The organism is Neorhizobium descurainiae (genome assembly GCF_051400715.1).
In the GTDB taxonomy this organism is placed as follows: Bacteria; Pseudomonadota; Alphaproteobacteria; order Rhizobiales; family Rhizobiaceae; genus Neorhizobium.
Map to the genome: position 1 here is coordinate 56,347 of NZ_JBLFFK010000010.1, position 56,194 is coordinate 112,540.

Annotated in this window: 55 protein-coding genes (2 of these 55 running past the window's edge); 30 read left to right on the top strand and 25 right to left on the bottom strand. The window is 62.5% G+C overall.

The features are described 5' to 3' along the window. From sufD to ACMGE0_RS18080, 4 genes are all read right to left on the bottom strand, one after another. On the bottom strand, positions 1 to 100 hold the 5' portion of the coding sequence (sufD, locus tag ACMGE0_RS18065; protein ID WP_436817260.1) for a Fe-S cluster assembly protein SufD. Its footprint begins 1,175 nt before the window's first position; only the first 100 of its 1,275 coding nucleotides appear in the window; its start codon is at positions 98 to 100; its stop codon lies beyond the left edge, outside the window. A 21-nt stretch (positions 101 to 121) separates the two neighbouring features. After that, the gene (gene sufC / locus ACMGE0_RS18070; protein ID WP_436817261.1) at positions 122 to 877 is read right to left on the bottom strand and encodes a Fe-S cluster assembly ATPase SufC; all 756 of its coding nucleotides are present in this window, start codon (positions 875 to 877) and stop codon (positions 122 to 124) included. A 63-nt stretch (positions 878 to 940) separates the two neighbouring features. Further along, complete coding sequence (gene sufB, locus ACMGE0_RS18075) at positions 941 to 2,410, bottom strand: Fe-S cluster assembly protein SufB (RefSeq protein WP_436817262.1); 1,470 nt, start codon at positions 2,408 to 2,410, stop codon at positions 941 to 943. A 148-nt stretch (positions 2,411 to 2,558) separates the two neighbouring features. Beyond that, positions 2,559 to 3,725, bottom strand: a complete 1,167-nt coding sequence (locus ACMGE0_RS18080) for a cysteine desulfurase family protein (protein WP_436817263.1) — start codon at positions 3,723 to 3,725, stop codon at positions 2,559 to 2,561. 242 nt (positions 3,726 to 3,967) lie between these two features. Here ACMGE0_RS18080 and ACMGE0_RS18085 point away from each other — a divergent pair, with 242 nt between their 5' ends. Then, positions 3,968 to 4,645, top strand: a complete 678-nt coding sequence (locus ACMGE0_RS18085) for an alpha/beta hydrolase (RefSeq protein WP_085424380.1) — start codon at positions 3,968 to 3,970, stop codon at positions 4,643 to 4,645. Positions 4,646 to 4,694: 49 nt separating this feature from the next. On the opposite strand, the gene ACMGE0_RS18090 is transcribed toward ACMGE0_RS18085, so the two are convergent. Further along, on the bottom strand, positions 4,695 to 5,882 hold the full coding sequence (locus ACMGE0_RS18090) for a GGDEF domain-containing protein (RefSeq protein ID WP_436817264.1): 1,188 nt from the start codon (positions 5,880 to 5,882) through the stop codon (positions 4,695 to 4,697). Between the two features lie 276 nt (positions 5,883 to 6,158). Here ACMGE0_RS18090 and tyrS point away from each other — a divergent pair, with 276 nt between their 5' ends. Next, a complete protein-coding gene (gene tyrS, locus ACMGE0_RS18095) occupies positions 6,159 to 7,409 on the top strand; it encodes a tyrosine--tRNA ligase (protein WP_436817265.1) in 1,251 nt (416 codons plus the stop codon). A gap of 51 nt (positions 7,410 to 7,460) precedes the next feature. Here the strand turns inward: tyrS and ACMGE0_RS18100 are convergent, their stop codons facing one another. Beyond that, entirely contained in the window at positions 7,461 to 10,859 is a 3,399-nt protein-coding gene (locus ACMGE0_RS18100; protein WP_436817266.1) for a hypothetical protein, read from the bottom strand. Between the two features lie 110 nt (positions 10,860 to 10,969). On the opposite strand from ACMGE0_RS18100, the gene ACMGE0_RS18105 reads away from it, so the two are divergent. The 5 genes from ACMGE0_RS18105 (at position 10,970) to ACMGE0_RS18125 (ending at position 15,834) form a co-directional block, all read left to right on the top strand. Then, the gene (locus ACMGE0_RS18105) at positions 10,970 to 11,437 is read left to right on the top strand and encodes a peroxiredoxin (RefSeq protein WP_436817267.1); all 468 of its coding nucleotides are present in this window, start codon (positions 10,970 to 10,972) and stop codon (positions 11,435 to 11,437) included. 18 nt (positions 11,438 to 11,455) lie between these two features. Further along, the gene (locus ACMGE0_RS18110; protein WP_436817268.1) at positions 11,456 to 12,283 is read left to right on the top strand and encodes a ferritin-like domain-containing protein; all 828 of its coding nucleotides are present in this window, start codon (positions 11,456 to 11,458) and stop codon (positions 12,281 to 12,283) included. Positions 12,284 to 12,372: 89 nt separating this feature from the next. Continuing rightward, positions 12,373 to 13,677 (top strand): M23 family metallopeptidase, encoded by a 1,305-nt coding sequence (locus ACMGE0_RS18115; RefSeq protein ID WP_436817269.1) that lies wholly within the window; start codon positions 12,373 to 12,375, stop codon positions 13,675 to 13,677. 207 nt (positions 13,678 to 13,884) lie between these two features. Then, positions 13,885 to 15,402 (top strand): DEAD/DEAH box helicase, encoded by a 1,518-nt coding sequence (locus ACMGE0_RS18120; RefSeq protein WP_436817270.1) that lies wholly within the window; start codon positions 13,885 to 13,887, stop codon positions 15,400 to 15,402. A gap of 15 nt (positions 15,403 to 15,417) precedes the next feature. After that, entirely contained in the window at positions 15,418 to 15,834 is a 417-nt protein-coding gene (locus ACMGE0_RS18125; protein WP_436817271.1) for an NUDIX domain-containing protein, read from the top strand. 188 nt (positions 15,835 to 16,022) lie between these two features. Here ACMGE0_RS18125 and ACMGE0_RS18130 read toward each other — a convergent pair whose 3' ends face one another. The 7 genes from ACMGE0_RS18130 to ACMGE0_RS18160 are packed head-to-tail and all read right to left on the bottom strand — an operon-like array spanning position 16,023 to position 21,730. Further along, positions 16,023 to 16,349: a TfoX/Sxy family protein gene (locus ACMGE0_RS18130; RefSeq protein ID WP_436817272.1), complete on the bottom strand. Its 327-nt coding sequence runs from the start codon at positions 16,347 to 16,349 to the stop codon at positions 16,023 to 16,025. Positions 16,350 to 16,351: 2 nt separating this feature from the next. Beyond that, entirely contained in the window at positions 16,352 to 17,986 is a 1,635-nt protein-coding gene (locus ACMGE0_RS18135; protein WP_436817273.1) for an NTP transferase domain-containing protein, read from the bottom strand. Positions 17,987 to 17,991: 5 nt separating this feature from the next. After that, a complete protein-coding gene (locus tag ACMGE0_RS18140) occupies positions 17,992 to 18,687 on the bottom strand; it encodes an XdhC family protein (protein ID WP_436817274.1) in 696 nt (231 codons plus the stop codon). Further along, positions 18,687 to 19,013, bottom strand: a complete 327-nt coding sequence (locus ACMGE0_RS18145; protein ID WP_436817275.1) for an XdhC family protein — start codon at positions 19,011 to 19,013, stop codon at positions 18,687 to 18,689. The genes ACMGE0_RS18140 and ACMGE0_RS18145 overlap by 1 nt, the downstream gene beginning before the upstream one ends. After that, positions 19,010 to 20,269: a vWA domain-containing protein gene (locus ACMGE0_RS18150; RefSeq protein WP_436817276.1), complete on the bottom strand. Its 1,260-nt coding sequence runs from the start codon at positions 20,267 to 20,269 to the stop codon at positions 19,010 to 19,012. The genes ACMGE0_RS18145 and ACMGE0_RS18150 overlap by 4 nt, the downstream gene beginning before the upstream one ends. A gap of 4 nt (positions 20,270 to 20,273) precedes the next feature. Further along, on the bottom strand, positions 20,274 to 21,206 hold the full coding sequence (locus ACMGE0_RS18155; RefSeq protein WP_436817277.1) for an AAA family ATPase: 933 nt from the start codon (positions 21,204 to 21,206) through the stop codon (positions 20,274 to 20,276). Between the two features lie 23 nt (positions 21,207 to 21,229). After that, entirely contained in the window at positions 21,230 to 21,730 is a 501-nt protein-coding gene (locus tag ACMGE0_RS18160) for a flavin reductase (protein WP_436817278.1), read from the bottom strand. Positions 21,731 to 21,913: 183 nt separating this feature from the next. On the opposite strand from ACMGE0_RS18160, the gene ACMGE0_RS18165 reads away from it, so the two are divergent. The 6 genes from ACMGE0_RS18165 (at position 21,914) to ACMGE0_RS18190 (ending at position 29,147) form a co-directional block, all read left to right on the top strand. Further along, complete coding sequence (locus tag ACMGE0_RS18165; protein ID WP_436817279.1) at positions 21,914 to 22,990, top strand: ABC transporter substrate-binding protein; 1,077 nt, start codon at positions 21,914 to 21,916, stop codon at positions 22,988 to 22,990. A gap of 61 nt (positions 22,991 to 23,051) precedes the next feature. Next, on the top strand, positions 23,052 to 23,756 hold the full coding sequence (gene rpe, locus ACMGE0_RS18170; protein WP_436817280.1) for a ribulose-phosphate 3-epimerase: 705 nt from the start codon (positions 23,052 to 23,054) through the stop codon (positions 23,754 to 23,756). Beyond that, the gene (locus ACMGE0_RS18175) at positions 23,753 to 24,490 is read left to right on the top strand and encodes a DUF2259 domain-containing protein (RefSeq protein WP_436817281.1); all 738 of its coding nucleotides are present in this window, start codon (positions 23,753 to 23,755) and stop codon (positions 24,488 to 24,490) included. Before rpe ends, ACMGE0_RS18175 begins: the two co-directional genes overlap by 4 nt. Positions 24,491 to 24,575: 85 nt before the next feature. Then, positions 24,576 to 25,883 (top strand): adenylosuccinate lyase, encoded by a 1,308-nt coding sequence (gene purB, locus ACMGE0_RS18180; RefSeq protein WP_436817282.1) that lies wholly within the window; start codon positions 24,576 to 24,578, stop codon positions 25,881 to 25,883. Positions 25,884 to 25,914: 31 nt separating this feature from the next. Beyond that, complete coding sequence (locus ACMGE0_RS18185; protein WP_436817283.1) at positions 25,915 to 26,469, top strand: RBBP9/YdeN family alpha/beta hydrolase; 555 nt, start codon at positions 25,915 to 25,917, stop codon at positions 26,467 to 26,469. A gap of 170 nt (positions 26,470 to 26,639) precedes the next feature. Continuing rightward, entirely contained in the window at positions 26,640 to 29,147 is a 2,508-nt protein-coding gene (locus ACMGE0_RS18190; protein WP_436817284.1) for a sensor domain-containing protein, read from the top strand. Between the two features lie 103 nt (positions 29,148 to 29,250). Here the strand turns inward: ACMGE0_RS18190 and ACMGE0_RS18195 are convergent, their stop codons facing one another. Continuing rightward, positions 29,251 to 29,565, bottom strand: coding sequence for a DUF1476 domain-containing protein (locus ACMGE0_RS18195; RefSeq protein ID WP_436817285.1), 315 nt, complete (start codon positions 29,563 to 29,565; stop codon positions 29,251 to 29,253). A gap of 616 nt (positions 29,566 to 30,181) precedes the next feature. Here ACMGE0_RS18195 and purC point away from each other — a divergent pair. From purC to ACMGE0_RS18250, 11 genes are all read left to right on the top strand, one after another. Continuing rightward, positions 30,182 to 30,946, top strand: a complete 765-nt coding sequence (gene purC, locus ACMGE0_RS18200; RefSeq protein ID WP_436817286.1) for a phosphoribosylaminoimidazolesuccinocarboxamide synthase — start codon at positions 30,182 to 30,184, stop codon at positions 30,944 to 30,946. A gap of 32 nt (positions 30,947 to 30,978) precedes the next feature. Then, positions 30,979 to 31,221, top strand: coding sequence for a phosphoribosylformylglycinamidine synthase subunit PurS (gene purS, locus ACMGE0_RS18205; RefSeq protein ID WP_085424359.1), 243 nt, complete (start codon positions 30,979 to 30,981; stop codon positions 31,219 to 31,221). 19 nt (positions 31,222 to 31,240) lie between these two features. Continuing rightward, positions 31,241 to 31,498, top strand: coding sequence for a hypothetical protein (locus ACMGE0_RS18210; protein WP_436817287.1), 258 nt, complete (start codon positions 31,241 to 31,243; stop codon positions 31,496 to 31,498). Further along, positions 31,495 to 32,175 carry a phosphoribosylformylglycinamidine synthase subunit PurQ gene (gene purQ / locus ACMGE0_RS18215; RefSeq protein ID WP_436817288.1) on the top strand — a complete coding sequence of 227 codons (681 nt, stop codon included), beginning with the start codon at positions 31,495 to 31,497 and terminating at the stop codon, positions 32,173 to 32,175. The genes ACMGE0_RS18210 and purQ overlap by 4 nt, the downstream gene beginning before the upstream one ends. Positions 32,176 to 32,232: 57 nt before the next feature. Beyond that, entirely contained in the window at positions 32,233 to 32,628 is a 396-nt protein-coding gene (locus tag ACMGE0_RS18220; RefSeq protein ID WP_436817289.1) for a hypothetical protein, read from the top strand. 156 nt (positions 32,629 to 32,784) lie between these two features. Then, complete coding sequence (locus ACMGE0_RS18225) at positions 32,785 to 33,354, top strand: acyloxyacyl hydrolase (protein WP_436817290.1); 570 nt, start codon at positions 32,785 to 32,787, stop codon at positions 33,352 to 33,354. A gap of 116 nt (positions 33,355 to 33,470) precedes the next feature. Beyond that, positions 33,471 to 35,678, top strand: a complete 2,208-nt coding sequence (purL, locus tag ACMGE0_RS18230; RefSeq protein ID WP_436817291.1) for a phosphoribosylformylglycinamidine synthase subunit PurL — start codon at positions 33,471 to 33,473, stop codon at positions 35,676 to 35,678. Between the two features lie 123 nt (positions 35,679 to 35,801). Then, complete coding sequence (locus ACMGE0_RS18235; protein WP_377265382.1) at positions 35,802 to 36,038, top strand: BolA/IbaG family iron-sulfur metabolism protein; 237 nt, start codon at positions 35,802 to 35,804, stop codon at positions 36,036 to 36,038. 7 nt (positions 36,039 to 36,045) lie between these two features. Next, positions 36,046 to 36,273, top strand: coding sequence for a hypothetical protein (locus tag ACMGE0_RS18240; RefSeq protein ID WP_436817292.1), 228 nt, complete (start codon positions 36,046 to 36,048; stop codon positions 36,271 to 36,273). Positions 36,274 to 36,416: 143 nt separating this feature from the next. Next, on the top strand, positions 36,417 to 36,752 hold the full coding sequence (gene grxD, locus ACMGE0_RS18245; RefSeq protein WP_436817293.1) for a Grx4 family monothiol glutaredoxin: 336 nt from the start codon (positions 36,417 to 36,419) through the stop codon (positions 36,750 to 36,752). Between the two features lie 91 nt (positions 36,753 to 36,843). Beyond that, on the top strand, positions 36,844 to 38,091 hold the full coding sequence (locus ACMGE0_RS18250; protein ID WP_436817294.1) for a multidrug effflux MFS transporter: 1,248 nt from the start codon (positions 36,844 to 36,846) through the stop codon (positions 38,089 to 38,091). 103 nt (positions 38,092 to 38,194) lie between these two features. On the opposite strand, the gene ACMGE0_RS18255 is transcribed toward ACMGE0_RS18250, so the two are convergent. The 5 genes from ACMGE0_RS18255 to cckA all read right to left on the bottom strand — a co-directional run bounded on the left by ACMGE0_RS18255 (position 38,195) and on the right by cckA (position 46,835). After that, entirely contained in the window at positions 38,195 to 39,016 is an 822-nt protein-coding gene (locus tag ACMGE0_RS18255) for an inositol monophosphatase family protein (protein WP_436817295.1), read from the bottom strand. A 26-nt stretch (positions 39,017 to 39,042) separates the two neighbouring features. Next, positions 39,043 to 39,909: a tRNA 2-thiocytidine(32) synthetase TtcA gene (ttcA, locus tag ACMGE0_RS18260; RefSeq protein ID WP_436817296.1), complete on the bottom strand. Its 867-nt coding sequence runs from the start codon at positions 39,907 to 39,909 to the stop codon at positions 39,043 to 39,045. Between the two features lie 50 nt (positions 39,910 to 39,959). Next, positions 39,960 to 42,614, bottom strand: coding sequence for an alanine--tRNA ligase (gene alaS / locus ACMGE0_RS18265; protein ID WP_436817297.1), 2,655 nt, complete (start codon positions 42,612 to 42,614; stop codon positions 39,960 to 39,962). A 168-nt stretch (positions 42,615 to 42,782) separates the two neighbouring features. Continuing rightward, positions 42,783 to 43,871, bottom strand: coding sequence for a recombinase RecA (recA, locus tag ACMGE0_RS18270; RefSeq protein ID WP_436817298.1), 1,089 nt, complete (start codon positions 43,869 to 43,871; stop codon positions 42,783 to 42,785). 243 nt (positions 43,872 to 44,114) lie between these two features. Beyond that, entirely contained in the window at positions 44,115 to 46,835 is a 2,721-nt protein-coding gene (gene cckA, locus ACMGE0_RS18275) for a cell cycle histidine kinase CckA (protein ID WP_436817299.1), read from the bottom strand. Between the two features lie 144 nt (positions 46,836 to 46,979). On the opposite strand from cckA, the gene ACMGE0_RS18280 reads away from it, so the two are divergent. Then, positions 46,980 to 47,972: a flagellar biosynthetic protein FliO gene (locus tag ACMGE0_RS18280; protein WP_436817300.1), complete on the top strand. Its 993-nt coding sequence runs from the start codon at positions 46,980 to 46,982 to the stop codon at positions 47,970 to 47,972. An 88-nt stretch (positions 47,973 to 48,060) separates the two neighbouring features. On the opposite strand, the gene dksA is transcribed toward ACMGE0_RS18280, so the two are convergent. Next, complete coding sequence (dksA, locus tag ACMGE0_RS18285; RefSeq protein ID WP_436817301.1) at positions 48,061 to 48,480, bottom strand: RNA polymerase-binding protein DksA; 420 nt, start codon at positions 48,478 to 48,480, stop codon at positions 48,061 to 48,063. Positions 48,481 to 48,751: 271 nt separating this feature from the next. Here dksA and ACMGE0_RS18290 point away from each other — a divergent pair, with 271 nt between their 5' ends. The 4 genes from ACMGE0_RS18290 (at position 48,752) to ACMGE0_RS18305 (ending at position 52,537) form a co-directional block, all read left to right on the top strand. Next, complete coding sequence (locus ACMGE0_RS18290) at positions 48,752 to 49,261, top strand: SixA phosphatase family protein (RefSeq protein ID WP_436817302.1); 510 nt, start codon at positions 48,752 to 48,754, stop codon at positions 49,259 to 49,261. A gap of 75 nt (positions 49,262 to 49,336) precedes the next feature. Next, on the top strand, positions 49,337 to 50,806 hold the full coding sequence (locus ACMGE0_RS18295; RefSeq protein WP_436817303.1) for a YcjX family GTP-binding protein: 1,470 nt from the start codon (positions 49,337 to 49,339) through the stop codon (positions 50,804 to 50,806). Next, positions 50,803 to 51,879: a YcjF family protein gene (locus tag ACMGE0_RS18300; RefSeq protein WP_436817304.1), complete on the top strand. Its 1,077-nt coding sequence runs from the start codon at positions 50,803 to 50,805 to the stop codon at positions 51,877 to 51,879. The genes ACMGE0_RS18295 and ACMGE0_RS18300 overlap by 4 nt, the downstream gene beginning before the upstream one ends. A 103-nt stretch (positions 51,880 to 51,982) precedes the next feature. Further along, entirely contained in the window at positions 51,983 to 52,537 is a 555-nt protein-coding gene (locus ACMGE0_RS18305; protein ID WP_436817305.1) for a hypothetical protein, read from the top strand. A gap of 12 nt (positions 52,538 to 52,549) precedes the next feature. Here the strand turns inward: ACMGE0_RS18305 and folK are convergent, their stop codons facing one another. From folK to folP, 3 genes are read right to left on the bottom strand one after another with little or no spacing between them, the layout of a single operon-like run. Continuing rightward, a complete protein-coding gene (gene folK / locus ACMGE0_RS18310) occupies positions 52,550 to 53,092 on the bottom strand; it encodes a 2-amino-4-hydroxy-6-hydroxymethyldihydropteridine diphosphokinase (RefSeq protein WP_436817306.1) in 543 nt (180 codons plus the stop codon). Continuing rightward, a complete protein-coding gene (gene folB / locus ACMGE0_RS18315) occupies positions 53,061 to 53,426 on the bottom strand; it encodes a dihydroneopterin aldolase (protein WP_436817307.1) in 366 nt (121 codons plus the stop codon). The genes folK and folB overlap by 32 nt, the downstream gene beginning before the upstream one ends. Further along, complete coding sequence (gene folP, locus ACMGE0_RS18320) at positions 53,426 to 54,304, bottom strand: dihydropteroate synthase (protein ID WP_436817308.1); 879 nt, start codon at positions 54,302 to 54,304, stop codon at positions 53,426 to 53,428. The genes folB and folP overlap by 1 nt, the downstream gene beginning before the upstream one ends. Positions 54,305 to 54,476: 172 nt before the next feature. Here folP and ACMGE0_RS18325 point away from each other — a divergent pair, with 172 nt between their 5' ends. Next, positions 54,477 to 55,031, top strand: coding sequence for a DUF922 domain-containing Zn-dependent protease (locus ACMGE0_RS18325; protein WP_436817309.1), 555 nt, complete (start codon positions 54,477 to 54,479; stop codon positions 55,029 to 55,031). A 376-nt stretch (positions 55,032 to 55,407) separates the two neighbouring features. Here ACMGE0_RS18325 and ACMGE0_RS18330 read toward each other — a convergent pair whose 3' ends face one another. Together ACMGE0_RS18330 and ACMGE0_RS18335 are read right to left on the bottom strand one after the other, a co-directional pair. Beyond that, positions 55,408 to 55,728 carry a 2Fe-2S iron-sulfur cluster-binding protein gene (locus ACMGE0_RS18330; protein ID WP_085424336.1) on the bottom strand — a complete coding sequence of 107 codons (321 nt, stop codon included), beginning with the start codon at positions 55,726 to 55,728 and terminating at the stop codon, positions 55,408 to 55,410. A 135-nt stretch (positions 55,729 to 55,863) separates the two neighbouring features. Beyond that, on the bottom strand, positions 55,864 to 56,194 hold the 3' portion of the coding sequence (locus tag ACMGE0_RS18335) for an Hpt domain-containing protein (protein ID WP_436817384.1). It continues 38 nt past the right edge of the window; 331 of the gene's 369 nt are visible here — the last part of the coding sequence; its start codon lies beyond the right edge, outside the window; its stop codon occupies positions 55,864 to 55,866.

The following is a 56,194-nucleotide window of genomic DNA, read 5'->3' on the forward strand; positions in this document are numbered from 1 at the left end:
CTACCGCGCCGTCGCCCGGCAGTTCGCCGAACTGGGCACCGAAGGCCTCGACCAAAGCGGTTTCGGCAGCCGTAAGACGCATTGTCGTCTGCATGTTCATGACAACATCCTTCCTCAGCGCTTACGCCGCTTCCCCGATGATGTCAGCATAGCCGTTCTCCTCCAGTTCAAGCGCCAGCGCCTTGTCGCCGGAGCGGATGATCCGGCCCTTGTAGAGGACGTGCACGCTGTCCGGCACGATATAGTCGAGCAGGCGCTGATAGTGGGTGATGACGATCGTGGCGCGGTCCGGCGACTTCAGCGCGTTGACGCCGTCGGCGACGATCTTCAGCGCGTCGATGTCGAGACCGGAATCAGTCTCGTCGAGCACGCAAAGCTTGGGCTCCAGGAGCGCCATCTGCAGGATTTCCGCGCGTTTCTTCTCGCCGCCGGAGAACCCGACGTTCAGCGGACGGCGCAGCATGGCTTGGTCGATCTTCAGCTTCTCGGCGGCGTCCTTGACGCGGCGGATGAAGTCCGGCGTCGTCAGTTCCGCCTCGCCGCGCGCCTTGCGCTGCTCGTTCATCGCAACCTTGAGGAACTGCATGGTGGCGACGCCCGGGATTTCGACCGGATACTGGAAAGCGAGGAAAATGCCCTTGGCGGCGCGCTCGGCCGGATCGAGTTCCAGAATGCTCTCGCCGTTGTAGAGGATGTCGCCTTCGGTGACTTCGTAATCCTCGCGGCCGGAGAGGATGTAGGAAAGCGTGGACTTGCCGGAACCGTTCGGGCCCATAATGGCGGCGATCTCGCCGGGCTTCACGGTGAGGTCCAGGCCGCGGATGATCTCGGTGCCGTCTTCGGCGATGCGTGCGTGCAGGTTCTTGATCTCAAGCATAATTCTTATCCTTCCGGATTTATTCGGTGACGCGTCAGAGCGCGATATTCAGACAGCGGGCCATCAGCCCACGGAGCCTTCGAGCGAGATGCCGATCAGCTTCTGGGCTTCCACGGCGAACTCCATCGGCAGTTCCTGAATGACTTCCTTGACGAAGCCGTTGACGATGAGAGCGATCGCTTCCTCCTCCGGAATGCCGCGCTGCATGACGTAGAACTTCTGGTCGTCGGAAATCTTCGAGGTGGTCGCCTCGTGCTCCACCTGCGCGGAAGCGTTCTTCACGTCGATGTAGGGCACCGTATGGGCGCCGCACTTGTCGCCGATCAGAAGCGAATCGCAGTTCGTGAAGTTGCGGGCGTTCTCGGCGCGACGATTTATCGATACCTGGCCGCGATAGGTGTTGTTCGACTTACCGGCGGAAATGCCCTTGGAGATGATGCGGCTCGACGTGTTCTTGCCGAGATGGATCATCTTGGTGCCCGAATCGATCTGCTGGTGGCCGTTCGACACGGCGATCGAATAGAACTCCCCGCGGCTTTCGTCACCGCGCAGAATGCAGCTCGGATATTTCCAGGTGATCGCCGAACCGGTCTCCACCTGGGTCCAGGAAATCTTGGAACGGGCGCCGCGGCAATCGCCACGCTTGGTGACGAAATTGTAGATACCGCCCTTGCCCTGGGCATCGCCCGGGAACCAGTTCTGAACGGTCGAATACTTGATCTCGGCGTCGTCGAGCGCCACGAGCTCGACGACCGCCGCATGAAGCTGGTTTTCGTCGCGCTGGGGCGCCGTGCAGCCCTCGAGATAGGAGACGTAAGCTCCCTCTTCGGCGATGATCAGCGTGCGCTCGAACTGGCCCGTGTTCTTCTCGTTGATGCGGAAATAGGTGGAAAGCTCCATCGGGCATCTGACCCCCTTCGGCACGAAGACGAAGGAGCCGTCGGTGAAGACGGCCGAGTTCAGCGTCGCATAGAAATTGTCGGAAGCGGGCACGACCGAGCCGAGATATTTCTTCACGAGTTCCGGATGCTCGCGGATGGCTTCCGAGATCGACATGAAGATCACGCCGGCCTTCTTCAGCTCTTCCTTGAAGGTCGTCACGACCGAGACCGAATCGAAGACCGCATCCACGGCGACCCTCGACTTCTGCACGCCGGCCAGGATTTCCTGCTCCTTCAGCGGAATGCCGAGCTTCTCATAGGTCTTCAGAAGCTCCGGATCGACCTCGTCGAGCGATTTCGGGCCGCCGAGCTTCTTCGGAGCGGCATAATAATAAAGGTCGTTGAAGTCGATCTTCGGATAGTCGACGCGCGCCCAGGTCGGCTCTTCCATCGTCAGCCAACGGCGATAGGCCTCGAGGCGCCACTCCAGCATCCATTCCGGCTCCTGCTTCTTATCCGAAATGAAGCGAATGATCTCTTCCGAGAGACCCTTAGGGGCCTTGTCCACTTCGATGACGGTTTCGAAACCGTATTTGTACTGGTCGATATCGATCCGGCGGACCTGATCGACTGTTTCCTGGACAGCAGGCATGCTCATTCTCCAAATCTTGCCGGTTCAAATTCCGGCAATTCTTGTCATCAATCCGGGGGGACAACTGCCTCCCTTATGTAGGCGCCAGAAGGCGGTTTTCACACCTTTTGGCAAGCGGAAATTTGCGCTTTCGCAATTTCGACGCCGCTCATGCGGCCTCGCCCGCCGGTCTTCGGCGTTGGGCGACCTTGGCGAACGCGGCGAGCGCCCGCGAAATATCCTCTTCCGTCGTGTCGGGACCGAGCGAAATCCGAAGCGCTCCGAGCTTCGGGTCGTGCCCCATGGCGGTCAAAACATGGCTTTCGCCGACCTTTCCCGAGGAGCAGGCGGAACCGGCCGACAGCGCGACGCCCTCCAGATCGAAAGCGATCTGTCCGGTTTCCGACTTCAGACCCGGCAAAGTGAAGAAGCAGGTATTCGCCACGCGCGGGGCTGCCGTGCCATGAATGACGACATCCGGCGCAACCTGGCACATGCCTTCTTCCAACCGGTCGCGTAGCGCCCCGATGGCGGCATTGCGTTCCTCAAGGCCCTCAAGCGCCGCTTCCGCCGCTGCGCCGAAGCCGACCACGGCATGGAAATTCTCGGTGCCGGAGCGATGTCCCTTTTCCTGCCCGCCGCCACGGATCAGCGGCTTCGGCATCAATACTTCCCCGCGAGAGACGAGCGCGCCGACGCCCTTCGGCCCGCCGATCTTGTGGGACGAGAGAATCAGGAAATCCGCATCGAGCGCATTGATGTGGACCGGAAGACGGCCCGCTGCCTGCACGGCATCCACCACCATCAGGCCGCCATGGGCATGGGCGATTGCGGCGGCCTCTGTCACGGGCTGGATAATGCCCGTCTCGTTGTTGACCAGCATGACGGCGACCATCGGAAGTCCGGCATCGCGGTCATGGCTGGAAAGCAGGTTTTCAAGCGCTTGCAGATCGATGATCCCATTGCGGGTGACAGGAACTTCCGTTACGTCAGCCTTATCGAAACGGCCGCCTTCGCGGATTGCCGGATGCTCGATCGCCGAGACGTAAAGCCGGCCGACCGTCAGCGGCGCCCGGCCCATGCGGAACTCGGGCGTCAGCACATGGTTGGCCGCTTCCGTCGCGCCGCTCGTGAACGTCACATGGGCCGGTTCGGCCCCGACGAGCGCGGCCACCTGCCGGCGGGCCCTGTCGACGGCGGCGCGGGCCGCTCTGCCTTCACCATGGACGGACGAGGCGTTGCCCGGCAGCTCAAGCGCATCCAGCATGGCAGCACGTGCCGGCGCAGCCAAGGGCGCGGTCGCGTTCCAATCCAGATATATACGGTCGATCGCCATTGCCTGTTCGAGTTCCGTTCCTAGATAGCAGTCGAATTACATGCCGGCAGGCGGGAGGCCCGCATTTTCCTTGAAATTTCCTTGAGCCTTGCCTTATGAGACATCGCATCGGGCACCACTTGAAGAGCGCCCAAAATTTCGAATGGTTCTAAACTGTGTTTTAGAAAAGCTGAGCGGCTTCGTCAAGTCAAACTCGACGCAATCGACCGGTTTGGAACCTGAGCACGTTGACCGGAGTACAGATGCCCGAAGTCATTTTCAACGGCCCCGCCGGCCGCCTGGAAGGTCGTTACCAGCCATCCAAGGAAAAAAGCGCGCCGATCGCCATCATCCTGCATCCGCATCCGCAATTCGGCGGAACGATGAACAACCAGATCGTCTACCAGCTCTTCTACATGTTCCAGAAGCGCGGCTTCACGACGCTCCGGTTCAATTTCCGCGGCATCGGACGCAGCCAGGGCGAATTCGACCATGGCGCGGGAGAATTGTCGGATGCCGCCTCCGCGCTCGACTGGGTGCAGAGCCTGCATCCCGATTCCAAGAGCTGCTGGGTCGCGGGCTATTCCTTCGGCGCCTGGATCGGCATGCAGCTTCTGATGCGCCGCCCGGAGATCGAGGGTTTCATGTCGATCGCGCCGCAACCGAACATCTACGACTTCTCCTTCCTCGCCCCCTGCCCGTCTTCGGGCCTCATCATCAACGGGGATGCCGACAAGGTCGCACCGGAAAAGGACGTCAATGCCCTCGTCGAAAAGCTGAAGACGCAGAAAGGCATCCTGATCACCCACCGCATGGTCGAAGGCGCCAACCACTTCTTCAACGGCCATGTGGAAACGCTGATGGCCGAATGCGAGGATTATCTCGACCGTCGCCTGAACGGCGAACTGGTGCCGGAACCGGCCGCCAAGCGCATTCGCTGAGCAAGATACGAAAAGATGACCACCGAACGGCCGCTTTCCGCGGCCGTTTTCATTGCATGACCTTGATCGTTGCGGGCTCCGGCGCCTCTTGCCGGCGCGCCTGCCTGACGCAGTTGCGGCCGGAGCGCTTGGCCTCGTAGAGCGCGGCATCGGCGTCGCGCATGGCAGCGGCGAGATCCTCCCCTGGAGCAAGTTCCGCCACGCCGAAACTCGCCGTCACGGTAACGGAGGACGGAAGCGCGCTCACCGCGATCCCCATTGCCCCGCCTCTCAATGCCTGAGCGAACAGCGCCGATATCTCCAACGTCGTGTTCGGCATGAAGACCGCGAATTCCTCGCCGCCGATACGGCCGACCACGGAGCTCTTGGCGGCGCTCGCCTGCAGGAGATCGCCGAAGGCCTGAATGACCAGATCGCCTCCATGATGGCCATAGGTATCGTTGATCCTCTTGAAATGGTCGAGATCGCAAAGGATCAGCGCGTGCCGGTCGTTGGGAGCGAGCGTGAGCGCCGCCTTTACGCCGTTCTCGAAACCGCGACGATTGGCGAGGCCGGAAAGGGAGTCCTTTTCCGAATTGCTGCGCTCGTCCGCCATGATCTCCAGAACGAGCACGGACAGCAGCGTCAATCCCACCGCAACCATGAGTACGGCGGTCGAGCTTTGCGAGATCAGTGCATAATTCGTGTGGATATAATCCTTGGCGGTCGTCCCGGCCCCTGCAACGACCGCAAGACAGGCCTTGGCGAAGAAATGCAGGCCGGTGACCAGAAGCAGGCCGCCGAGCGCCCGGTCGATCGCCAGCCGGCGCGTGGACGAAAAGACGGCAGCGGCGCTCGTCAGGATAACGAACGCGAAAGGCGTCTGATAGGAGAAGGCGTGCAGGGCGGTGCCGCGCGGCAGGTCGTAGATCAGCAGATCGAGAAAGACGCCGGCCAACAGGAAACAGACCGCCTTCCGCGGGTCGATCTTGCGCCCGTAAAGCTCGCCGACGCCGCCCCTGAGCAGGATCATGCCGGCAAGCACGGTAGCAAAAGCCCCGATCGCCCAGAACTTGGCGAGGTCCGTATAGGCGACCAGCAGTTCGCAGAGTGCCGAAAGCGAGGCGACGGCAAAACCTGCCGCAAACCAGAGGGCGGCGCTCCGCGAACGGCTGCGGGTCGAGACCACCGCAAAGACCAGCGAAAAGGAAATGGCGATGATGAAATTCACCGCCAGGAAAAAGGCCGCCCCGTTCATCACCCACCGGTGCAGGAATCCTGCACGCCACCCTGGTTCGTCCAGACCGAATGTTAGAAGCGCATGAACAAGAAATCGTTAATGCCTGAATATCGACACTGTCGAAAATGGCGCATCCGCGTCTGGGCGGATTGCGGCCAACCGATATTCTCGCATCTGCGGCCATTCATTCGGAGCGTTGATCGCCTTCAACATCACTTTTGAAGTGATTAGGAGCAAAAACAGTGCTAGAGGCGCGCCCACACGCCAGAAACCAAATCCTGCCAGAGAATGATAATGTCCAGGTTCAAGTCCGATTTCCTTCGCACGCTCGACGAGCGAGGCTTCATCCACCAGATCTCCGATCCCGAAGGTCTGGACAAGCTTGCCGCAACGGGCCGCATCAGCGGCTATGTCGGCTATGATGCGACGGCGACATCGATCCATATCGGCAATCTCATCACCGTGACGATGCTGTACTGGCTGCAGGAGACCGGCCATCAGGCAATCAGTCTTATGGGCGGAGGCACGTCCATGGTCGGCGATCCGTCCTTCCGTGACGAGCAGCGCCAGCTCCTGACGCCCGAGAAGATCGCGGCGAATATCGAAAGCATCAAGAAGGTCTATTCCAACATTCTCCGCTACGACGGCTCTAATCCGGCCATCATGGTCAACAATGCCGACTGGCTGATGGAGCTGAAGTATGTCGAATTCCTGCGCGACGTGGGCCGCCACTTCTCGGTCAACCGCATGCTCTCCTTCGACAGCGTCAAGCTGAGGCTCGATCGCGAACAGTCGCTGTCCTTCCTCGAATTCAACTACATGATCATGCAGGGTTACGATTTCACCGAGCTCAACCGGCGCTACGGCACGGTGCTGCAGATGGGCGGATCGGATCAGTGGGGCAATATCATCAACGGCGTCGATCTTTCCCATCGCATGGGCGGTCCGCAGCTCTACGCCGTCACGACGCCGCTCCTGACGAAATCCTCGGGCGAGAAAATGGGCAAGTCGGCATCAGGCGCCGTCTGGCTGAACGGCGATCTCTTCAGCCCCTATGATTTCTGGCAGTATTGGCGCAACACCGAGGATGCGGATGTCACCCGCTTCCTGAAAATCTTCACGCGCCTGCCGCTTGACGAAATCGCCCGTCTCGGCGCGCTCGGAGGTTCGGAGATCAACGAGGCGAAGAAGATCCTTGCCACCGAGGCAACCGCCATCGTGCATGGCCGCGAGGCGGCGGAAGCGGCTGCGGAAACGGCACGGACCACATTCGAGGAAGGCGGACTTGCCGAAAATCTGCCATCGGTCGAGGTGCCCGCCGCCGAACTCGATGCCGGCACCGGCCTCCTGTCGCTCATGGTCCGGGCCGGACTTGCCGGGTCGAACGGCGAAGCCCGCCGCCATGTGCAGGGCGGCGCGGTGCGCATCAACGACCAGCCGGTGAGCGACGAGCGAAAAGTGATCGGATCCGGCGAAGTCACGAACGAGGGCGTCATCAAGCTTTCGCTCGGCAAGAAGAAGCATATCCTGGTGCGCCCGGTCTGATCCGAAGGCACACCGGAAAGATTGTAAAATGGGCCGCGAAAGCGGCCCATTTTATTGGAATTCGAAGATCTGCCGGAAGATGCCGGGCGCAATCAGCGACAGCGGGTTGACGGTCAATCTCGGCTTGTCGAAGGCGCCTTCCAGCTTGAAGGTGATGCCGAGCAGGCCGCGGTCGCGCCCATTGCCGAGAATGGCGCCGATCAGCGGCAGTTCCCCGAAGAGGCGGTTCAGCCCGTAAGCCGGCATGAAGGTCCCGGTCATGTTCATGTTGCCCTTGCTGTCCCGCACCAGGCCCTGGAATGTGGCGCCGATCTGCTCGCCGCGCACCACGCCGTTCTCCACGGCAAGGCTTCCGCCGCGGTAGAAAAGGCTCGCGAAGCCGCGCTGGAATTTGGCGGAGGTGACGTCGATATTCCGTTTCGTCGCCGAACTCAGGCTGCGCCCCGCCTGGTCCGGCGTCGAGACCAGCGATTGAAGCTTCTGTTCGTTGACGAGCGAAAAACTGCGGAGATCGACGGAACCCGCCCAGGCGTCGCCTTGCGCCTTGAGCCTCAGGTTCAGGAGCCCGCCCCGCATGTTGTCGTAGAGGTCCGCGAAGCGGATCACCGCCCCTGCATCACCGCTGGTGATCGAGATCGTATCGCCGCGGTTCATCTGACTGACGACCGCCTGCCCGCTATCCGTCACACCGGAGAAATCGGCGGTCGCGATATCGCCGTTGCGGCTGGAAAACAGCAGCGAGACATTCGAGAGCGCCTGATCGTTGAAGCCAATCATGCGATCGAGCTTGGCGCGCACGCTCGCGTCGGCTGCGTCGTCGCTGCCCCTGCCTCCGCTTCCGCCTTTTTCGTCTGCCCTCAGCCTGGTGATGATCGGCCGCATATCCATCACCGAGCCGGTGATCGAGATGGCGAAACTGCCTTTGGCGCGCTTGACGGCAAGGGCATAGTTGTCGGCCGGCGAAAGCTGCACATTGGAGAATTCGGCGGATGTCAATTCATCGCCGTTGAGCGACAGGCTGCCTTTTGCCCCGAAACCGTCGCCCGACAGTTCGAAATTGCGGATATCGCTCCGTGCGCCGTCCTCCGAAAGCTCGAACTGCGCCTTGGCCGGAATGCCGCTCCCCTTGGTCCAGCCGAGCCACGGCACGGAAAGCGCCGCTCGGCTCAGGTCGAGCGAAACCGCCTGCCGGTTTTCGTCAAGGCGCGTCAGCTGCGCCGTCACCGTTCCGTCAATCATCTCAGAAAGGCCGGGCGCCAGCTTTTCGCGCTGATCGTTGTTGAGGACCGCTTTGATGATCCGCTCGCGCTTGGTCGTGGATGCGGCATCGACCGGCTCGACCAGGGTGATATCGGCCGGAACATCGTCGATCCTGCCCTTGGCCATGAGCCTGGCCGTCTGGGTGTCGATATCCAGCGTGCCGTCCAGCGCGCTGACCTTGTGGCCGGAGAATTCCGGACGAAGGTTGACGTCGTCGAGTTCGACATGGGCGTTCCAGGTCGGCTTCGGCGGATTATGGGCATTGATCAGGCCCATGCGTGCGGTAAGGTCGATGCGCGCATTTCCCGAAAAATCGTCCGGCTTGAACTCGGTTCCCTTGAGCGCGTTGATCGGCCGGAAATTCACCAGTTCCGTCACTGCGTCCGCGGGTCCTGCCAGTTTCAGCGCAAGGTCCGCCATCAGGGGCTTGGCATAGGTCGAGGGAATGGAAAAACGGCCGCCCTCCACCGCAACGAACCGGCCGGATGGGAAGAAGGAGGCGGCGCGGGCGATATCGACCTGAAGCAGCTGTCCGTTCAGCACGAAGCGGCCATTGATGTCGCGAAGCGGAGGAATGTCGCCGGGAAGGTTGATCCGCGCGTTCGCGAGGTCGAAGCCGATCTGCAGCTCGTTCCCGTCGAGCTCCAGCGGAATGCCCGGACCCTTCATCCGGCCTGCCGGAATGAAGACCGCGATGGAGCCGTTGGTCACGGTGCCGCCGAACATGTTGTCCATGACCCATTCACGCGGCTTGCGCGCCATCCAGAACGGCCAGAGCTGCTTGACGCCGGTCACCTCCATATGCGGCAATTGCGCGCCGAAGCTGATCTCGGGCGACTCGCTGCCGAAACGGACCTTCAGCGATCCGGCCATTCTCCCAAGAGGGCTGGACACACCCATTTCATCGAATTGCAGCTCGCGCTCGACCGAAAGATAACGGCCGGTCGCCTTGAGATCGAACCGTGCGGGCTGCTCGCTTTCCGTGGCGCCCGTGGCCGTGCCGCCGCTGATCAGGAGATCGAGGCCGAAACCGAGCCGCGTGTCGTTCGGATCGAGCCTGCTGAGATCGATGACCGCGCCGGTGAACGGCAGGACGGTTGGCCCGAAGCGTGCCTCCGATTGCAGGAGCTCGATCGAGTTCTTCGCGAAATCATAGGAAAGGTTGATCTCGGCACCGGTAAATATCTGCTGGAGCCCGTCGAAATAGAAGTGACCGGGAGACTGGCGGAGCGTCGCGGTGATCGCGGGCTTCGTCGTCTCGCGGGCGCGGACGGCGGCGAGGTCGAGGTCGAGCGAGCCTTCGATCCCTTCGCGCGGCGCGCCGTCTTCCGTGCGCTGCAACAGAAACGGGGTGACCTCCAGGCCGGTGAGCTTCGCCGACAGCGATGTCGAGACGCCTTCCACGGTCTTCGATGCCGCCGTCAGCACGGCTTTGCGGCCGTTCAGGCTGACCGCTCCGTTGATCTCCACCTCGCCTTCGACGCTGCGGGTAAGTTCGAGATCGTCTACGACCAGGGTGATCGGCGTGCGCCCGGGTGCCGTCGGCAGCAGGATTTCGATGCCTGAAATGCTGACCGAACCCGTGCCGGTCCGTTCGATGAGGCCTCGCGCCTCGTCGAGACGCTGGAATGCCTGTTCCAGCAGCGCGGGCATGGCATCGATGCGGACCTCCGACAGCGGCAGCGGATCGCCGGAGGGGAGCTGTGCCGTATCGAGCCGGATATGCTCGGCCTCCATGTGCTTGATCGATATGCGGCCGGCCAGAAGCGCCAGGGGATCGATGGCCATGCGCATGGCGCCGGTACGGCTTAGATGTTGGCCGGTCGCCTGCTCGACGATATCGACGTCGCGGGCCTCCAATGCGAGGCGGAAACCCGAATCGAAACGGATCGCGGTCGAGCCGACCGATGCGACATATCGCGGGCCGATCGCATCGTTGAGCGCGCTCTGGGCGCGCGCGGAAAGCGTTCCGTCGGCCACGCCGCTTTCGATGGCGAAGACGGCACTGCCGATGGCGAGGACCACCAGCATGACGAACAGCACGGCCGTCTTGCCGAATCGCTTCACCCGCGAGCTCGGCGGCGGGCAATGGACGATGATCGGATCTTCCGCTTTTGCAGAGGGAAGTTCGTGCAGCGGAACAATGTCCTTCCGGCTGAAACTGACCCTTTCTCCGCGAATTTCCGCCATCAGGTTGAAACTATCTTTCCATATTCGGGAGTGATCTGGACGTCGCCGGGGCCAGTATATACCGATTGCGGCGACAATCACTCAAGATACCGGCAAAAGAAAGGAAATCCATGTCCCATTTGGCGATCGGCGATCCCGCTCCGGGCTTCGAACTTCCCCGCGACGGCGGCGGCAGCGTGTCCTTGAAACAATTTTCCGGCAAACCGGTCGTGCTCTATTTCTATCCCAAGGACGATACCGAGGCCTGCACCAAGGAGGCCATCGCCTTTACCGGCCTCCTCCCGGAATTCGAAAGGGCGGGTGCCGCCGTCATCGGCGTCTCCCCCGACACGGTCAGGAAGCACGACAGGTTCGCCAAAAAACACGCGCTTTCGATCATCCTCGCCTCCGACGAGGACACGGCCCTTGCCAATCTTTACGGCGTCTGGAAGGAGAAGACGATGTATGGGCGCACCTATATGGGTGTGGAGCGCACGACCTTCCTGATCGGCAAAGACGGGAAAATTGCCAGGATCTGGCCGAAGGTGAAGGTCGCAGGCCATGCCGAAGAGGTGCTGGAAAGCCTCAAGACGCTGTGAACGGGGCAGGATATTCCGATGCCGGACGAATTTTCGATCACCTCATTGAGGGGCGGCGCAACGACGGCGATTCTTTCGGCCGATCTCGACATCAAGACGCGGCTGGCGCAGGAGACCGCCGCCCGCTGGTTCGAACGCCGGCTGTCGCTGCGCTCGCCGCTCGATCAGCCGCTGCCCGAACGGCCCGGCCGGCCGGAAAAGCCGGAACTCGTGCCGCCGAAGGCGGTCGAGAAGCGTTCGCTCCACACGGTCAACGGCCGCATCGCGACACTGCATGCGATCGCCCATATCGAGCTCAATGCCGTCGATCTGGCGCTCGACATCGTCGCCCGCTTCGCAACCGAACCGGTGCCGAATTCCTTCTTCGACGGCTGGATGCAGGTCGCCTTCGAGGAAGCCAAGCATTTCCGCATGGTCCGCGCCCGGTTGAACGACATGGGCGCCGATTACGGCGACATGCCCGCCCATGACGGATTGTGGCAGGCCGCCCATTCGACCCGCAACGATCTCACCGCCCGGCTCGCCGTGGTGCCGCTCATCCTCGAAGCACGCGGGCTCGACGTGACGCCGTCCCTGCAGGCGAAAATGCGCGAGAGCGGCGACCTCGAAACCGCCGCCGTTCTCGACGTCATCTACAACGACGAAAAGGGTCATGTAGCGATCGGTGCGAAATGGTTCCGTTTTCTCTGCGCCCGCGAGCGCAAGGATCCGGCCGCGACCTTCCAGCAGCTCGTACGCGCCAATTTCCGCGGCTCCCTGAAGGCGCCCTTCAATGACATCGCTCGCGCCGAGGCGGGGCTGACGCCCTCATTCTACCGTTCGCTCACCTCCACCAGCAATGCCTGATGCAGATGAAATAAAGCATTGGTTAACCATAACCGTGTGTAATCCAGCCGGGTCAGCGACGTCAGGAGTCGCATCTCTGGGGGCAGCACGTGGCGAAGGGAACCGAAAACCGGGTGTTTGGGAAACGTGCGCCTCGCCACGTTCTCATCCTCGCCAGCGGCGAGAAGATCCGCCACATGACCGTCCGGCCGTGGATGGCGGCCCTCACCTTCTGTTTTTTCGGCGTCTTTGCGATCGGTTATCTCGCGGCCACGTCCTATCTCGTCATCCGCGATGATCTGATCGGCGCGACCATGGCGCGCCAGGCCCGCATGCAGCACGACTACGAGGACCGCATCGCGGCGCTGCGCGCCCAACTCGACCGCATCACGTCCCGCCAGCTTCTCGACCAGCAGGTGGTCGAGCAGAAGGTGGAAAAGCTCCTTGAACAGCAGAACGCCCTCTTCGACCGACACGGCAAGCTCGGCTCACTCCTGAACCGGGCAGAGGAATCCGGCCTCAAGGCGCCTGAAACAATTGCTCCAACCGCCCTTCAACCGGTAACCGGAGAACGCCAGGCATCACTTTCCGGCGGCAGGGGAATCCACGCGATCGAAAAACTTCTTTCCCGCAAGAGTTCCGCAGCGCCACTCGACACGACGAGCGCGCTCGGTTATGCGCCGCTGCGCGAAAACATGGCCGACCGAGCCGATCGCGTCTTTTCCAAGGTGACGCTGTCGCTGAAAAATATCGAAAAACAACAGCTCGCCAAGATCGCCGACTTGACGACCGGGGCGGCACAGACCGCGGATGCGATCACCGCGATCCTGAAACGGACCGGTGTCGATGTGGCTTCCGCTGCGAATACCGGCGAAAGCGACGGCATCGGCGGCCCCTACGTGGAACCGCAAACCGATGCCAACGCGTTCGACGCTTCGCTCGACGACCTTGATGCGGCGCTCAGCCGGCTGGAAAGTGTGCGTGAGACGGCTCGGGATCTTCCTTTCGGCAACCCTGCCCCCGGCCATCAGGTCACCAGCCGCTTCGGCAACCGCATCGATCCTTTCCTCGGCCGGCTGGCGCTGCATGCCGGCATCGATTTCCAGGCTGAGACGGGTCAGCCCGTCAAGGCGACCGGCGCCGGCAAGGTGACCATTGCAGGCTTGTCGGCGGGCTATGGCAACCTTGTCGAGGTCGATCATGGCCAGGGCATCACCACCCGCTACGGCCATATGTCGAAAATCCTCGTCAAGGAAGGCGATATGGTCTCCGCCGGCGACGTCATCGGCCGCGCGGGCTCCACCGGCCGCTCCACCGGACCGCATGTGCATTATGAAGTGCGCCGCGACGGAAACCCCGTCGATCCCAGCCATTTTCTCAATGCCGGCATGAAGCTCACGACCTATCTCAACTGAGGCGATCGACCCCTCATCGGGCAATTCCCTGCCATCGAACGATAGCCGGCTTGCGCGTTTAGGATCTTCGTTCACCAATCCTAAGCCCAATCGCCCTGTTTTCCTTGACTTTCAGGCTTTTTGGTCCTATGTCGCGGCCAGTGTCGGCCCGTCCTGCGCCGACTTGCATAGTGTTCGCATAGAACCGGAACGGAAACAGAATCCCCTTTGACCACATTCGCTGATCTTGGCCTGAGCCAGAAAGTCCTCTCCGCGGTCGCCGACGCGGGTTACTCGACCCCAACGCCAATCCAGGTAGGGGCAATCCCGCATGCGCTGCAGCGCCGCGATATCTGCGGCATCGCCCAGACCGGAACGGGCAAGACCGCCTCCTTCGTCCTGCCCATGCTGACGCTTCTGGAGAAGGGCCGCGCCCGCGCCCGTATGCCGCGCACGCTGATCCTGGAGCCGACCCGCGAGCTGGCCGCCCAGGTCGCCGAAAATTTCGACAAATACGGTAAGAACCACAAGCTCAACGTCGCCCTGCTGATCGGCGGCGTCTCCTTCGAAGATCAGGACCGCAAGCTGGAGCGCGGCGCCGACGTGCTGATCGCAACGCCCGGCCGTCTTCTCGACCATTGCGAGCGTGGCAAGCTCCTGATGACCGGCGTCGAGATCCTCGTCATCGACGAGGCCGACCGCATGCTCGACATGGGCTTCATCCCGGATATCGAGCGGATCGCCAAGATGATCCCCTTCACCCGGCAGACGCTGTTCTTCTCAGCCACCATGCCGCCGGAAATCCAGAAGCTCGCCGACCGTTTCCTGCAGAATCCGGAGCGCGTGGAGGTCGCAAAGCCCTCCACGACCGCCAAGACCGTGACGCAGCGCCTCGTCGCCTCCCACAACAAGGACTACGAGAAGCGCGCCGTGCTGCGGGACCTCGTCAAGGCGCAGGACGACCTCAAGAACGCGATCATCTTCTGCAACCGCAAGAAGGACGTCGCCGATCTCTTCCGTTCGCTGGAACGCCACGGTTTCTCGGTCGGCGCCCTGCACGGCGACATGGACCAGCGTTCCCGCATGACCATGCTGGCCAACTTCAGGGAAGGCGGCATTCAGTTGCTGGTTGCCTCGGACGTCGCCGCGCGCGGCCTCGATATCCCGGATGTCAGCCATGTCTTCAATTTCGATGTGCCGATCCATGCGGAAGATTACGTCCACCGCATCGGCCGCACGGGCCGTGCTGGCCGTTCGGGCCGCGCCTTCACCATCGTCACCCGTTCCGACACGAAGTATCTCGACGCGATCGAGAAGCTGATCGGCGAAAAGATCGAATGGCTGGCGGGCGATCTCTCTGCGCTCCCCGCGCCCCTGGAAAGCCACGACACCGAGCGTGGCCGCAAGGGTCGCGATCGTGATAAGGAGCGCGGCCGCGGCAAGCGAAGTGATTCGGGGCGCGGCAATTCGGGTCACAGGGCTGACACGAAAAACCAGGATAATCAGATCGAAGCCGAAGAGGCATTCGTGGAGTCGAGAGTGGAAAACGTGAAACCGGAGCGCAAGGCAGACAGGAAGCCGCAGAGCAATGGCGGCAACCGCAACATGCGGCCGAGCCCCGCCAACGACGACATTCGCGAGCGTCGCGCCCGTTATCACCGCGATCACGACGACGGCCCGACCCCTGTCGGCTTCGGCGACGACATTCCGGCTTTCATGCTGATCGTCGCCAACGCCAAGGGCTGATCCCAGGATCGAAGCATGTCCGCAAAACCCGGCATGGATTTTCCAGGTGTCGGCGCCGGGCTCGTGATCCTGCGCGATGACGGCAAGGTTCTGCTCTGCCGCCGCCTGAAGGCGCCGGAAGCCGGGTTCTGGAGCATTGTCGGTGGCAAGGTCGACCTGATGGAGCCTTCCTCCGAGGCGGCGCGCCGCGAGGCGGAAGAGGAAAGCGGTCTCAAGATCGGCAAGGTCGACTATCTCTGCACGGTCGAGGAGATCGTCGAGGCCGATCGGCAGCACTGGATTTCATTGATCTACATCACGCGCGATTTTTCCGGCGAACCGGCGCTTGCCGAACCCGACAAATTGTCGGAAATCGGCTGGTTTGATCTCAACGACCTGCCGCAGCCGCTTTCGGCCTTTGCGGCAAAAGCTTTCGCGCACCTTTTGAAATAAGTGAAAACGAAAGCCGCCCCGGCAAACCGAAGCGGCTATCTTCATGAAATGATTTTGTTCTTATTCCCGGACGCTAACTCCGGTCGAAAGACCGACACCCACGTCCCCACTACGAAGCAATGATAAGCTTCCCTTAGTTTCCGGATCAAGCCGCTAGATTTCGCACTGCAGTGAAGATTCGTGCTGCATCAGGCCTTCGAGTTCGCCCGTACTGCCGCTTCGAAGGCAAGCCTCACCCATTTCCGCATCTCGTCCGGATCGTCGAAGGCTGCCTCCGGCACCGACCAGTAGGGCATCGGAACCGGTGTGCCCTTCCTGTTCTCGTAGGTCCATTGACGTGCCCCGGCCGCATCGAATTCGGGCGCGCTCACGTCGTCCGCCTTCAGCATGATCTCATCGCGCAGATCGATCGCGACGATCAGGCCCTGATGATAGATGCCCTTGCCGCCGAACATGCGGCGGATAAAAACGGGGCCGAGCCCCTCGAACATTTCCTCGATGCCGGCGTTGTCCATGGCTATCCCCTCAAAACCCCGCCGGCAGCCGTCACCGCCTCGGGCGTATCGACATCGAGATGGGCCGCCGGGCCGATATCGACATCGATTACCGACAGGCCGGAAGTCTCGATGATGGCGCGTGCCCCGACATCGCCTTCGAGCCGCAGCACGGCATCATAGGCGACACGCGGCAGGATGATCGGATTGCCGCGCTTGCCTTCCGATACGGAACGCACCACCACACCGCCGCCCGCCTCGCGGAAGGCGGCGATCAGCATGTTCACATGCTCCGTCGTGACACCGGGCATATCGGCCAGCATGACGAGGACCCCGTCCTTCCCGGCCAATTCCGGCGCCGAAAACCCAGCCACCAAGGAACTCGCCATGCCCGAGATGTAGTCCGGATTGAAATGCAGACCGATACCGAGTTCTGAAAGGGACGCTTCGATCTCCCCGCGGCGATGACCGGTGATCGCAACGACCGGCGACGCCTGCGAAGCTAACAGAACCTCGGCACTGCGTCGCACGAGCGGCACGCCTTCGAATTCGGCGAGCAGCTTGTGCGGCCCATCCTTGCCCATGCGCCGTGCCTGGCCGGCCGCGAGCAGCAGCGCGCCAACCGACAATATAGCCTTCTTCTCCGCCGCCGCGTCGCGCGGCCGCGGCCTGGTCGGGATTTCCATCAGCAGTCCGCCCACACCCATGCCGGTGATATCGAAGGACGTCGGCGTCTCGCCGGCCATCAGCCGGTTCAGCACCCAGTCGAAACCGTTCTCCTTCGGAGACCTGGCGCAGCCGGGCGCGCCGAGCACCGGCACGTCGCCGATGCGGCCGAGCACCAGCAGGTTGCCGGGATCGACCGGCATGCCGACCTGCTCCACCTCGCCGCCAGCGCGCCGGATGGCGGCGGGAATCACATCGTCCGCATCGGCCACCGCGGAAGCCCCGAAGACGATAATCATAGCCGGCTCATTAATTTCCTGGCGCTTAAGCTCTTGCAGAATTTCGGTCAGGCAATCGGCCGAATGCGGAATACGGATCTCTTTTATGAGCCGGCTACCGGAAGGCGCGAGCCGTTGCTCCAGAAGCCGGGCCGTGCGATCCATGACCGAAGCCTTCAGCGACGGAAGCTCGGTCGCGACCAGCGTCACCACACGGGGAAGGAAGGATTTCACCTCGAAAGCAACCCGCTCTGACAGAAGCGAGACGGCTTGAGCGACCTTGTCGCCGGCGACCGCCAGCGGAATGATCTTGACGGTCGCCACCATGTCGCCGGCGCGTACCGCGACGTGGTCGGCCAGACAGGCGAGCGTGATCGCCGGATCGATGCGGTTCAGCGCGTCCACCACGGCCTTGTCGGCAACAAAAAGGCCGTCGATCTTGGCGTATATGTTGACCCGGCCGGTCGTCGCCTCGGAGAAACGCAGATTGTCGGGCGCGATCGCACCGGCAATCGTCGCCGCCGCTTCGTCCTCCAGCATGTCGCCGGGGTCGAGCCGAACAGCCACCACAGAGGCGACGCCCTCCTCCGACAGCCGGGCGATATCGGTTTGCGACAGCACCTGTCCCTTTGGCACCCGGCCCGACGGCAATCGGATGCTGTGGGCCAGTACCGTGCCCTCCGCTTCGCCGAGCTCAAATGTTCCGTATCTCATCGCTGTCACCCGGCGGCGACCAGATCGCGCCGGCGGAAGGCCTGGACGATCTGGGCGAGTGTCGCCAGCGCGATCTCGGCAGGGCTTGCGGCGCCGATGTCGAGGCCGATCGGGGCGGCGATGCGGCCGATCTCGCTGTCGGTGCGGCCCAGTTCCTTCAAGCGTTCGACACGTTTCGCATGGGTCTTGCGGCTGCCGAGCGCGCCGACATAGAAACAGCCGGTCCTGAGTGCCTCCGACAGCGGAAAATCGTCGATCTTCGGATCATGGGTTACGGCGGCGAGCGCGGTATAGGCATCGAGCGGCCGATCCTTCAGCACATCCTCCGGCCAGTCGGCGATGAGATCGACCCCTTCGAAGCGCTCCTCGGTCGCAAAGGCGGTGCGCGGATCGATGATCGTCAGGTCGTAACCCGCGACCGGCGCCAGCCGCGCCAGCGCCTGGCTGATATGGACCGCGCCGATCACAACGATGCGCGGCGGCGGCAGGTGCACGTTGAGGAAGAGCGATTGCCCTTCCACCTCGGCCGTGCCCGCCTTGCCGCTGCGAAAGACCTTGGCAACCTCTTCGCCGAGCGGGCCGGGCATCGCATCACCTTCGAGGATGACCTGCACCCTGTCGTCGGAAAGATCGGTCACGACGATCGCAGCCTTGCGGTCGCGCCGGGCGGCGTTCAATTTCACCAGCGCTTCGAGCTGCATCAGCCGAGCCTTTCCACATAGACGCGGATTCGGCCGCCGCAGGACAGGCCGACGCGCCAGGCGGTCTCGTCGGCCACGCCGAATTCCAGCATCTTGGGCGCGCCGGACGCGATCACGTCGAGCGCTTCGGTGATGACCGCGCCTTCGACGCAGCCACCGGAGACCGAACCCTCGAAATTGCCCTCGCCGTCGATGATGAGATGGCTGCCGGCCGGGCGCGGCGCCGAGCCCCAGGTGTCGATCACGGTGGCGATCGCCACGTCGCGTCCGGCTTCCTTCCAGCTCTGGGCGGTGGCCAAGGGGTCCAATATTTCGGAAACAGTCATGCGACCCTCCTTATATCCAGATATCGCCGCGGGTCCGCGGCTTTTGTATGATCATCCGACAATGTAACGGCAAGATCGGCAAGCGACCGCAGATTGTGGACGGCGCGAAATTCGTCCACATGCGGCAGCATGGCGCGCACGCCCCGGGCTCTCGCCTCGAAGCCGTCGAACCTGAGCAGCGGGTTCAACCAGATCAGCCGCCGGCAGGAACGGTGCAGCCGGTCGATTTCCTTTTCCAATTCCTCGACGCCTTCGCGCTCCAGCCCGTCGGTGATCAGCAGCACCACGGCGCCCTGCCCCAGCACGCGGCGCGACCAGAGCCGATTGAACTCGGCAAGCGTCGCGCCGATCCGTGTCCCGCCGGACCAGTCGCGCACGGCGTCGGTGCAGCCGGCCAGCGCCTCGTCTGGATCGCGCCGGCGCATCTGCCGGGTCACGTTGCTGAGCCGCGTGCCGAACAGGAACGTGTGCACCCGCGTCCGCTTTTCCGTCAGCGCATGCAGGAAATGCAGGAAGATGCGCGTGTACTGGCTCATGGAGCCGGAAATGTCCGCGAGCACGACCAGCGGCGGCGGTACCATCTTGCGCTGCCGGAAACGCGGCAGGATGAGGTCGCCGCCGCTTCGCATGGCTTGCCGCATCGTGGCGCGCGGATCGATCCGCGGCGGGCGGCTCGACGGCCGGAAACGGCGCGTGGTCACCTGATCGAGCGGCAGCGCCAGCTTCCGGAGCTCGCGCCTTGCCTGGGCCAGCTCGGCTGCCGTCATCTGGGCGAAGTCCATGCGCTTCAATACCTCGTTGGCGGAGGTCGTGAAGCGGGAATCCACTTCGATCTCGGGCGGCGTCTTGCGGTTTGCATTTTCCGGCCGATCAGTCGTGAGTGCATCGCTGACGCGGGTGGCGCCCGCCTTCTGCTTTTCCCGTTCGCGGTTGTCGGCAGCCTTCGGCGACATCATGGCGATCATCTTGCCGACGAGGTCGCGCGAGCGCCAGAAGAGCCGGAAAGCCTCATCGAAAACCGGCTGATCCTCGTGACGCTTGACGAAGACGGCCGAGAGCGCCGCGTGGAATTCCTCGCGCGAACCGACGCCGATCGCATCGACGGCGGCGATCGCATCCGCCGCAGCGGCCGGTCCCGTCTTCAACCCGGCGCGGCGAAGCACGCGGGAAAAATAGACGAGATTGTCCGCAAGCCGCCCGTCGCCGGCTGAAACCGGCGGAGCAACTATCCCGTCCTCTTCAAAACCTGCAGCCATTGTCTCACCCGGTAGCCAGCAGTTCCGCCTTGACCTCGTTCAGCACCCGTTCGCCCTCGCCGCCTTTGATGCGGGCGATATCGTCCTGATATTTCAAGAGCGTGCCGAGGGTATCGGCGATCGTTTCCGGATCGAGCGCGATCCGGTCCAGCTCGGTCAGCGCCGTCGCCCAATCGATCGTTTCCGCCACGCCCGGATTCTTGAAGAGGTCGAGTGTCCGGAGCTTCTGGACATAGGCCACGACCTGCCGCGACAGCGTCTCGGCGCATTGCGGTACCTTGCGACGGATGATTTCGAGCTCCTGCGCCGCATCCGGATAGTCCACCCAATGGTAAAGACAGCGGCGTTTCAGGGCGTCGTGGATTTCGCGGGTGCGGTTGGTGGTGATGATGACGATCGGCGGTTCCGCGGCCTTGATGGTGCCGAGTTCCGGAATCGTCACCTGGAAATCCGACAGCACTTCCAGAAGGAAGGCTTCGAAAGCCTCGTCGGTGCGGTCGAGTTCGTCGATCAGGAAGACCGGCGCCGGGCCGCCCTTCTCTCCGAGCGCCTGCAGCACCGGGCGGCGGATCAGGTGGCGCTCGGAAAAAAGATCGGATTCCAGCGCCTTGCGGTCCTTGACACCCGCCGCTTCCGAAAGCCGGATGTCCAGCATCTGCGCCGGGTAGTTCCATTCGTAGACGGCGGAGGAAATATCGAGGCCTTCATAGCACTGCAGGCGGATCAGCGGCCGGCCGAGCGCCTTGGCAAGCGTCTTGGCGATTTCGGTCTTGCCGACGCCCGCCTCGCCTTCGAGGAAGAGCGGCCGCTTCATCTTCAGCGCCAGAAAAATCACGGTCGCGAGCGACCGGCCGGCAAGATAATCCTCATCGCCCAGAAGCGCGATCGTCTCGTCGATCGATTTAGGCAGCGGGATGCTCGTCTTTTCGTCCGGCATATGACACCTTTTCAAACGGCGTTCTACAATGTGCGAAAACCGCGGTCCAGATAGATGAGCGAGGGGCGCGCCTCGCCGAAATGTATCGCCTTCACCTCGCCGAACATCACGAAATGCGTCGAGACCTGCTTGATGTCGGTCAGTCTGCAATCGAAGCTCACCACCGCATCCGTCAGCACCGGCGCGCCGGTTACAAGCGTCGTCCAGGTTCCGAGCGCAAAGCGTTCATCAGCCGGCACGCCGCTCAAGCCCGCAAAGGCCGTCGCCAGGACCTCATGATGCGCCGCGAGCGAGTTCAGCGCAAAGACCCCGCTTTTGCCGAAGATCGCGTTGCTTGCGTTGCTGCTGTTCAGGCAGGCCAGCAGGGTCGGCGGATTGTCCGACACCGAGCAGGCCGCCGTCACGGTCACGCCGCGCCTCACTCCCTCGAATTCCGTCGTCACCAGTTGAACATGGCCCGCGTAGCGCGCCATGCCGTCGCGGTAGAGGGCGGGATCGAGAAAAGGCTGGTCCGACAAAGGCATCTCGTCAAGGGGGGGTCACGGGCATCCGGGACCATGTCAGCCCCATATTGCTATTGGAGATATGGTGGCAAAGAGGCTTGATGTCCACGTCGGTTGCGGCTTTTTACATCCCATAGTCGATTCTCTTTGACGCTCGCGGCAAGAGGGCTAAATGTGGCCTAAGCCAAGATTTTCAGGAAAAGCATGACAGCACGACGTTTCATCACCGCCGGTTTGCTGGCTTCGTTTCTCGCATGCGGAACGGCATCGGCGGCGGTGATCGGCGTCGTGGCGCCCCGTTCCGGCCCTTATGCATCTCTCGGCGCCCAGGTCTTTCAGGGCGCGCGCGCGGCAGCGGAGGCGGCCGGCGATACGGTGGTCGAGATCGACGAAAGCTGTGAAGAAAGCGGAGGCGACGCCGTCGCCAGGAATCTCGCCGATGCAAAGGCGGCCGTCGCGATCGGCTTCCTTTGCGTCGAGACCTTGTCCACGGCGCTGCCGCAGTTGAAGGCTGCACAGATTCCGGCCATCAGCATTTCCGTCCGCTCCAAGATCCTGATGGAGGATGTGCTGCGCAATGGCTGGCCCTTCTACCGCATGGCCCCCGTGGACGGCGACGAGGCGGAAAAGCTTTCCGAAGTCATCCTCAGCGCATGGAAAGCGGAGCCGATCGCGCTTGTCGAGGATGGCACGATCTACGGCCGCGAACTTTCGAGCGCCATCCGCCAGCACCTGGAGCCGGCCGGCATCACCCCGGTCTTTACCGATACTTTCCGGCCGGGCCAGGAGCAGCAGGTGGCGCTGGTGCGCCGGCTCGCCCGAGCAGGCGCGACGCATGTCTTCGTCGGCGGCGACCGCAACGACATGGCGATCATCGCCCGGGATGCGGCATCGGAGGGCGTCCCCCTGACGCTGATCGGCGGCGATGCGATGCGGGCGGCCAACCGTCCCGTGCCGCTGCGCGACGGCGTGCTCGCGGTCGCGCTTCCGGATTATGCGGCCCTGCCCTCGGCTTCTGCAGCGGTCGCGGCCCTGCGTGCAAAGAATATCGATCCCGACGGATACCTGCTGCAAGCCTATGCCGCAGCCCAACTCGCGCACCAGGCGATCCTGACTGCCGCGGGCCGGCCTGTGGCTGACGCGATCGGCAGCGGCTCTTTCTTCAACACCGCCATCGGCCCGCTCGCCTTCGACGAACATCGCGAATTGAAGGAAAACCCCTTCCGCCTGCTCGAATGGCGGGGATCGGCTTTTGCCCTCTCGCATCCGGCGACCGAGTGACGATTGTTCCCGCACCGCCGGGGTGCTAGAGACGCCGACCAAACCGGAGACTTTTCCAGCCATGACCCTGCCTATCCGCATCGCCCCATCCATTCTCGCCGCCGACTTCTCGAAACTCGGTCAGGAAGTGCGCGATGCCGTGGAAGCGGGCGCGGACTGGGTGCATCTCGACGTCATGGACGGACATTTCGTGCCGAACATCTCCTTCGGCCCGGATGTCATCAAGTCGCTCCGGGCCTATACGACGGCCTTCTTCGACTGCCACCTGATGATCTCGCCTGCCGATCCCTATCTCGAAGCCTTCGCGAAGGCCGGCTGCGACGGCATTACCGTGCATGCCGAAGCGGGCCCGCATCTGCACCGCTCGCTGCAGACGATCCGTGCGCTCGGCAAAAAAGTCGGCGTCACCCTCAATCCCGCGACGCCGCTTTCGGCGATCGAGAATGTCTTGGACGACGTCGATCTCATCCTGATCATGAGCGTCAATCCGGGCTTCGGCGGCCAGAAATTCATCCCGGCGATGCTGGAGAAGATTCGCGCCGCCAAGGCGATGATCGGTGCCCGGCCGATCGAGCTCGAGGTGGACGGAGGCATCACGGCGGAGACGATCGGCGCGGTCGCCGCGGCGGGCGCGAATGTCTTCGTCGCAGGCTCCGCGGTTTACAAAGGCGAGGGAATCGCGGCGTATCGGAACAATATCGCGGGACTGAGAGCCCCGGCGGAGATCGCGCGGCTCAAAACCACCGCAAAGGATGGGCGCAGATGATGTCGAGCTTGCGATCTTCGGTTCCGGCATGTGCGGCGATGCTTTTTGCCGGTTCCGCATCGGCCGCCGATATCGCCAGCATCCATCCGATCGGTTTTTCCGCCGACGGTCAGGTCTTCGCCTACGAGGAATACGGTATCCAGGACGGCTCCGGCTTTCCCTATGCCAATATCTACGCGCTCGATCTCGCCAAGGACACCTATCTGCCGGGAACGCCGTTCCGGGTCCGGCTCGAAGAGGATGGCGCAACGATCGCCAAGGCCCGCTGGCAGGTCCAGAACGACGCGGAAGCCGTGATCGAGACCCATGAACTCGCAAACCATCCGGGCGAACTCGTGGCCTTCAATCCGATCACGGAGGTTGACAGCGATCCGCATAGGCTTCGCTACCGCAGCGTGCCCGTCCTGCCGCCGGTCGGAGAGCCCAATACGCTGATGCTCGAAGAAATTCCGCAGCCGCTCGATCCGCGCTGCGAAGGCATGGTCGAGAAAACGGTTTCCTTCCGCCTGCGCTTCACGGAGCGGGACGGAAAGCCTGCCGATGATGTGGTCCATGAAGACCAGCGCATCCCGAATTCGCGTGGCTGCGTCGGCGGCTACCGGCTCGCCGGCGTCGTCAGCGGCACGGCCTTGGGAGGTGCTACCGTCGAGGTTGCACTCATCATGGTCCTGAGCGCCGGGTTCGAAGGGCAGGACGGCCGCTGGATCGCCATCCCGATCAAGACCGCACTCTGATCGCCTTTCGCCGGTTCGAAAACTTGAGCTTGGTCCCGCTTCTTGCTACAGCGGCCTCGACACTCCTTGAGAAAGCCGAAAGCCCATGATCCCCCGCTATTCCCGGCCCGAAATGGTCGCCATCTGGTCGCCCGAAACCAAGTTCCGCATCTGGTTCGAGATCGAGGCGCATGCCTGCGATGCGCTCGCGGCAATCGGCGTGATCCCCAAATCGGCAGCGGAAACCATCTGGGAAAAGGGCGGCAAGGCCGAGTTCGATGTCGCGCGCATCGATGAGATCGAGGCCGTCACCAAGCACGACGTCATCGCCTTTTTGACCCATCTTGCAGAATTCGTCGGCCCCGACAGCCGGTTCGTGCACCAGGGCATGACGTCGTCCGACGTGCTCGACACGTGCTTCAACGTGCAGCTCGTACGCGCTACGGACCTTCTGCTTGCCGATATCGACAAGCTGCTCGAGGCGCTGAAGCGCCGTGCCTTCGAACACAAGGATACCGTCACGATCGGCCGCAGCCACGGCATCCATGCGGAGCCGACCACGTTCGGGGTGAAGCTTGCCCAGGCCTATGCGGAATTCGACCGCAACAAGACCCGCCTGCTCGAAGCCCGCGAAGAAATCGCGACCTGCGCGATTTCCGGCGCCGTCGGCACTTTCGCCAATATCGATCCGCGTGTCGAGGAGCATGTCGCTGCCGCCATGGGGCTTAAGCCGGAACCGGTCTCGACGCAGGTCATCCCGCGCGACCGGCATGCCATGTATTTCGCCATCCTCGGCGTCATCGCCTCGTCGATCGAGCGGCTGTCGATCGAAATCCGCCACCTGCAGCGTACCGAGGTGCTGGAAGCGGAAGAATATTTCTCGCCGGGCCAGAAGGGTTCGTCGGCCATGCCGCACAAGCGCAATCCGGTGCTGACCGAAAACCTGACCGGCCTTGCCCGCATGGTCCGCTCCTATGCGATGCCGGCGATGGAAAACGTCGCGCTCTGGCACGAGCGGGACATTTCCCATTCCTCCGTCGAACGCATGATCGGTCCGGACGCGACCGTGACGCTCGATTTCGCCCTGGCGCGCCTGACGAGCGTCATCGACAAGCTGCTCGTCTATCCGGAAAACATGATGAAGAATATGAACAAGTTCCGCGGACTTGTTCATTCCCAGCGCGTGCTGCTTGCCCTTACGCAAGCCGGCGTATCACGCGAGGACGCCTATCGCCTCGTGCAGCGCAACGCCATGAAGGTCTGGGAACAGGGCAAGGATTTCCTGGAAGAATTGCTGGCCGATGGCGAGGTCCGTGCGGCGCTTTCCGAGGAGGATATCCGCGAAAAATTCGACCTCGGCTATCATACCAAGCACGTCGACACGATCTTCAAGCGCGTCTTCGGCGAAGCTTGATCTCGTAGGCCAGCAAACACAGATAGGCGGCATGAAAGCATCCGAAGCCGATATTCTGATCATCCCCGGCTATACCAATTCCGGGCCGAACCACTGGCAGACCCGCTGGCAATCGAAGCTCGCCACCGCCCGCCGCGTGGAACAGGCGGAATGGTCGAAGCCTGTCCGGGAGGATTGGGTCGCGCGCGTCGCCGAAGAGGTGAATGCCTCCACCCGTCCCGTGGTGCTGATCGCTCATTCCCTCGGCATCCCGTCTGCGATCCACGCCATTCCGCTGTTCAAGAAGCGGGTTGCCGGTGCCTTCTTTGTGGCTCCACCCGAATTGGACAACCCGGAAATCCGGCCGAAACACCTGATGACCTTCGGTCCCTACCCGCGCGATCCCTTGCCCTTTCCGTCGCTGACCGTCGCCAGCCGCAACGACCCTTTCGGCTCCTTCGAACATGCCGACGACATCACGGCCGCCTGGGGCTCGCTGCTCGTCGATGCCGGAGAGGCGGGGCATATCAATGCGGAATCCGGCCACGGCCCCTGGCCGGAAGGCACGATGGTCTTCGCTCAGTTCCTAAGCCGGCTGAAACCCTGAGACGTCCAGGGGCGGCTCCTCCCGTATTTTCAGGGTGCAGCAATTTGAACTGCAATTTTAAGCCGAGCTTAATGGGCACTTGCTAATGTCCTCACTCGTTTTGCGGTGAGCTAGTCGTGCCGATGCCGTCCAATGTCCTCTCACGCCCGTCAGAGCCCGGAACCGGGGGGATGATCAGCGTGCTGGAGGCGGTTTTCGAGGCGGTTCCCTTCCCGATGGCGGTGATCGATCATGCCGGCACCCTTTTGCTCACGAACAGGACCTTCCGGCGCGAATGGACCGATCGTCCGTCAACCCTGTTTCCCAGTCTGGTTCATCCCGACGACAGCGCGACGTTCGGCGAAAAATTCCAGGCTCTGAATGCGGGCTCCTCCACCGAACGCCTGGAACTGCGCATCGTCGATGCCGGTGGCTTTTCGCGATGGGCACTCGTCTCCGTCGAGCCGCTCGGCCATGATATCGAAGGCCAGCTCCTTTTCTCCATGCACTTTGCCGACATCACCGAGCAGAAGAGGCATATCGAGGAACTTGCCGAGCGCGAGAGCCGCTGGAACAATGCGCTGGTCAGTTCCGCCTCGGGCGTCTGGGACCATAATTACGCGACCGGTCAGAAATACTACTCACCGGTATGGCGCCAGATACGCGGAATGTCGCCGGAGGATCCGCTCGCTTCCAGCACGCAGGAATGGCTGGAACTCGTCCATCCGGACGACCGCGATAGGGTCGTTCATGCGATGGAGCGGCAGAATGCCGGCGATCCGGCCTATGCGGTCTTCGAGTACCGCGAGCGCCACAAACGCGGTCACTGGATCTGGATCGAATGCCGTGGCGCGTGCATCGAATGGGACGGCAACGGCAAAGCCACACGCGTCGTCGGCACCGATACGGACATCACCCCGCGCAAGGCGGCGGAAGAAGCCATGGCGAAAATGTCCCGGCGGCTCGACATGGCGCTCGAAATTTCCGGAATCGGCGTCTACGAATCCGATTTCGACACCGGCCAAGTGGATTGGGATGAGCGGATGTTCCGCATCTACGGCCTGCAGAAAAGCGAGGAGGTCGTCATCGGCGGCCTGTGGGAAAGCTTCCTGCATCCCGAGGACGCCAAGCGCGTGCAGGCCAACGTCCAGGCGCATATCCGCAACCGCGAACGTTTCTCCGACGAATATCGCGTCGTCCTGCGAGACGGGTCCGAACGCATCATCCGCACGCGCACCATGTCCTTCATCGACGGCAACGGCCACCAGAAGATGGTCGGCGCCAACTGGGACGTCACGGCCGACGTGATGCTGCATCGCGAGCTCGAACGGGCCAAGACCCTTGCGGAAGCGCGCAACCGCGAGCTCGAAGCCGCCCGCAGCCGTATCGAGCACAATGCGATGCACGACCATCTCACCGATCTGCCGAACCGGCGCTACCTCGACGAGATGCTGGACCGTGTCGCTGCCGAATGTGTCCGCGACGGACAAGGCATTGCCATCCTCCACGTGGACCTCGACCGCTTCAAGCAGATCAACGATACGCTTGGCCACAGCGCCGGCGACATGATGCTCAAGCACGTGGCGAAGATCCTGAAGGGGACGATCCGCAAGGGCGATTTCGTCGCCCGGGTCGGCGGCGACGAATTCGTCATCCTTTCGAAATTCGAGGGATCGCCGCGCAAGCTCGCCAATCTCGCCGACCGGATCATCAGGGAGTTGCGCAAACCGGTGTCCTACGAGGGCCACGACTGCCGTTTCGGCGCCAGCATCGGCATCGCCTGTGAGACCGCAGCGGCTGCCGATGCACGCCAGCTCCTCCTGAATGCCGACATCGCGCTCTACCGCGCCAAGAACAGCGGCCGCAACCGGCACGAATTCTTCTCGGCGGATACCCAGAACGAGATCATCAGCACCAAGCGGATGTCGGACGAGATCCTGCTCGGCCTCGAACGCAACGAGTTCGTCCCCTTCTATCAGCTCCAGTTCGATGCCCGGACGCTTGAAATCGTCGGCGTCGAAACGCTGGCCCGCTGGATGCACCCCGAACATGGCATGCTCTCACCGATGAAATTCCTGCAAACCGCGGAGGAACTGGACGTCGTCTCGGTGATCGACGGCATGATCCTCGACAAGGCGCTCGCGGATTTTCGCGAATGGAGACGGCAGGGCCTCTCGATCCCGAAGCTCTCGGTCAACGTCTCCTACCGGCGGCTGCACGATAGCTCGCTGCCGCGCAAGCTAAGGAAGCTGGGGATCGAACCCGGCACGCTCGCCTTCGAGCTCCTGGAATCGATCTTTCTCGACGACTGCGACGATGGCGTGATGAAGACCCTGGCGAGGCTCAGAAAGCTAGGAATCGATATAGAGATCGACGATTTCGGCACGGGGCACGCCTCGATCATCAGCCTGCTGCGGCTCAATCCGCGGGCGCTCAAGATCGACCGCGAGCTGGTCCGTCTCGTTACCCAATCCCACAAACAGCGGAAGCTGGTAGGCACGATCATCGAGATCGGCAGGTCCTTGAATATCCGGGTCATCGCCGAAGGCGTCGAAACCGCCGAGCAGATCCGCATCCTGCGCGATCTCGGCTGCGACGTGCTGCAGGGCTATGCGCTCGCAAGGCCGATGCCCCGCGCCAGCCTTCCGGACTTCATTCGCTCGGGCCGCTGGCGCTTTGCCAAAATTGGGCGGCTCTAAGCCGAGAATGGTCCCAGTCTGCGGCCGATGTCCAATCCTTCGCGCGAAGGAAAAGCCGCGCCCAAGCGGACGCGGCCCTGCCATGAGGAAGAAGGAATGCTGCTCACTGGTTCTCGATCTGGGTGATCGCCTCGGCCAGCAGCTCGACCATCCTGGTGCGGATATCCTGATCGGAGACCGAAACGCCGGCGGCATCGAAATCCCCGCGCAGCTTGCGGAAGACATCCTCTTCGCCGGCCTCTTCGAAATCGGCGACGACGACTTCTTTCGCATAGGCTTCGACATCCGCCTTGCCGAGCAGACCGGCCGCCCAGAGACCGACGAGCTTGTTGCGGCGGGCGAGCGCCTTGAACTTCAACTCCTGGTCCAGGGCGAACTTGTTTTCGAAGGCTTTTTCGCGATCGCTGATGCCGCTCATCTCGGGTCTCCCAAAAGTGACTTTTGCCTGGACCCCTTAATCAAAAGATGAGCGAAGCGCAATCGGGATACTGCCGATTGCGGCGCTTGTGCGATGGAATCTCTCAGCGGAATTGACGGATGCCGAAACCGGCTTTCATCTCCCAGCGGCGTGGATCGCCAAAACCACGGACGCCGTGGGTAGGCAGTCCGCGGTCAGGAACGATGGTCCGGCCACGCCGAAATCATGACGCAATTTGGTGGCTATGTCACGGAAAGCCTTGCCGTCGAGAGTAGAATTCACCACATCTCCAACATGGCCGGCGGCAACTGGCAAAGCGGGGCAGCGATGCGGCCTGAGGGCTCCCTCCCGATCACAAAGAGCGGAATATCATGAATCCCTGCTTTTCTTGTTCATTACTGTCCTTTCCGTCAGGACGCTGCCATTGCGAAAGCAAAAAGCTTCAAGAATCCGTGTAATCTGACACTGAATGATTCCTGATCGCTTTTTCGTCAGGAGTTCTTGCCCGGCAAGGTTTTGGAGGCCCGCATTGTGAAACCCGTTCTTTTCCGATAAGGGACCGCTCGAACATCATCCATTGCGCCTCCACGGGGCGCCAACAACGAGACAAGAAATCATGAACCGTCGCCGCCGTATCTACGAAGGCAAGGCCAAGATCCTGTATGAAGGCCCTGAGCCGGGTACGCTGATCCAGTTCTTCAAGGACGATGCCACCGCCTTCAACAAGAAGAAACATGACGTCATCGACGGCAAGGGCGTTCTCAACAACCGCATCTCCGAATACATCTTCACCCATCTCAACAAGATCGGCATCCCGACGCATTTCATCCGCCGGCTGAACATGCGCGAGCAGCTGATCAAGGAAGTGGAGATCATCCCGCTGGAGATCGTCGTGCGTAATGTCGCCGCCGGCTCGCTCTCGACCCGTCTCGGCATCGAAGAGGGCACGGTCCTGCCGCGCTCGATCATCGAGTTCTACTACAAGTCCGACGCGCTGGCCGATCCGATGGTTTCCGAAGAGCACATCACCGCCTTCGGCTGGGCGAACCCGGCCGAGCTCGACGACATCATGGCGCTCGCCATCCGCGTCAACGATTTCCTGTCCGGCCTCTTCCTCGGCGTCGGCATCCAGCTCGTCGACTTCAAGATCGAATGCGGCCGCCTGTTCGAGGGCGACATGATGCGCATCATCCTTGCCGACGAGATTTCTCCGGACAGCTGCCGTCTCTGGGATATCGAGACCCGGGAGAAGATGGACAAGGACCGGTTCCGGCGCGACATGGGCGGCCTGCTGGAGGCCTATTCGGAAGTGGCGCGCCGTCTCGGCATCATCAACGAGAACGAGCCGATCCGCGGCACCGGACCGGTTCTCGTCAAGTAATGGTTTTTCGCGAAGTAATCAGGGGTGGATCAGTGATCAAGGCACGCGTGACGGTCACGCTCAAGAACGGCGTTCTCGACCCGCAGGGCAAGGCGATCGAAGGGGCGCTGGGCAGCCTCGGCTTTTCCGGCGTCGGGCATGTGCGCCAGGGCAAAGTCTTCGACATCGAGCTCGAAAGCGCCGACAAGGCCAAGGCCGAGGAGGACCTGAAGGCCATGTGCGAGAAGCTTCTGGCAAACACGGTGATCGAGAACTATACTATCGCTCTCGACTGACGGTTGTGGAGAATGTGCAATGGCAGAGCTGACGCAGGAATTGTTGTTTGAGGTCCTGAGAAAGATTCAAACCGTACTATCCTCCCTCAAAGAAGGACAGCGCGACACGCGTCAGGAAATCGTTAGCCTGCGGAACTATATGCATGTGATGCAGGGCGACATGAACAATATGCGCGGAACGATATGGCAAATTCCCGATCGTCTCGACCGTATCGAAAACCGCCTCGAATTGCGCGAGCTTGCCGAGGCACAGGCAAGGTTTGAACCGCATCCATGAAATCCGCCGTCGTTCAACTCCCCGGTCTCAATCGCGATCGCGACATGATCGCCGCTCTTACCAAGATTTCCGGCAACGCACCGGTCACCGTCTGGCAGACCGAGACCGATATCCCGGACGATGTCGATCTCATCGTCATTCCGGGCGGCTTCTCCTATGGCGACTATCTGCGCTGCGGCGCGATCGCCGCCCGCATGCCGGTCATGCAGGCGATCAGGGAAAAGGCCGAGAAGGGCGTGAAGGTGCTCGGCGTCTGCAATGGCTTCCAGATCCTCGTCGAAGCCGGCATGCTGCCGGGCGCGCTGATGCGCAATTCCTCGCTGAAGTTCGTCTGCAAGGAAGTGAAGCTCGAAGTGGTCAACGCCGAGACGGATTTCACCCGCGCCTACGAAAAGGGCCAGGTCATCCGCTGCCCGGTCGCCCATCACGATGGCAACTATTTCGTCGATTCGGACACGCTGGCTTCCATGGAAGACAGCGGCCAGATCGTCTTCCGCTATGCCGAAGGCACCAATCCGAACGGTTCCCTGAACGACATTGCCGGTGTCATGAACAGAAGCGGCAACGTGCTCGGCATGATGCCGCATCCGGAAAACCTCATCGAGGCCGCCCATGGCGGTAATGACGGGCGTGGTCTCTTCGCTTCCGCGCTCGACGTGGTCGCCGCTTCGGCTTAATCCTGTGACTACATGCCTCAACCATAGAACGCCCGGAAACCGGATCAGGACGTTTTGATGCCCTTCTCCCCTCGCCTGCCCGCCGTCCTTTCCGTTGCCGTCGCGGGCCTGATCCTTTCGGCTTGCCAATCGGGACGCGAAGCGCCGGCGCAGAATCGCGCCGCCCTGCCGACCATGGAGCGCGTGGCGCTCGCCGCCAACGCATGCTGGTTCAAATCGCAGGACGCCGCCTTCAAGCCCTATCGGCTGGCGCCTGAGCTCAACTCCTTTTCGGGGCGTCCGCGCATCCTCGCCGTTCCGCGCAACAGTCCTGAATCGCGACCGGTCCTCGTCGTGCAGGCGGAAGGAAATCCCGCCCGCCTCGACGCCTTCGGTCCTTTGATGAACGGGGCGGAAGGCGAGCGTATCAGACGCGACGTCCTGCGCTGGGCAGGCGGTGCAGGCGGCTGCTGACGGCGCAGCGGGAAGGCGGCCCAGCGCATTCCAGCGAATGCATCCCGCAGCCGTTGAATATCCACCCTGTTACAGCTTAAGCGAGGCATGGACAGCCGCGCTCTTCCCATCCTACCAATCATCAATGGTCGCCAGGCGATTCGGTGAGGTGGGCGCATGCTGATGAAATCCCGTTGCCGTCGTGTGTTCCTTTCGTCCGCACTGGTCGCAGCGCTTTTCTCCACGTCAATCAATTCCGCGACAGCTCAGGAACCGATATTCGATGAAGCCCGCTTCGGCGTGCTTGCCTCCATCGATGACGGGCACCATGAAGATGGCCTGTTCGCCACCGGCATGCTCTTCTTCGACCCTTGGGCGCATGATGACGCGCAAGGCATCGACAAGCTCCTGCGCCCGCGAATTCATGTCGGCGGAAGCCTGAGTACCGCCGGGGAGACCAGCCAAATCTATGCTGGCTTTTCATGGACCGCCGATCTCAGCGATCGGCTGTTCCTTGAACTGGGCCTCGGCGGAGCGCTTCACGATGGCGATCTCGACCATGACGGCGGATCGGATCCGGCGCTTGGCTGCCGTCTGCTCTTTCACGAATACGCCGCCGCCGGCTTCAAGCTCACCGACAACTGGCGCATCGCCGCCCAGGTCGAGCACTCCTCCCATGCGGAACTCTGCGACGGTCCGAACGACGGCCTCAGTCACGCCGGGCTCATGGTAAGCTACAAATTCTGAACTCCTCCTGTGAGGAAATCGCCGGATGCCGGCAGCACAGGCATTTTTCCTGTCGCGCCCCTGTCTCACATGGGTTAAAGAGCGCCAAAGCTTGGCCCTTCAATCCAGAGAAGATCATGACCATTCCGAACAGCATCGCGATCACTCCCGAACTTGTCGCCTCGCATGGCCTGAAGCCCGACGAGTATCAGCGGATTCTCGATCTGATCGGCCGTGAACCGACGTTTACGGAACTCGGCATCTTCTCCGCCATGTGGAACGAGCATTGTTCCTACAAGTCCTCGAAGAAATGGCTGCGCACGCTGCCGACCAAGGGGCCCCGCGTCATCCAGGGACCGGGGGAAAACGCCGGCGTGGTCGATATCGATGACGGCGACTGTGTCGTCTTCAAGATGGAGAGCCACAACCACCCCTCCTATATCGAACCCTATCAGGGCGCGGCGACTGGTGTCGGCGGCATCCTGCGCGATGTCTTCACCATGGGCGCGCGCCCGGTCGCGGCGATGAACGCCCTTCGCTTCGGGGCACCCGATCATCCGAAGACCAAGCACCTGGTCTCCGGCGTCGTCGCCGGTGTTGGCGGCTACGGCAATTCCTTCGGCGTGCCGACCGTCGGCGGCGAAGTGGAATTCGATCCGCGCTACAACGGCAATATTCTCGTCAATGCCTTTGCGGCGGGTCTCGCCCGCACCGATGCGATCTTCTATTCGAAGGCTGAGGGCGTCGGCCTGCCGGTCGTCTATCTCGGCGCCAAAACCGGCCGTGACGGCGTCGGCGGCGCCACCATGGCGTCTGCCGAATTCGACGAGTCGATCGAGGAGAAACGCCCGACCGTGCAGGTCGGCGACCCCTTCACCGAAAAATGCCTGCTGGAAGCCTGCCTCGAACTGATGGCGACCGGCGCGGTCATCGCGATCCAGGACATGGGCGCCGCCGGCCTCACCTGCTCCGCCGTCGAAATGGGCGCCAAGGGCGATCTCGGCATCGAACTCGACCTCGACAAGGTGCCGGTGCGCGAAGACCGCATGAGCGCCTATGAAATGATGCTTTCGGAAAGCCAGGAGCGGATGCTCATGGTGCTGAAGCCGGAGAAGGAAGAGGAAGCCAAGGCGATCTTCGTCAAATGGGGCCTCGATTTCGCGATCGTCGGCAAGACGACCGACGATCTCCGCTTCCGCATCCTGCACCAGGGCGAAGAGGTGGCGAACCTGCCGATCAAGGAGCTCGGCGATCAGGCTCCGGAATATGACCGGCTCTGGATGCAGCCGAGCGGCCGCGCTCCGCTGCCCGCCTCTCAGGTCGCCGCCCCTGCGGATTATAACGAAGCGCTGCTGAAACTGGTGGGCTCTCCGAACCAGTCCAGCCGCCGCTGGGTCTGGGAACAATACGACACGCTGATCCAGGGAAATTCGTTGCAGCGTCCGGGCGGAGATGCCGGTGTCGTGCGCGTCGACGGCCATCCGACCAAGGCGCTCGCCTTTTCCTCCGACGTGACGCCCCGCTATGTCGAAGCCGATCCGTTCGAAGGAGGCAAGCAGGCGGTCGCCGAATGCTGGCGCAATCTCGTCGCCACGGGTGCCGAGCCGCTTGCGGCGACGGACAACCTCAATTTCGGCAATCCGGAAAAGCCGGAAATCATGGGCCAGCTCGTCGGCGCCATCAAAGGCATCGGCGAGGCCTGCAGGGCGCTCGACTTCCCGATCGTCTCCGGCAACGTTTCGCTCTACAACGAGACCAACGGCATCGCGATCCTGCCGACCCCGACGATTGCCGGCGTCGGTCTCCTGCCCGATTGGCAGAATATGGCGAAGATCGGTTCCGCACGAGAAGGCGACCGGCTGATCATGATCGGCACGGACGGCAGCCATCTCGGCTCCTCGATCTACCTGCGCGATATCCTCGACACGATCGACGGCCCGCCTCCGGCAGTCGATCTTGCCGCCGAGCACCGCAACGGCAATTTCGTCCGTTCGGTCATCCGCAACGGCCAGGTGAGCGCCTGCCACGACATTTCCTCCGGCGGCCTTGCGGTCGCGCTTGCGGAAATGGCCTTGGCGTCGGCCAGAGGCATGAAGGTGAGCCTCAAGGACCAGCGCGGCCCCGCGCATGCGCTGCTCTTCGGGGAAGACCAGGCCCGCTACGTGATCGCCGTTCCGGCCGATCTTGCCAATTTCGTGCAGGCGAGCGCCGAAAGCGCCGGCGTGCCTTTCCGCCCGCTCGGAACCGTTTCCGGAGACAGGCTGACGATCGACGATCTCGTCGACGTACCGGTCACCGATCTTGCCAATGCGCATGAAAGCTGGTTCCCGGCCTTCATGGCCTGACCGGACGAGCTGGAACCTGTCGACGGCCATTGATCAGCTTTGACCCGGCTGCGGCTTTGAGGCACTCTGTCGGAATAAAGATTCCGCGGTTCGCATCCGCGGCTGAGAAAAAGGGAAGACACTATGGCCATGAGACCCGGGGAAATCGAAGATCTGATCAAGGCGGGCATTCCCGGCGCCAAGGTCACCATCCGGGATCTTGCCGGTGACGGCGATCACTATGCCGCCGAGGTGGTGGCGGAACAGTTCCGCGGCAAGAGCCGCGTGCAGCAGCATCAGATGGTTTACGAGGCTCTGAAGGGCAATATGGGCGGCGTTCTGCATGCGCTGGCATTGCAGACGTCGGCTCCGGCGGATTGACCCGGCGATGCCCAACCTGATTGACGAACTCGTCACGGGCATCGTAGAGACCGCCATGAAGGAACTTCTGAAGAAGTCCCATGGCCGCACCGCCACCAAACGGAAGAAGCGGCAGACGCGCTCGGCGACGTCGGGACGCTTCGTGAAAACCTCCACCCGCGCCGCAAAGCCGGCCAGGAAGCAGGTGAGCCGCCGGCGAACGACTGCAAGCCGCAGCAAGCAGCGCAGCCGCTGACCTGCTTACGAGGAAAAACCGCTGGCGTCAGACGATAACCGCGAGCAGCGGACTATTCCGCTGGAATTCCGAGAGACAGGTTGCTATCTAAAAGGGACGACGCAGCGCAGCGGTCCTTGAAACCGCATGTGAAAGGATAGGATATGAGCGGAGTTCACGATTTCATCGACAACGAAGTGAAGACGAACGATGTGGTTGTCTTCATGAAGGGCACCCCCCAGTTCCCGCAGTGTGGGTTCTCGGGTCAGGTCGTGCAGATTCTCGACTACCTGGGCATCGACTACAAGGGCGTGAACGTGCTCGCCGACGCCGAAATCCGTCAAGGGATCAAGGATTATTCCAACTGGCCGACCATTCCCCAGCTTTACGTCAAGGGCGAGTTCGTCGGCGGTTGCGATATCGTCCGCGAAATGTTCCAATCGGGCGAGCTGCAGACTCACCTGCAGGAACAGGGTATCGCCGTCCGCGGCGCCGCCTGAAACGTCCCGGACCGAGGGCCGGGCTCAAAATCGAAGACATTTTCAAGGCGCCGCTCCCAACGGCGCCTTTGCCATTGTTTAGGAAATCGCTGTGACAAATCCTTCACAAACGACCGCAACCCGTCTACGCGAAATGGGGCGGGCCGAATTTATCGCGATGATGGCCATGCTGATGGCGCTGAATGCGCTTGCCATCGACATCATGCTTCCAGGCCTGCAGGAAATCGGCGCCTCGCTCGGCGTCGAGAACGAAAACCACCGGCAATACGTCGTCTCCTCGTATGTCTTCGGTCTGGGGGTCGCCCAGCTCCTGTACGGACCGCTCTCGGACCGGTTCGGCCGCCGCAAACCCATGCTGTTCGGCATCGGCGTTTACATTGTCTGCTCGATCTGCATCGTCGTCGTTCCCTCTTTCGGCGCTCTGCTTGCGCTTCGCTTCATCCAGGGCGCCGGCGCGGCGGCTACCCGTGTCATCACCATCTCGATCGTTCGCGACGTCTATGGCGGGCGCGCCATGGCCGAAGTCATGTCGCTGATCATGATGGTCTTCATGATCGTGCCGATCATCGCGCCCGGCACCGGCCAGCTCATCATGTTCGCCGGCAACTGGCACCTGATCTTCCTCTTCATCGCGATCGTGTCGCTCGCGATCGGCTTCTGGACCTATGCCCGGCTGCCGGAGACGCTCGATCCCGCCGATGTGCGCCCCTTCACCGTCTCGTCGATCCTCGATGCCTTCCGGATCGTCCTCACCAACCGGATCGCGCTCTGTTATACGATCGCCAGCACCTTCATCTTCGGAGCGCTGTTCGGCTTCATCAATTCGGCGCAGCAGATCTATGTCGGCATCTACGAGCTCGGCATCTGGTTTCCGGTCGCCTTTGCCGCCGTTGCGATCTTCATGTCGACCGCATCCTTCCTGAACGCCCGTTTTGTCGGACGCTTCGGGATGCGGCGCCTTTCGCATGGCTCGCTCATGGGGTTCATCATCGTCACCCTCCTATGGCTGCTGGTGCAGGTCTTCGGGCCGCAGCCGATGCCCGTCCTGCTGTTCCTCGCCTTCTTTTCCCTTGCCATGTTCCAGTTCGGCTGGATCGGCGCGAATTTCAATTCGCTCGCCATGGAACCGCTCGGCCATGTGGCCGGCACCGCCTCCTCCGTGCTCGGTTTCATGAGCACGGTCGGCGGTTCGATCATCGGGGTCGTGATCGGCCAGGCCTTCGACGGCACGGCCCTGCCGCTGGTCGCGGGCTTCTTCGCTGTATCGATCGTCGGCCTGATCTTCGTGCTGATCGGCGAGAAGGGAAAACTCTTCCAGCCGCACAATCCGCGGATTTGAAACCTGCCCCGTGGAACGAGACGGTTCCACGGAGGATCAACCGGCGCGTGAGCCTTCTTCGACGCCGAACCCGCATCTCCGCCGTTTCCCGAGCGCCGCACCCTTAGCCGATGATCTCGCGGCGGAGCATCTGCCAGCTTTCCCTGTCGGTCGCGAGCAGAAGCCCGCCATCGACGTGGCTCGGCTGGTACGGCGAACCGTCGAACCGCGCCGCGTAACCGCCCGCCTCGACCGCGATCAGGGTGCCGGCCAGATGATCCCAGGGCATCAGCTTGTTGTAGAGCACGAATTGCACATGGCCGCCCGCGAAGGTGCGGTATTCATGCGCCGAGCAGCGATAGTTCGCGAAAAAGCGGACCTTCGCCAGATTGCCGAGAATGCGCTCGCGTGCATCGCCGAAAAAATATCCCGGCGAAGCCATGCCGACCATGGCTTCGAGCGGCCCGGACCGAGCGACGGAAAGGCGGATCGCCTCGCCGTCCGGTCGTCTCAGGAAAGCGCCGGCGCCCTTTTCTGCCATAATCCAGTCGTCGCCCATCGGATCGTAGATGATGCCGGCCACCACCTCGCCCTTCCAGACGACGGAGGCCATGACCCCGAAAGCCGGGATGCCGGAGGCGAAATTGAACGTGCCGTCGACCGGATCGACGACCACGGCGAAATCCGCATCCGCCAGCTTGCCGAGCAGGGACGGATCGGCGGCCACCGATTCCTCGCCGACGAAGAGCGCACCCGGGGCCATCGCCTCCACTTCGCGCCGGATCAACCGTTCCGCCGCCTCATCCGCTTCGGTGACCAGATCGGCCGGCTCGCTCTTTGCGCGGACGTCGCCATTTCCCAGCCTGCGGAAGCGCGGCAGGATTTCGGATTTGGCGGCAAGGCGCAAAAGATCGGCGAGCTTCACGACGTCGAGCGGAAGGGTCATGACAATGATCTCTGTTCAGGATGAATTCAGGTGCCGGACGAGGCCTGAAGACCGGAAAAATCGAAAAGTTTCGGATCGAGAAGATGGGACGGGTTCACATGGGCAAGCGCGCGCAGCATGGCATCCTTGCGGCCAGGCATGCGCGTCTCGATATCGGCCAGCATCTGCTTCATCGCATTGCGCTGAAGGCCGTCCTGGGAACCGCAGAGATCGCAGGGAATGATCGGAAACCGCATGGCGGCGGCAAACTTCGCGAGATCGTCCTCCGCGCAATAGGCCAGCGGGCGCAGCACCATCAGGTCACCCTCGTCGTTCAGGAGCTTCGCCGGCATGCCGGCAAGCCGCCCGCCATGGAAGAAATTCATGAAGAAGGTTTCCAGAATGTCCTCGCGGTGATGGCCGAGCACCAGCGCATCGCAGCCCTCTTCACGCGCGACGCGATAGAGATTGCCGCGCCGAAGTCTCGAACAGAGCGAGCAATAGGTGGCGCCTTCCGGCACCTTTTCCTTCACGATGGAATAGGTGTCACGATATTCGATCCGGTGCTTCACCCCTATGGACGTGAGATAATCAGGCAGGACATGTTTCGGAAAGTTCGGCTGGCCCTGATCGAGATTGCAGGCGATCAGCTCGACCGGGAGAAGCCCGCGCCATTGCAGATCGAGCAGCACGGCGAGCAGCGAATAGGAATCCTTGCCGCCGGAAAGCCCGACCAGCCAGCGCTTCTGCCCGTTCAGCATCCCAAAGTCGTCGAAGGCCTGCCGCACCTGCCGGAGCAGGCGCTTGCGCAGCTTGTTGAACGAGACGGAATCCGGAGCCTCGCGGAACAACGCCGGCACGAGACCGCCGGCGGCCTCGTCCAACTCATCCTCGATCCTGGCGTTCACGCCCATTCGTCTTCCTCAAAACCGGAAAGCGGCGAAGCCCGCATTCCAATCGATCGTCAAGCACTGAGCGCGGTTGCCACCGCCTCCAGCGCCTCGTCAGCCTTCGCGCCATCCGGGCCGCCGGCCTGGGCCATGTCCGGCCGTCCGCCGCCGCCCTTGCCGCCAAGCGCCGCTGACGCGACGCGCACCAGATCCACGGCGCTGAACCGGTCGGTCAGATCCGGCGTCACGGCAACGACAGCGCTCGCTTTGCCATCTTCCGAAACGCCGATCAGGGTCACCACGCCTGAACCGAGGCTTGCCTTGCCTTCATCGGCAAGCCCCTTCAGGTCCTTGGCATCGATGCCGGTCAGCGCTTTGCCCATGAACTTGACGCCGGCAACCTCGCGGACGTCGCCAATCGAGCCGCCCTGCCCACCGCCCATGGCGAGCCGCCGCTTGGCATCCGTCAGCTCCCTTTCGAGCTTGCGTCGCTCGTCTATCAGTGCCTCGACGCGCGAAACCACCTCACCCGGCTGCACCTTCAGCGCACCGGCGAGCGCCTTCACACGTTCGTCCTGCTCGGCGAGATAGGCGCGCGCCGCCTCGCCTGTCACCGCCTCGACACGGCGGACACCGGCGCCGACCGCGCTTTCGCCCAGAATGCGAACCAGGCCGATATCGCCCGTCGCGTTCACATGCGTACCGCCGCAGAGCTCGACCGAATAAGGCTTGCCGGCTTTCGGCCCTTCGATGGCATTGCCCATGGAGACCACGCGAACCTCGTCGCCGTATTTCTCGCCGAAGAGAGCCATCGCGCCTTCCGCAATCGCATCGTCGACGCTCATCAGCCGCGTGTTGACCGGCGCATTCTGCAGAACTATGGCATTCGCCATGTCCTCGACTTTCTGCAGCTCCTCCGCCGTCATCGGCTTCGGATGCGAGACGTCGAAGCGCAGGCGCTCGGGCGCCACAAGCGACCCCTTCTGCGCGACATGCGTGCCGAGCACCTCGCGAAGCGCCTCATGCAGTAGGTGGGTGGCCGAATGGTTCGACCGCAGGCGCGAGCGGCGGTCGTGATCGACCGTCAGCGCCACGGCATCACCGACCTTCAGCATACCTTCCGCGACGGTCGCAGCATGGACGAACAGGCCCTCGCCCTTCTTCTGCGTGTCCGTGACGTTGAGCTTCGCATCGTCGGTGGCGATCACGCCGGTATCGCCCATCTGGCCGCCGGATTCGCCGTAGAACGGCGTCTGGTTGACGACAACCTGCACCCGATCGCCGGCCGATGCGCTGTCGACCGCCTTGCCGTCGCGCACGATCGCCTGGACGACGCCTTCGGCCGTTTCCGTGTCATAGCCCAGGAATTCGGTTGCGCCGAACTTGTCCTTGAGCTCGAACCAGATGGTCTCGGTCGCCTTGTCGCCGGAGCCTGCCCAATGCGAGCGGGCCTCCGCCTTCTGGCGCTCCATGGCGTCGGTGAAGCCGGCCAGATCGACGCCGATTTCGCGGGCGCGCAACGCATCCTGCGTCAGGTCGAGAGGGAAGCCATAGGTGTCGTAGAGCTTGAAGGCCGTCTCACCGTCGAGCATATCGCCCTTGCCGAGCGTATTCGTCGCATCGGAAAGAAGCGACAGGCCGCGTTCGAGCGTCTTGCGGAAGCGCGTCTCCTCCAGCTTCAGCGTTTCGGAAATCAGCGATTCCGCCCGCACCAGTTCCGGATAGGCGCGGCCCATTTCCTGCACCAGCGCCGGCAGGAGCCTGTACATGACCGGCTCCTTGGCGCCCAGCAACTGCGCATGGCGCATGGCGCGGCGCATGATGCGGCGCAGAACATAGCCGCGCCCTTCGTTCGACGGCAGAACCCCGTCGGCAATCAGGAAGGCCGAGGAGCGCAGATGATCTGCAATGACGCGGTGGCTGGCGCTGCCTTCCGCCTTGACCCTCATGACATCCTCGATGGTATCGGTCAGCGTGCGGAACAGGTCGGTATCGAACACGCTCTGGACACCCTGAAGAACGCAGGCCATGCGTTCGAGGCCCATGCCCGTGTCGATCGACGGGCGCGGCAGGAGTGTACGTTCACCCGGCGCCGTCTGGTCGAACTGCATGAAAACGAGGTTCCAGAATTCGAGGAAACGGTCGCCATCCTCTTCCGGCGAGCCGGGCGGGCCGCCCCAGACGTTCTCGCCCTGGTCGATGAAGATTTCCGAACAGGGGCCGCAAGGGCCGGTATCGCCCATTTGCCAGAAATTGTCGGAGGTCGGAATGCGGATGATCTTGTCGTCGGAGAAACCGGCGATCTTCTTCCAGAGCACAGCCGCTTCTTCATCCTCGGAATAGACCGTCACCAGCAGCCGGTGCTTGGGAAGATCGAAACCTTCGGTCACCAGTTTCCAGGCCAGCTCGATCGCCCGTTCCTTGAAATAATCGCCGAACGAGAAATTGCCGAGCATCTCGAAGAAGGTGAGATGGCGGGCCGTATAGCCGACATTGTCGAGATCGTTGTGCTTGCCGCCGGCCCGCACGCATTTCTGCGAGGTCGTGGCGGTCGAATACGGGCGCTTCTCCAGACCCGTAAAGACGTTCTTGAACTGCACCATGCCGGCATTGGTGAACATCAGCGTCGGATCGTTGCGCGGAACCAGCGGACTGGAGGCCACGACCTCGTGTCCGTTCTTTCGGAAATAGTCGAGAAAGGTCGACCGGATTTCATTCACGCCGCTCATGCTACGCCCTTTTTACCGCCGGATGCGGTCTTGTTATTCGAAAACCAAAGGCTTGTATCGTCCACGCCCCTGGCTGTCCAGACGAACGAGAAACCGGCCGCCCATCTTTCGATGGGCAGCCGGCTTGAAAAGCAGCGGCCGGAGAAGCTCCGAGTGCGACAGAACCGCTTACATTTCGGCAGCCATGTCGCCGTCCTCGGCGTCCGGGCCGCCGTTCTGCAGGAAGCGGTCTGCGATGAGGCCGGCGTTCTGGCGAAGCGACATTTCGATCTCGCGGGCGAGCTCCGGATTGTCGCGGAGGAAGAGCTTTGCGTTTTCGCGGCCCTGGCCAAGGCGCTGGCTGTTATAGGAGAACCAGGCGCCGGACTTTTCGACAATACCCGCCTTGACGCCAAGGTCGATCAATTCGCCGGTCTTGGAGACACCCTCGCCATACATGATGTCGAATTCGACCTGCTTGAAGGGAGGCGCCATCTTGTTCTTGACGACCTTGACGCGGGTCTGGTTGCCGACGACCTCCTCGCGCTCCTTGACTTGACCGATGCGGCGGATGTCGAGGCGGACCGAAGCATAGAATTTCAGCGCGTTGCCGCCCGTCGTGGTTTCCGGCGAACCGAACATGACGCCGATCTTCATGCGGATCTGGTTGATGAAGATGACCATGCAGTTGGAGCGGGAGATCGAGGCGGTCAGCTTGCGCAGCGCCTGGCTCATCAGGCGGGCCTGCATGCCCGGCAGATTGTCACCCATCTCGCCTTCGATTTCGGCGCGCGGCGTCAGCGCCGCGACCGAGTCGACGACCAGCACGTCGATCGCGCCGGAGCGGACCAGCGTATCGGTGATCTCAAGCGCCTGCTCGCCGGTATCCGGCTGGGAAATCAGAAGGTTCTGGAGATCGACGCCAAGCTTGCGCGCATAGACCGGATCGAGCGCATGTTCGGCATCGACGAAGGCGCAGATGCCGCCCTTCTTCTGGGCCTCGGCGATCGTCTGCAGCGCCAGCGTCGTCTTGCCCGAGCTTTCCGGACCGTAGATCTCGACAATGCGGCCCTTGGGAAGACCACCGATGCCGAGGGCGATATCGAGGCTGAGGGAACCCGTGGAAACCGTCTCGATCTCGACGATATTCTCGTTCGAGCCGAGCTTCATGATCGACCCCTTCCCGAAGGATCGTTCGATCTGCGACAGTGCCGCTTCCAGCGCCTTGCTCTTGTCCACCGCTTTATCCTCTACGAGCCGCAAACTATTCTGTGCCATCCGATCCCACCTTTAAGTTATTGCCGCCGCGCAAGCAATGAAGCAGCCGATAAAGGTGATGTACCCGCTTTGTTCTCATTTTGCAATGGCCGATCAACAGATTGACTTCAAATAATTATTCCAATTCCGTTCTCGTGATGTTCACGATCTGCCATATGTGGAAAATCCGCCAACGAAAACAATGTTTGGCGGCAATTCCAAGACGAATCGCGATGCTTAAAAAAACGGGAGGCGACCCTGCCCTCAGTCCGAATCGAGCATCTCGCGGACAGCCACGGCAAGCTGCTTCAGCGAGAACGGCTTCGGCAGGAAGCCGAACTTGGCGTCGGCCGGCAGGTTGCGGGCGAAAGCGTCCTCCGCATAGCCCGAGACGAAGATGAATTTCAGATCGGGATAGGATTTCCGCAGCTCGGTGAGCAGCGTCGGCCCGTCCATTTCCGGCATGACGACGTCGGAGACGACGATATCCACCTTGCCCTCAAGCTCCTCCATGATCTCCAGCGCTTCGGTGCCGGAGCCCGCCTCATGCACCGTATAGCCTCGCGTTTCCAGCATGCGCTTGCCGCCGCGGCGGACCGCTTCCTCGTCTTCGACCAGCAGGACGACCGCCGATTTGCCGGTCAGATCGAGGTCCTCGGCAGGCGGAGCGGACACGACGGGCGGCGGGGCGGCCTGCCCGCCCGAAGCATCGGCCGCGTGGGCGGCCTCCTGCACCACGACCGGCGTTTCCTGAACATAGCGCGGCAGGAAGATGCGGAAGCTCGTGCCGCGGCCGACTTCCGATTCCGGATAGATATAGCCACCGGACTGCTTGACGATGCCATAGACCATGGAAAGGCCGAGGCCGGTTCCCTTGCCCACTTCCTTCGTCGTGAAGAAGGGCTCGAAGATCTTGTCCATGATCTCCGGCGAAATACCCGTGCCGGTATCGGAAACCTCCACCATGACGAAATCCTCGGCCGGCAGGTCCGCCTGATGGAAACCCGCCGCTTCGCTGGCGGAGACATTGCGGGTCTTGATGAGGATCGTGCCGCCCTGGGGCATGGCATCGCGCGCATTGACGCAGAGATTGATCAACACCTGCTCGAATTGCGACAGATCGGTGCGGACGGGCCAGAGATCACGGCCGTAATCCACTTCCAGCTTCACGTTCGTGCCGGAGATCAGCCGGTCGACCAGCATGCGCAGATCGCCCACGACATCGGTGAGGTTCAACACCGCCGGCCGCATGGTCTGCTTGCGCGAGAAGGCGAGAAGCTGGCGCACCAGCACCGCCGCGCGGTTGGCGTTCCGCTTGATTTCCATCAGGTCCGCAAAGCTCGCGTCGGAGGGGCGCGCCTGCAAAAGAAGATGGTCGGAGGAAAGCAGGATCGCAGTCAGCACGTTGTTGAAGTCATGCGCGATGCCGCCCGCCAGCGTGCCGACCGCATTGAGCTTCTGGGTCTGCGCCATCTGGGTTTCGAGCGCCTTCTGCTCGGTCGTCTCGACGGCATAGACGATCGCCGCCTCTTCCGGCGCCTCGTCGCTTTCGTCGATGACGGCGTTCACATAGAAGCGCACGTAGCGGTTCTCGTCGCCCGGATGACGCGAATCGATCGGCGCGATATCGCCCTGCCGGTCCTTGGCGGCGGCGAGCGCCTGCATCAGCTGCTGGCGGGAATTCTCGTGCACGATGCGCTCGAGATCGGCGCCCGCCTCCACTTCGTCGCGGGACACGACCCCGGCAAATAGTTTCAGGAACGGCGCGTTGATGCGCAGGATTTTTCCGCCGCCGTCGACCGAGGCGATCGCCATCGGCGTATTGTTGAAGAAGCGGGTGAAGCGCATGGCGGAGGCCGACTGGTCGCCCTCGCCGCCCTTCGGCCGCGTCAGCACGATCGTGCGGCTTTCGCCGGGCGCACCGTCGCGGGTGGCGCTGACACTATGCACCAGCCGCACCGGCAGGCTCTGGCCGTTGGCACGGCGCAGATCGAGATCGAGCGTTTCGGTGCGATCGAGGCCGGGGGCCGCCTGCACGGACTGGATCAGCGCCATGCCCTCGCCCGCCACCAGATCGGCGACCGTCATGGAGCGCGGCACGAATTTGGTAAGGTCGATGCCCAACCATTCGGCCAGCGTGGCGTTCAGATAGAATATCTCGCCCTTCTTGCCGGCGGAGAAGAACCCGGCCGGGGCATGATCGAGATAGTCGATGGCATTCTGCAATTCGCGGAAGAACCGCTCCTGATCCTCGCGTTCCGAGGTGATGTCGCTGATTTGCCAGATATCGAGCTGACCTTTCCCCGTAGGTCCCAACAGACGTGCTTTCAGCCGATACCAGTGCGCGCCGGAACCATTGCCGGTGGCACGGCCGAGCGGCTGCAGAAGCCGGAATTCCTCATGGCCCTCCCGGCCCTCGCGCAGCGCCGCAGTCAGCCGGTAGAGCGCTTCGGTCGATTCGCGGGTTTTGGAGAGAAGCGCTTCGAGGGATTGCACGTTGCTCGCCTTGGTCGCACCGGTCATGCGGCCATAGGCGGCATTGGCATAGAGAATGCGGCCCCTGGGATCGGTGATCAGGATGCCGTCGGGATGATTGGCGAGAAAGCCGCGCGCCAGCTCGTCGGAGCGGGATTGCGGCATCACCTCGACAAAGCCGATGATGGAGGAGACCAGGAAGAAGATGCCGACCATCGCCAGGATGCCGAGAAGGCCGAGCACGACTTCATTGTCGAGCGCGTGCTGGAACAACACGAAGCCTGCGGCCACGCCGCAGAGCACGAGCGCCAGGAGAACGATCCGGATGATGGCGCCGCCGCGCGACCCGCGATCCACCAAGGGCGCTTCGTAGTTGCCGCCTTGCTGCAACTTCGTCATCAATTCCTCGCATTTCGGCCGGCGCCCCGGCCATGGATATTCCCGGGAACGAAAATCCCGCGATTCCTTCTTAGCAAGTTGCAGATGAAGCAAAAAGCTCCGCAAGTCCATAAAACCCGGGACAGTTTGCCGGCGCGACCTATCTTTGCCATTCCGTCCTGTATTTTCAGGCCGGGAGAATGACGGTCGGCGGCTTGCCTCGGCTGGAAAAAAGTCGTCTTTTTAAGGCAGCGTTCACATGAGGAGTGGCAAGAGATGTTCGAAGACCTGATGAGCGCCTATGGCGGCCGCCTCGTGATCGCGATCGTCGGCGTCGGCGTCGGCCTCATCCTGCTGATCGGCGTGCTGTGGATGATCCGCGGCCGCAACGGCCCCTCGCCTTTCGTGCGCGGCGGCAAGAACCGCCAGCCGCGGCTGCAGGTGCTGGACGCCGCCGCGGTCGACACGCGCCGCCGCCTGGTTCTCGTGCGCCGCGACAACGTCGAGCACCTGATCATGATCGGCGGACCGACTGATATCGTCATCGAGAGCGGAATTTCGATTGCCGCAACCGGCATGCGGGCAGCATCCGCGCCTGCCGCAAGCCGTTCTGCGCCTTCGGAGCCTCAGGATATGACGGTTCCCTTCTCCGCCATGCCGGTTGCCGGGCCGCGAACCGCTCCGGCCCAGCGTCCGGCACCTCCGGAGCTCCGCATCGAGCCGGCGGCGGAAAACCTTGCCGCCCGCGAGGCGCTTCGCCCCGCTCCCGCCGCCGCGCCGCCCTCAAAACCCCTTCCGCCGGCGCCGGCTTCGGAACCGTTATCCGCGCCACAAGCCGAGGCACCGGCCCATCAGGCGCCCGACGTGAAGCCCGAGCCTCTGCGGCCGATCGCAGCCCTGGCAGCCGCCAATGCCGCCGCGCATTCGCTCGACAACGCCGCCGAGGCGCTCGACGCCATCCGCGGCCGGGTCTTCCAGGAGGGCCCGGAGCCGCGCGTCGTGCCCATCAATTCCGCGACCGTGCCTCCGGCGCTGCAAACCGCCGCGGAGAAGCCGAAGCAGCTCGGCAGCGATTTCGAGCGAATCCTCGAACAGGAAATGGCCAACAATCTTGCCGCCCGCGAGGCCGCTGCATCCGGACAGCCGAACCGTCAGACGCTGCCGCGCAATCCTTCCGCGCCGCCGGTCACCGGTGCGACGCCAGAACCCTCCCTGCAGGCGGAAGTCGCGCGCATCTTCGGCGAAATGTCCGTCACCCGCGACAAGTGAGCAAGCGGCCGGCTCTATCCCATGCTGCCAATAAAAAAGGCACGGGGGTGACCGTGCCTTCTGAATTCGTTTTGGATAAATCGGGAGATTATTCGTCCCGGTAGACCTTTTCGCGGCGCTCGTGGCGCTCCTGCGCTTCGATCGACAGCGTCGCGATCGGGCGGGCGTCGAGGCGTTTGAGCCCGATCGGCTCGCCGGTCTCCTCGCAATAACCGTAGGTGCCGTCTTCGATGCGCTGGAGGGCGGCATCGATCTTGGAAATCAGCTTGCGCTGACGGTCGCGGGCGCGAAGTTCGATGGCTCTGTCGGTTTCGGAGGAAGCCCGGTCGGCGAGATCGGGATGATTTGCGCTTTCTTCTGCCAGATGATCCAGCGTTTCGCGCGCTTCTCTCAGGATGTCGTTTTTCCAAGCAATCAATTTGGCCCGGAAATATGCTTTCTGATTTGCATTCATGAACTCATCGTCTTCCGAGAGCACATAATTGCTAAGATCGATCTTCTCACTCAACGCGATTCTCCTGAAGAACATCTCATGCGGCGCCTCTATATCCCATGTGCCCCAGCCGGTTCAAGCCTTGCGGCCAGCATTAAAGCATTTTTAAAACTGTCATAGAAATCATCTAAACGGCTATTTTTTAAGCTTTTATTTGTAGTCGCCGCAATCGCTCCGTTTGAAGTCACGGGCTTGTGCAGGATTATTCCGGAACATCTGGGGCAGTTGACGGGGCCCCATCCGAAAGGTACCCATCCTTTCGAATTTTCAAGTTTCGGCGCCGGGCATGACGACGATTACGCCTCCCCCTTCACGCATCTACCTGCTGCGCCATGCCAGATCGGGCTGGGCGGAGCCGGGGCAGCACGATTTCGACCGGACCCTCGACAATCAGGGCTTTGCGGAAGCGGAGATCGTCGCCGACAAGGCGGCCGACCGGAACTACCGGCCCGACCTCGTCATCAGTTCGACGGCGGTCCGGTGCCGCCAGACGGCCGAAGCGGTCCGCCGCGCCGTCAGCGAGACGATCGAGCCGGTCTATGTCGATGAACTCTATAACGGCTCGCTTGCCACCTATCTCGCCGTACTCGACGGGCAGAAGGACAGCCGTTCCGTCATGCTGGTCGGCCACAACCCGACCATGGAAGAAGTGCTGGAAGCGCTCGTCGGCGCCGACCGGATGGTCGCTGCGATCCCGGGCGGCTATCCGCCCGCCGGCCTGGCAGTGCTGGACTATCGCGGTTTCACAGCAGGCTCCGATGCGACCTGGATGCTCACCGATTTCCTGACGGCATGATGAGATAAGCCCTCGCCTTTGCGGCGCCGCTTATCATCGCTATATATCGGGAAACACTGGACCCGGAACGACGCCTTGCCGCCTTCGCTTACCAGCTTCACCGACGACGCGCGTATCGCGCTGGACAATCTCGCCGACCGTGCTTCGGGTCTCATGCATCCCACGATCAGACTGGGCGTGACGGGCCTGTCGCGGGCCGGCAAGACGGTGTTCATTTCCTCGCTCGTCCACAATCTTCTGAACGGCGGCCGGCTGCCGCTCTTCGAGGCCCTGCGTTCCGGACGTGTCTCGGCCGTACGGCTCGAACCGCAGCCGGACGACGCGATCCCGCGCTTCCAGTACGAGGATCATATCCAGGCGCTGGTGCGAGATCGGGTCTGGCCGGACTCCACGCGCGCCATTTCGGAGCTGCGCATCACGCTCGACTATCAGAGCGCCAGCGGCTGGAACCGGATGTTTTCACGCGGCCGGCTTTCGATCGACATCGTCGACTATCCGGGCGAATGGCTGCTCGACCTGCCGCTTCTGGCGCAGGATTTCCGGGCATTCAGCGACAGCACAGCGACGCTTGCGGAAACCGGCATCCGCAAGGAACTGTCGCAGGAATGGCTGGCGCTCGCGTCGAGCTTAGACATGGATGCGCCGGCCGACGAGATGACCGCCAAGCGGCTTTCCGAAAGCTTCGCTGCCTATCTCAGGGCCTGCAAGGACGACGAGCGCTCCCTCTCCACATTGCCGCCCGGCCGTTTCCTCATGCCCGGCGATCTCGAAGGCTCGCCGGCGCTCACCTTCGCGCCGCTGCCGAACATTCCGGACACGAAAGCACCGAAAGGCTCGCTGCGGGCGATGATGGAACGCCGCTACGACGCCTACAAGAACGTCGTCGTCAAACCCTTCTTCCGCGAGCATTTCGCCCGGCTAGACCGGCAGATCGTGCTGATCGACGCGCTGCAGGCGATCAATCGCGGTCCGGAAGCGGTGCAGGACCTCGAACGGGCGCTGACGGACGTGCTCGCCTGCTTTCGTCCCGGCCATAACAGCTTCCTCTCCGCCTTCCTCGGACGAAGGATCGACAAGGTTCTGGTCGCCGCGACCAAGGCCGACCACCTCCACCACGAAAGCCACGACCGGCTGGAGAGGCTGACGGGCCGTCTCGTGGACCGTGCGATCCAGCGCATCGGCATGGCCGGCGCTGGCATCGAGGTCATGGCGATCGCGTCTGTCCGCGCCACGCGCGAGGCGACGGTGAAGGAGGGCAACCAGCTTCTGCCGGTCATCGTCGGCACGCCGATCGCGGGCGAGACGATCGACGGCGAACGTTTCGATGGAAACAGGAAAACAGCCATATTTCCCGGTGACTTGCCGGAAAATCCTGAAGCGTTCTTTCAAAAGCTCGATGCACCGAAAGCGGAACTTCCGGAGATCAACGTGGTGCGTTTCCGTCCGCCGGCGCTGGAGGAATCCAATGGCGGCCTGAAGCTTTCCGTGCCGCATATCCGGCTCGACCGCGCCATGCAGTTCCTGTTCGGAGACCGACTCGCATGAGAGAGCCCGAAAATCCCCCGAACGGCAAGCGCCGCCCCGCCTCCTTTACCGTGGAAGACGAAACAACCCGGTACGAGACGCCTGTTCCGGCGCGCCGCAGCCCACGCAGCTTCGAGGATGGCGTGGTCGTCACTCCGGACGAAGAAGACCCGTTCGTGACGCCGCCCGAGCTTGCCTCCGAAGCCATTCCCGTCGCGGAACCCCGCACGCGGAAAAAATTCTCCTTCGTCAATCTGGCGATCGCCGCCTTCGGCACCTTCCTGTCGCTTGCCTTCGGGCTCTGGGCCGACCGGGTGATCCGCGATCTCTTTTCCCGCGCCGACTGGCTGGGCTATGCGGCGCTGACCGCGCTCGGTCTCGGGCTCGTCGCAGTCGCGGTCATCGTCGGGCGGGAAATCTTCGGCCTGATGCGGCTTGCCACCGTCCAGACGCTGAAATCCGAGGCCGAAGAGGCATTGCTCTCCCCTCGCCCGGCCGCGGCACGCAATGTTGTCGCGACGCTCGCAAAACTTCTCAGTCACCGCGCGGAGACCGCCAAAGGACGCGCTTCGCTCGACGCGACGAAGGACGAGATCATCGACGGCCCGCAGCTTCTCGAACTTGCCGAACGGGAGCTGCTGGCGCCTCTCGACCGAAGGGCCCGGTCGCTCATCCTGGGTTCGGCGAAACGCGTCTCGATCGTCACGGCCGTCAGTCCCCGCGCGGTCGTCGATCTCGCCTATGTGCTCTTCGAGGTGACCCGGCTCATCCGCGCCATGGCGGATCTCTATGGCGGACGGCCTGGCACGCTGGGCCTCTTGAGGTTGATGCGGGACGTCATCGCCCATCTTGCCGTCACCGGCTCGATTGCCGTCGGCGACAGCCTTGCGCAGCAGGTGCTCGGCCACGGGCTCGCCTCGAAACTGTCGAGCCGGCTTGGCGAAGGCGTGATCAACGGCCTGCTCACCGCGCGAATCGGTATCGCCGCGATGGATCTCTGCCGGCCGCTGCCATTCCGGGCGCTCAAACGCCCCGGAATTGGCGATTTTATCTCCGATATCGCAGCCGTCGGCGGACGGAAGGACGAGCCGTAGACCGATCCGGTCCGTCCCAAATCCGGATATCGTCACCAGTCGTTAACCATTCCCGCCTAGATTACGGGGTACTTAACGTTGCTTGCGTGCCAAGGAAAAGCTCATGTACCCGCGCCTCTTTTCGCTTCTCGGCGGGCTCGCCGTTCTGACCGTTGCGGCCACGTCGGCCATGGCCCCGCAAGCCGAAGCCGCTCCTCGCGACAAGGCATTCTTCCAGTCGGTCGCCGGCGTCTGGAAAGGTCCCGGTGAAATCGTCGCCGGCAAATACAAAGGCACGAAATTCAGCTGCAACCTGACCGGCGCGCCGGCTCCGGACGGCAATGTCGGCATCAAGCTCGACGGCACCTGCCGCGTCGGCGTCTTCCAGCAGCCGATGTCGGCCGTCATCACCCAGAGCGGCCGCGGCTATAGCGGCAAGTTCCTGGACGGCGCCGAAGGCAAGGGCCTCGACATCATTTCCGGCTCGGTCAACGGCGACAAGGTCGTGATGGGCATCAACCGCGCCAAGCTCAACGGCGCGATGGTCGCAAGCCTGCGCGGCGAAAACAAGATGAACATCACCATCTCGGTGAAGGTCGAGGATCAGATGGTTCCCGTTATCGGCCTCAGCCTCGACCGCGATCTTGATTCGATCGCCGTCGGCTCGATCGACCAATAAGGCTGCACTGGACTAGGCGGACCGCCACCAGTCCCGGCTATTCCGCGCGACCTTGATGCCGCCGGTATCCGTTTCTTCGAGCCAGTCGCGCACCTTCCTTCCCTTGACCAGAAGTTCCGGAGCGATGTCGGCAAGCGGCATCATCACGAAGCCGCGTCCGGTCATGCGCGGATGCGGCACTTCCAGCTTCTCGGTCTTCTGTTCGCGCATTCCGTAGGTCAGGACGTCGATATCGATGGTGCGCGGCCCCCAGCGCTCCAGGCGCACCCGCTTCATGCCGCGCTCGATCGACAGGCAGACATCGAGCAAGGCTTCCGGCTCCAGCGACGTTTCCACCAGCGCGCAGCAGTTGAAGAAATCCGCCTGATCCGTCTTTCCCCAGGGCGGCGTCGAATAAAGTTTCGAAACGGCGGCGACGCGACAGTCCTCACGCCGATCGAGCTGCCGCAACGCTTCGGCCATGGCTGCCGGCGGATCGCCGATATTGCCGCCGAGCCCCAGTGCCGCGACTTCGAAAACCTTGTCAGGCGAAATGCTCAACGCGCACCTCCGCATAGTCCAGAATGCCCCGGATCGGCACGCTCGGCTTTCGCACGGTGATATCGGCACGCCGGATCCTCGGCGACCAGGCGCAGAGCGCCTTGGCGATATCCTTGGCGAGCGCCTCGATCAGGTTGCGGCGATGCTCGGTCACGGCCTTTTCGACGATTTCATAGGCGATGCCGTAGTGAACCGTGCTCCCGACATCGTCGTTCTCGAGCGCTTCGTCCGCCTCCACGTCCATGATCACGTCGACGAAAAACCGCTGACCGAGAGAGACTTCCTGCTCGAAGGCTCCGTGGTTGGCGTAGAAGGCGCAGTTCTTCAGCGTGATGGTATAGGTCCCCATCAGGAGCCCCTCTTTTCGGCATGGGCCTCGGCGGCGGCAAGCACGGCATCGGCCATCGCCAGCGCATCGCGATTGACGGCGACGTTGTGGACCCGGAAAATCGCAGCACCCGCAAGCCGCAATATCACGGTCGTCGCGGCGGTGCCGACATCGCGCTCGTCGGCCTTTTCGCGGCCCGTCACGCTGCCGGTAAAGCGCTTTCGGGAGGTGCCGGCAAGCAGCGGAAAGCCCAGCCGGTGCAGCTCGGCGAAGCGCGCCATCAGTTCCACGTCCTCGTCCCGGTTCTTGGCGAAGCCGAAGCCCGGATCGAGGATGACGGCTTCCTCCGGAATTCCGGCCGCACGGGCGATCTTCAGCGATTCCGAGAGGAAAAACTCCTGATCGGCAATCAGGTCGGCGCGCTTTTCCTGTTCGCGGCCCCGCCCCGTATGCATGATGCAGACCCCCGCACCGGTTTCGGCCACGACATTTGCGATCTCCGGCTCGCGCTGCAGGCCGTGCACGTCGTTGACGATATGGGCGCCGGCCGCAACGGCCAGTCTCGCCGTGTCGGCGCGGTAAGTGTCGATGGAAATCAGGGCCTCGGTCTCCGCGGCAAGCTTCTCGATCACCGGCAGGACGCGATCCTGCTCTTCCGCGGCCGTGACCTCGACGGCGCCCGGCCTGGTCGATTCGCCGCCAATGTCGACGATCGCGGCTCCATCGCGAATGCAGGACATCGCATGCGCCACCGCCACGTCGACGCTCCCGGAATAGCGCCCGCCATCCGAGAAAGAATCCGGCGTGACATTGACGATCGCCATGATATGGCCCTGCGGACCGAGTTCGATGGCTCGGTCTCGTCCGACACGCCACGTGCTGTTGCACCGCGATGTCACCGGCTGTCCATCTGTCGAAGGGTAACGCAAAATTTCATGCCTTTGTGTTGCGCTCCGGTTGGCTATGCCCCAAGCTCCACCCAAGTTCAACGTCGCAGGCCTGATAATGTTCTTTATGCGCAGAGTCCGCCGGTTTTTCGGTGCAATTCTTCTCCTCTGCGTGATCCCGGCAATGGCCTCGGCCGAGCCCGTCATCACCAAGACCTATTCATATTTCCGGATCGGCGGCCGCACGGCGGAAGATCTCGACAAGGAGCTGGAAAAGCACGGGCCGATGACCCGCGCGACCGGCCATCGCCATCCCGGCGCGACCGAGATCAAGTTCGGCGGCGACGTCACCTACGTGGAACGCGGCGGACGCTGCTCGGTCGGCGGGGCACGCGTCACGCTGCGGACGCACATCATCCTGCCGCGCTGGAACAATCGCGGCCGCGCCACGGCGGATATCCGGTTCATCTGGGACACGCTGTCCACCGATATCAAGCGGCATGAGGAGCGGCACGCGGAGATCGCCCGCAACCATGCCCGCCAGCTCGAACGGGCACTGCTTGCGCTCGGCTCCAGCAAAAGCTGCGACGCCCTCGAAAAACAGGTGTCGGAAACGACGCGCCGGATCCTTGAAAGCCACGATCGCGAGCAATTGCGTTTCGATCAGATCGAAGCGGCGAATTTCGACGCCCGCATGATGCGGCTCCTGCAATACCGCATGAGCCGCAAGGGCTACTGACCGCTTCTCCACAAGAAGAGACGCCTGATTGCCGCCTTATAAGGGGCGGGCATTGTCCCGCCCATCGCCGATGGTTTATGGTGATGGTCTAAAATATGATTCTCGGATAAAAGCTAAGACAGCTTGGCTGCAGACGCTCCGAGAGGGGGTGGAAAAGACGGAAGACCGGGAGACCGGCATGCTTTTCCAGCTCCGGCCGATGCGTCGCACGCAGCCGCTTCCGGGGGTTCCTGAGTATATTCGTGCGTTCCCGAGTTCTCCTGGCGCGTCCTCAAGCCGCAGGTGTCTCCTCCCTCGCCTGATGGTGATGCGCCCGCCTTGCCTCGCTTCCCGTTCGGGCAGCGAGGCACTTTTTTGCTGCAACCTGAATAAAGGATCAGGCCTGCCGCTCGGGAACGTTGACCACCAGCCCGTCGAGTTCGGGCTTCACCTTGATCTGACAGGATAGACGCGAATTCGGCTTCACCTCGAAGGCGAAGTCGAGCATGTCCTCCTCCATGGGAGCCGGCGGGCCGACTTTCTCGGTCCAGGCCTCGTCGACATAGACGTGACAGGTGGCACAGGCGCAGGCGCCGCCGCATTCGGCCTCGATGCCGGGGACGGAATTGCGAACCGCGTTCTCCATCACGGTGGAGCCGGGCTCAGCCTCGATGTCGAAGCGCGTTCCGTCGAAGGCAACGATGGTCAGTTTCGTCATGATGTTGGAAATCCGGGATGTTGAAGGGTTACGGCTTATTTAAGCGCGCTGTCTTCCAATAAAACCCCGGCGCAGTCAACATTTTCAGGCGTCGCAGACTGTTCCGCGAGCGCCCCGAGCCAAAAACTAATGCCTTTAGCGGCAGAGCTTATTGATGAAGTTTTCCGCTTCGATGACGGCGGCGCCGACGGCCGCGCGCAGGGTCGCGTCCCCGCCGTTGGCTTCGAGCCGCTCGGCGGCGGCCGAAACCTTGAAGGCGCCGACCGAACCGGCTGCACCTTTCAGCCTGTGGGCGGCAGCGACGACCGCGGCGGCATCGGCGACGGTCATATCCTGCAGAGCCCGGCGCGCCTGGCGGGCGAACATCTGCAGCACCTCGATTTCCAGCCCCTTGTCCCCCATGGTCTGGGAGGCGAGGTGGACGAGATCGATAGGACGGGATTGGGAGGGGCAAGCGCCCCGGGAA

Bases quoted from the DNA above. Each gene is read 5' to 3' on its own strand.
- sufC (WP_436817261.1), bottom strand. From the start codon at position 877: ATGCTTGAGATCAAGAACCTGCACGCACGCATCGCCGAAGACGGCACC.
- sufB (WP_436817262.1), bottom strand. From the start codon at position 2,410: ATGCCTGCTGTCCAGGAAACAGTCGATCAGGTCCGCCGGATCGATATC.
- ACMGE0_RS18080 (WP_436817263.1), bottom strand. From the start codon at position 3,725: ATGGCGATCGACCGTATATATCTGGATTGGAACGCGACCGCGCCCTTG.
- ACMGE0_RS18085 (WP_085424380.1), top strand. From the start codon at position 3,968: ATGCCCGAAGTCATTTTCAACGGCCCCGCCGGCCGCCTGGAAGGTCGT.
- ACMGE0_RS18090 (WP_436817264.1), bottom strand. From the start codon at position 5,882: ATGAACGGGGCGGCCTTTTTCCTGGCGGTGAATTTCATCATCGCCATT.
- tyrS (WP_436817265.1), top strand. From the start codon at position 6,159: ATGTCCAGGTTCAAGTCCGATTTCCTTCGCACGCTCGACGAGCGAGGC.
- ACMGE0_RS18100 (WP_436817266.1), bottom strand. From the start codon at position 10,859: ATGGCGGAAATTCGCGGAGAAAGGGTCAGTTTCAGCCGGAAGGACATT.
- ACMGE0_RS18105 (WP_436817267.1), top strand. From the start codon at position 10,970: ATGTCCCATTTGGCGATCGGCGATCCCGCTCCGGGCTTCGAACTTCCC.
- ACMGE0_RS18110 (WP_436817268.1), top strand. From the start codon at position 11,456: ATGCCGGACGAATTTTCGATCACCTCATTGAGGGGCGGCGCAACGACG.
- ACMGE0_RS18125 (WP_436817271.1), top strand. From the start codon at position 15,418: ATGTCCGCAAAACCCGGCATGGATTTTCCAGGTGTCGGCGCCGGGCTC.
- ACMGE0_RS18130 (WP_436817272.1), bottom strand. From the start codon at position 16,349: ATGGACAACGCCGGCATCGAGGAAATGTTCGAGGGGCTCGGCCCCGTT.
- ACMGE0_RS18135 (WP_436817273.1), bottom strand. From the start codon at position 17,986: ATGAGATACGGAACATTTGAGCTCGGCGAAGCGGAGGGCACGGTACTG.
- ACMGE0_RS18140 (WP_436817274.1), bottom strand. From the start codon at position 18,687: ATGCAGCTCGAAGCGCTGGTGAAATTGAACGCCGCCCGGCGCGACCGC.
- ACMGE0_RS18145 (WP_436817275.1), bottom strand. From the start codon at position 19,013: ATGACTGTTTCCGAAATATTGGACCCCTTGGCCACCGCCCAGAGCTGG.
- ACMGE0_RS18150 (WP_436817276.1), bottom strand. From the start codon at position 20,269: ATGGCTGCAGGTTTTGAAGAGGACGGGATAGTTGCTCCGCCGGTTTCA.
- ACMGE0_RS18155 (WP_436817277.1), bottom strand. From the start codon at position 21,206: ATGCCGGACGAAAAGACGAGCATCCCGCTGCCTAAATCGATCGACGAG.
- ACMGE0_RS18160 (WP_436817278.1), bottom strand. From the start codon at position 21,730: ATGCCTTTGTCGGACCAGCCTTTTCTCGATCCCGCCCTCTACCGCGAC.
- ACMGE0_RS18165 (WP_436817279.1), top strand. From the start codon at position 21,914: ATGACAGCACGACGTTTCATCACCGCCGGTTTGCTGGCTTCGTTTCTC.
- rpe (WP_436817280.1), top strand. From the start codon at position 23,052: ATGACCCTGCCTATCCGCATCGCCCCATCCATTCTCGCCGCCGACTTC.
- ACMGE0_RS18175 (WP_436817281.1), top strand. From the start codon at position 23,753: ATGATGTCGAGCTTGCGATCTTCGGTTCCGGCATGTGCGGCGATGCTT.
- purB (WP_436817282.1), top strand. From the start codon at position 24,576: ATGATCCCCCGCTATTCCCGGCCCGAAATGGTCGCCATCTGGTCGCCC.
- ACMGE0_RS18185 (WP_436817283.1), top strand. From the start codon at position 25,915: ATGAAAGCATCCGAAGCCGATATTCTGATCATCCCCGGCTATACCAAT.
- ACMGE0_RS18190 (WP_436817284.1), top strand. From the start codon at position 26,640: ATGATCAGCGTGCTGGAGGCGGTTTTCGAGGCGGTTCCCTTCCCGATG.
- ACMGE0_RS18195 (WP_436817285.1), bottom strand. From the start codon at position 29,565: ATGAGCGGCATCAGCGATCGCGAAAAAGCCTTCGAAAACAAGTTCGCC.
- purC (WP_436817286.1), top strand. From the start codon at position 30,182: ATGAACCGTCGCCGCCGTATCTACGAAGGCAAGGCCAAGATCCTGTAT.
- ACMGE0_RS18210 (WP_436817287.1), top strand. From the start codon at position 31,241: ATGGCAGAGCTGACGCAGGAATTGTTGTTTGAGGTCCTGAGAAAGATT.
- purQ (WP_436817288.1), top strand. From the start codon at position 31,495: ATGAAATCCGCCGTCGTTCAACTCCCCGGTCTCAATCGCGATCGCGAC.
- ACMGE0_RS18220 (WP_436817289.1), top strand. From the start codon at position 32,233: ATGCCCTTCTCCCCTCGCCTGCCCGCCGTCCTTTCCGTTGCCGTCGCG.
- ACMGE0_RS18225 (WP_436817290.1), top strand. From the start codon at position 32,785: ATGCTGATGAAATCCCGTTGCCGTCGTGTGTTCCTTTCGTCCGCACTG.
- purL (WP_436817291.1), top strand. From the start codon at position 33,471: ATGACCATTCCGAACAGCATCGCGATCACTCCCGAACTTGTCGCCTCG.
- ACMGE0_RS18235 (WP_377265382.1), top strand. From the start codon at position 35,802: ATGGCCATGAGACCCGGGGAAATCGAAGATCTGATCAAGGCGGGCATT.
- ACMGE0_RS18240 (WP_436817292.1), top strand. From the start codon at position 36,046: ATGCCCAACCTGATTGACGAACTCGTCACGGGCATCGTAGAGACCGCC.
- grxD (WP_436817293.1), top strand. From the start codon at position 36,417: ATGAGCGGAGTTCACGATTTCATCGACAACGAAGTGAAGACGAACGAT.
- ACMGE0_RS18255 (WP_436817295.1), bottom strand. From the start codon at position 39,016: ATGACCCTTCCGCTCGACGTCGTGAAGCTCGCCGATCTTTTGCGCCTT.
- ttcA (WP_436817296.1), bottom strand. From the start codon at position 39,909: ATGGGCGTGAACGCCAGGATCGAGGATGAGTTGGACGAGGCCGCCGGC.
- alaS (WP_436817297.1), bottom strand. From the start codon at position 42,614: ATGAGCGGCGTGAATGAAATCCGGTCGACCTTTCTCGACTATTTCCGA.
- recA (WP_436817298.1), bottom strand. From the start codon at position 43,871: ATGGCACAGAATAGTTTGCGGCTCGTAGAGGATAAAGCGGTGGACAAG.
- cckA (WP_436817299.1), bottom strand. From the start codon at position 46,835: ATGGACTTGCGGAGCTTTTTGCTTCATCTGCAACTTGCTAAGAAGGAA.
- ACMGE0_RS18280 (WP_436817300.1), top strand. From the start codon at position 46,980: ATGTTCGAAGACCTGATGAGCGCCTATGGCGGCCGCCTCGTGATCGCG.
- ACMGE0_RS18290 (WP_436817302.1), top strand. From the start codon at position 48,752: ATGACGACGATTACGCCTCCCCCTTCACGCATCTACCTGCTGCGCCAT.
- ACMGE0_RS18300 (WP_436817304.1), top strand. From the start codon at position 50,803: ATGAGAGAGCCCGAAAATCCCCCGAACGGCAAGCGCCGCCCCGCCTCC.
- ACMGE0_RS18305 (WP_436817305.1), top strand. From the start codon at position 51,983: ATGTACCCGCGCCTCTTTTCGCTTCTCGGCGGGCTCGCCGTTCTGACC.
- folK (WP_436817306.1), bottom strand. From the start codon at position 53,092: ATGCGGAGGTGCGCGTTGAGCATTTCGCCTGACAAGGTTTTCGAAGTC.
- folB (WP_436817307.1), bottom strand. From the start codon at position 53,426: ATGGGGACCTATACCATCACGCTGAAGAACTGCGCCTTCTACGCCAAC.
- ACMGE0_RS18325 (WP_436817309.1), top strand. From the start codon at position 54,477: ATGGCCTCGGCCGAGCCCGTCATCACCAAGACCTATTCATATTTCCGG.
- ACMGE0_RS18330 (WP_085424336.1), bottom strand. From the start codon at position 55,728: ATGACGAAACTGACCATCGTTGCCTTCGACGGAACGCGCTTCGACATC.